Source organism: Streptosporangium sp. DT93 (genome assembly GCF_049844535.1).
Classification (GTDB): Bacteria; Actinomycetota; Actinomycetes; order Streptosporangiales; family Streptosporangiaceae; genus Streptosporangium.
Genome location: NZ_JBNCLF010000003.1, coordinates 1 through 47,130 on the forward strand (window position 1 = coordinate 1; position 47,130 = coordinate 47,130).

The 47,130-nt window shown below is 71.8% G+C and carries 44 protein-coding genes and 1 tRNA gene; 20 read left to right on the forward strand and 25 right to left on the reverse strand.

Features of this window, described 5'->3' with window-relative positions; translation table 11 throughout:
• Positions 1-224: 224 nt before the first annotated feature.
• Complete coding sequence (locus ACLQ2R_RS07830) at positions 225-1,304, forward strand: hypothetical protein (RefSeq protein ID WP_425958675.1); 1,080 nt, start codon at positions 225-227, stop codon at positions 1,302-1,304.
• Between the two features lie 72 nt (positions 1,305-1,376).
• Positions 1,377-2,387 (forward strand): class A beta-lactamase, encoded by a 1,011-nt coding sequence (gene bla / locus ACLQ2R_RS07835; protein ID WP_425958676.1) that lies wholly within the window; start codon positions 1,377-1,379, stop codon positions 2,385-2,387.
• 53 nt (positions 2,388-2,440) lie between these two features.
• Here the strand turns inward: bla and ACLQ2R_RS07840 are convergent, their stop codons facing one another.
• Together ACLQ2R_RS07840 and ACLQ2R_RS07845 are read right to left on the reverse strand one after the other, a co-directional pair.
• On the reverse strand, positions 2,441-3,037 hold the full coding sequence (locus ACLQ2R_RS07840; protein WP_425958677.1) for a GNAT family N-acetyltransferase: 597 nt from the start codon (positions 3,035-3,037) through the stop codon (positions 2,441-2,443).
• Positions 3,038-3,172: 135 nt separating this feature from the next.
• Complete coding sequence (locus tag ACLQ2R_RS07845) at positions 3,173-3,550, reverse strand: hypothetical protein (protein ID WP_425958678.1); 378 nt, start codon at positions 3,548-3,550, stop codon at positions 3,173-3,175.
• A 457-nt stretch (positions 3,551-4,007) separates the two neighbouring features.
• Between ACLQ2R_RS07845 and ACLQ2R_RS07850 the strand changes: the two genes are divergently transcribed.
• Complete coding sequence (locus tag ACLQ2R_RS07850; RefSeq protein ID WP_425958680.1) at positions 4,008-6,641, forward strand: hypothetical protein; 2,634 nt, start codon at positions 4,008-4,010, stop codon at positions 6,639-6,641.
• Positions 6,642-6,777: 136 nt separating this feature from the next.
• On the opposite strand, the gene ACLQ2R_RS07855 is transcribed toward ACLQ2R_RS07850, so the two are convergent.
• Positions 6,778-7,242, reverse strand: a complete 465-nt coding sequence (locus ACLQ2R_RS07855; RefSeq protein ID WP_425958681.1) for an NUDIX domain-containing protein — start codon at positions 7,240-7,242, stop codon at positions 6,778-6,780.
• Positions 7,243-7,485: 243 nt separating this feature from the next.
• Between ACLQ2R_RS07855 and ACLQ2R_RS07860 the strand changes: the two genes are divergently transcribed.
• The gene (locus ACLQ2R_RS07860) at positions 7,486-8,268 is read left to right on the forward strand and encodes a hypothetical protein (protein WP_425958682.1); all 783 of its coding nucleotides are present in this window, start codon (positions 7,486-7,488) and stop codon (positions 8,266-8,268) included.
• A gap of 39 nt (positions 8,269-8,307) precedes the next feature.
• Here ACLQ2R_RS07860 and ACLQ2R_RS07865 read toward each other — a convergent pair whose 3' ends face one another.
• The 3 genes from ACLQ2R_RS07865 to ACLQ2R_RS07875 are packed head-to-tail and all read right to left on the reverse strand — an operon-like array spanning position 8,308 to position 9,574.
• Positions 8,308-8,514, reverse strand: a complete 207-nt coding sequence (locus tag ACLQ2R_RS07865; protein WP_425958683.1) for a DUF397 domain-containing protein — start codon at positions 8,512-8,514, stop codon at positions 8,308-8,310.
• Between the two features lie 35 nt (positions 8,515-8,549).
• On the reverse strand, positions 8,550-8,756 hold the full coding sequence (locus ACLQ2R_RS07870; RefSeq protein WP_425958684.1) for a DUF397 domain-containing protein: 207 nt from the start codon (positions 8,754-8,756) through the stop codon (positions 8,550-8,552).
• Complete coding sequence (locus ACLQ2R_RS07875) at positions 8,747-9,574, reverse strand: helix-turn-helix domain-containing protein (RefSeq protein WP_425958685.1); 828 nt, start codon at positions 9,572-9,574, stop codon at positions 8,747-8,749. Before ACLQ2R_RS07875 ends, ACLQ2R_RS07870 begins: the two co-directional genes overlap by 10 nt.
• Positions 9,575-9,795: 221 nt before the next feature.
• On the opposite strand from ACLQ2R_RS07875, the gene ACLQ2R_RS07880 reads away from it, so the two are divergent.
• Positions 9,796-10,140 (forward strand): hypothetical protein, encoded by a 345-nt coding sequence (locus ACLQ2R_RS07880; RefSeq protein WP_425958686.1) that lies wholly within the window; start codon positions 9,796-9,798, stop codon positions 10,138-10,140.
• Positions 10,141-10,238: 98 nt separating this feature from the next.
• Entirely contained in the window at positions 10,239-10,598 is a 360-nt protein-coding gene (locus tag ACLQ2R_RS07885) for an ATP-binding protein (protein WP_425958687.1), read from the forward strand.
• A 48-nt stretch (positions 10,599-10,646) separates the two neighbouring features.
• Here the strand turns inward: ACLQ2R_RS07885 and ACLQ2R_RS07890 are convergent, their stop codons facing one another.
• The gene (locus ACLQ2R_RS07890) at positions 10,647-11,231 is read right to left on the reverse strand and encodes a hypothetical protein (RefSeq protein ID WP_425958688.1); all 585 of its coding nucleotides are present in this window, start codon (positions 11,229-11,231) and stop codon (positions 10,647-10,649) included.
• 239 nt (positions 11,232-11,470) lie between these two features.
• Here ACLQ2R_RS07890 and ACLQ2R_RS07895 point away from each other — a divergent pair, with 239 nt between their 5' ends.
• The 4 genes from ACLQ2R_RS07895 to ACLQ2R_RS07910 all read left to right on the forward strand — a co-directional run bounded on the left by ACLQ2R_RS07895 (position 11,471) and on the right by ACLQ2R_RS07910 (position 17,132).
• Positions 11,471-12,757 carry a hydroxyacid-oxoacid transhydrogenase gene (locus tag ACLQ2R_RS07895; RefSeq protein WP_425958689.1) on the forward strand — a complete coding sequence of 429 codons (1,287 nt, stop codon included), beginning with the start codon at positions 11,471-11,473 and terminating at the stop codon, positions 12,755-12,757.
• Between the two features lie 257 nt (positions 12,758-13,014).
• On the forward strand, positions 13,015-13,431 hold the full coding sequence (locus tag ACLQ2R_RS07900) for a hypothetical protein (RefSeq protein WP_425958690.1): 417 nt from the start codon (positions 13,015-13,017) through the stop codon (positions 13,429-13,431).
• Positions 13,432-13,720: 289 nt separating this feature from the next.
• On the forward strand, positions 13,721-15,319 hold the full coding sequence (locus ACLQ2R_RS07905) for a S1 family peptidase (RefSeq protein ID WP_425958691.1): 1,599 nt from the start codon (positions 13,721-13,723) through the stop codon (positions 15,317-15,319).
• A gap of 196 nt (positions 15,320-15,515) precedes the next feature.
• On the forward strand, positions 15,516-17,132 hold the full coding sequence (locus tag ACLQ2R_RS07910; protein WP_425958692.1) for a S1 family peptidase: 1,617 nt from the start codon (positions 15,516-15,518) through the stop codon (positions 17,130-17,132).
• Between the two features lie 72 nt (positions 17,133-17,204).
• Here ACLQ2R_RS07910 and ACLQ2R_RS07915 read toward each other — a convergent pair whose 3' ends face one another.
• Positions 17,205-19,511 carry a catalase gene (locus tag ACLQ2R_RS07915; RefSeq protein ID WP_425958693.1) on the reverse strand — a complete coding sequence of 769 codons (2,307 nt, stop codon included), beginning with the start codon at positions 19,509-19,511 and terminating at the stop codon, positions 17,205-17,207.
• A 408-nt stretch (positions 19,512-19,919) separates the two neighbouring features.
• Here ACLQ2R_RS07915 and ACLQ2R_RS07920 point away from each other — a divergent pair, with 408 nt between their 5' ends.
• Both ACLQ2R_RS07920 and ACLQ2R_RS07925 read left to right on the forward strand, forming a co-directional pair.
• Complete coding sequence (locus ACLQ2R_RS07920; RefSeq protein WP_425958694.1) at positions 19,920-21,464, forward strand: S1 family peptidase; 1,545 nt, start codon at positions 19,920-19,922, stop codon at positions 21,462-21,464.
• Positions 21,465-21,713: 249 nt separating this feature from the next.
• A complete protein-coding gene (locus tag ACLQ2R_RS07925) occupies positions 21,714-22,580 on the forward strand; it encodes a sugar phosphate isomerase/epimerase family protein (protein WP_425958695.1) in 867 nt (288 codons plus the stop codon).
• Positions 22,581-22,730: 150 nt separating this feature from the next.
• Here ACLQ2R_RS07925 and ACLQ2R_RS07930 read toward each other — a convergent pair.
• Positions 22,731-22,804: transfer RNA gene (locus ACLQ2R_RS07930), tRNA-Lys, on the reverse strand.
• 101 nt (positions 22,805-22,905) lie between these two features.
• Here ACLQ2R_RS07930 and ACLQ2R_RS07935 point away from each other — a divergent pair.
• The gene (locus tag ACLQ2R_RS07935; protein ID WP_425958696.1) at positions 22,906-23,757 is read left to right on the forward strand and encodes an AAA family ATPase; all 852 of its coding nucleotides are present in this window, start codon (positions 22,906-22,908) and stop codon (positions 23,755-23,757) included.
• Between the two features lie 70 nt (positions 23,758-23,827).
• Positions 23,828-25,192, forward strand: a complete 1,365-nt coding sequence (locus ACLQ2R_RS07940) for a vWA domain-containing protein (RefSeq protein ID WP_425958697.1) — start codon at positions 23,828-23,830, stop codon at positions 25,190-25,192.
• Between the two features lie 125 nt (positions 25,193-25,317).
• On the opposite strand, the gene ACLQ2R_RS07945 is transcribed toward ACLQ2R_RS07940, so the two are convergent.
• Positions 25,318-26,076 (reverse strand): nuclease-related domain-containing protein, encoded by a 759-nt coding sequence (locus ACLQ2R_RS07945; protein WP_425958698.1) that lies wholly within the window; start codon positions 26,074-26,076, stop codon positions 25,318-25,320.
• Between the two features lie 199 nt (positions 26,077-26,275).
• Here ACLQ2R_RS07945 and ACLQ2R_RS07950 point away from each other — a divergent pair, with 199 nt between their 5' ends.
• The gene (locus tag ACLQ2R_RS07950; RefSeq protein WP_386241710.1) at positions 26,276-26,860 is read left to right on the forward strand and encodes a TetR/AcrR family transcriptional regulator; all 585 of its coding nucleotides are present in this window, start codon (positions 26,276-26,278) and stop codon (positions 26,858-26,860) included.
• A 53-nt stretch (positions 26,861-26,913) separates the two neighbouring features.
• Here the strand turns inward: ACLQ2R_RS07950 and ACLQ2R_RS07955 are convergent, their stop codons facing one another.
• The 3 genes from ACLQ2R_RS07955 to ACLQ2R_RS07965 all read right to left on the reverse strand — a co-directional run bounded on the left by ACLQ2R_RS07955 (position 26,914) and on the right by ACLQ2R_RS07965 (position 30,541).
• On the reverse strand, positions 26,914-28,005 hold the full coding sequence (locus ACLQ2R_RS07955) for an acyl-CoA dehydrogenase family protein (protein WP_425958699.1): 1,092 nt from the start codon (positions 28,003-28,005) through the stop codon (positions 26,914-26,916).
• A gap of 37 nt (positions 28,006-28,042) precedes the next feature.
• Positions 28,043-29,218: an acyl-CoA dehydrogenase family protein gene (locus ACLQ2R_RS07960; protein WP_425958700.1), complete on the reverse strand. Its 1,176-nt coding sequence runs from the start codon at positions 29,216-29,218 to the stop codon at positions 28,043-28,045.
• Between the two features lie 117 nt (positions 29,219-29,335).
• On the reverse strand, positions 29,336-30,541 hold the full coding sequence (locus ACLQ2R_RS07965) for an acyl-CoA dehydrogenase family protein (RefSeq protein WP_425958701.1): 1,206 nt from the start codon (positions 30,539-30,541) through the stop codon (positions 29,336-29,338).
• 159 nt (positions 30,542-30,700) lie between these two features.
• On the opposite strand from ACLQ2R_RS07965, the gene ACLQ2R_RS07970 reads away from it, so the two are divergent.
• Positions 30,701-31,294, forward strand: a complete 594-nt coding sequence (locus ACLQ2R_RS07970) for a GNAT family N-acetyltransferase (RefSeq protein ID WP_425958702.1) — start codon at positions 30,701-30,703, stop codon at positions 31,292-31,294.
• Between the two features lie 64 nt (positions 31,295-31,358).
• Here ACLQ2R_RS07970 and ACLQ2R_RS07975 read toward each other — a convergent pair whose 3' ends face one another.
• A complete protein-coding gene (locus tag ACLQ2R_RS07975; RefSeq protein ID WP_425958703.1) occupies positions 31,359-31,940 on the reverse strand; it encodes a TetR/AcrR family transcriptional regulator in 582 nt (193 codons plus the stop codon).
• A gap of 75 nt (positions 31,941-32,015) precedes the next feature.
• Between ACLQ2R_RS07975 and ACLQ2R_RS07980 the strand changes: the two genes are divergently transcribed.
• Complete coding sequence (locus ACLQ2R_RS07980; protein WP_425958704.1) at positions 32,016-33,248, forward strand: FAD-dependent monooxygenase; 1,233 nt, start codon at positions 32,016-32,018, stop codon at positions 33,246-33,248.
• Positions 33,249-33,261: 13 nt separating this feature from the next.
• On the opposite strand, the gene ACLQ2R_RS07985 is transcribed toward ACLQ2R_RS07980, so the two are convergent.
• Both ACLQ2R_RS07985 and ACLQ2R_RS07990 read right to left on the reverse strand, forming a co-directional pair.
• Positions 33,262-34,122 carry a DMT family transporter gene (locus ACLQ2R_RS07985; protein WP_425958705.1) on the reverse strand — a complete coding sequence of 287 codons (861 nt, stop codon included), beginning with the start codon at positions 34,120-34,122 and terminating at the stop codon, positions 33,262-33,264.
• 183 nt (positions 34,123-34,305) lie between these two features.
• Positions 34,306-34,668 carry a VOC family protein gene (locus ACLQ2R_RS07990; RefSeq protein WP_425958706.1) on the reverse strand — a complete coding sequence of 121 codons (363 nt, stop codon included), beginning with the start codon at positions 34,666-34,668 and terminating at the stop codon, positions 34,306-34,308.
• A gap of 396 nt (positions 34,669-35,064) precedes the next feature.
• Here ACLQ2R_RS07990 and ACLQ2R_RS07995 point away from each other — a divergent pair, with 396 nt between their 5' ends.
• Positions 35,065-35,970 (forward strand): DMT family transporter, encoded by a 906-nt coding sequence (locus ACLQ2R_RS07995; protein WP_425958707.1) that lies wholly within the window; start codon positions 35,065-35,067, stop codon positions 35,968-35,970.
• A gap of 152 nt (positions 35,971-36,122) precedes the next feature.
• On the opposite strand, the gene ACLQ2R_RS08000 is transcribed toward ACLQ2R_RS07995, so the two are convergent.
• Positions 36,123-36,914 carry a class II aldolase/adducin family protein gene (locus tag ACLQ2R_RS08000; RefSeq protein ID WP_425958708.1) on the reverse strand — a complete coding sequence of 264 codons (792 nt, stop codon included), beginning with the start codon at positions 36,912-36,914 and terminating at the stop codon, positions 36,123-36,125.
• Positions 36,911-38,062, reverse strand: a complete 1,152-nt coding sequence (locus ACLQ2R_RS08005; RefSeq protein ID WP_425958709.1) for a lactate 2-monooxygenase — start codon at positions 38,060-38,062, stop codon at positions 36,911-36,913. Before ACLQ2R_RS08005 ends, ACLQ2R_RS08000 begins: the two co-directional genes overlap by 4 nt.
• Before the next feature lie 227 nt (positions 38,063-38,289).
• On the opposite strand from ACLQ2R_RS08005, the gene secA2 reads away from it, so the two are divergent.
• On the forward strand, positions 38,290-40,500 hold the full coding sequence (gene secA2 / locus ACLQ2R_RS08010; RefSeq protein WP_425958710.1) for an accessory Sec system translocase SecA2: 2,211 nt from the start codon (positions 38,290-38,292) through the stop codon (positions 40,498-40,500).
• Between the two features lie 12 nt (positions 40,501-40,512).
• Here secA2 and ACLQ2R_RS08015 read toward each other — a convergent pair whose 3' ends face one another.
• Entirely contained in the window at positions 40,513-40,788 is a 276-nt protein-coding gene (locus ACLQ2R_RS08015) for a type II toxin-antitoxin system RelE family toxin (protein WP_425958711.1), read from the reverse strand.
• Entirely contained in the window at positions 40,785-41,063 is a 279-nt protein-coding gene (locus tag ACLQ2R_RS08020) for a type II toxin-antitoxin system Phd/YefM family antitoxin (RefSeq protein WP_425958712.1), read from the reverse strand. The genes ACLQ2R_RS08015 and ACLQ2R_RS08020 overlap by 4 nt, the downstream gene beginning before the upstream one ends.
• A gap of 157 nt (positions 41,064-41,220) precedes the next feature.
• Between ACLQ2R_RS08020 and ACLQ2R_RS08025 the strand changes: the two genes are divergently transcribed.
• On the forward strand, positions 41,221-42,024 hold the full coding sequence (locus ACLQ2R_RS08025) for a helix-turn-helix domain-containing protein (protein WP_386241750.1): 804 nt from the start codon (positions 41,221-41,223) through the stop codon (positions 42,022-42,024).
• Between the two features lie 132 nt (positions 42,025-42,156).
• Here ACLQ2R_RS08025 and ACLQ2R_RS08030 read toward each other — a convergent pair whose 3' ends face one another.
• From ACLQ2R_RS08030 to ACLQ2R_RS08050, 5 genes are all read right to left on the reverse strand, one after another.
• Positions 42,157-43,620, reverse strand: coding sequence for a PepSY-associated TM helix domain-containing protein (locus tag ACLQ2R_RS08030; RefSeq protein WP_425958713.1), 1,464 nt, complete (start codon positions 43,618-43,620; stop codon positions 42,157-42,159).
• Between the two features lie 357 nt (positions 43,621-43,977).
• On the reverse strand, positions 43,978-44,523 hold the full coding sequence (locus tag ACLQ2R_RS08035; protein WP_425958714.1) for a hypothetical protein: 546 nt from the start codon (positions 44,521-44,523) through the stop codon (positions 43,978-43,980).
• Between the two features lie 226 nt (positions 44,524-44,749).
• A complete protein-coding gene (locus ACLQ2R_RS08040; RefSeq protein WP_425958715.1) occupies positions 44,750-45,892 on the reverse strand; it encodes a CU044_5270 family protein in 1,143 nt (380 codons plus the stop codon).
• Positions 45,885-46,526 (reverse strand): RNA polymerase sigma factor, encoded by a 642-nt coding sequence (locus ACLQ2R_RS08045; protein WP_425958716.1) that lies wholly within the window; start codon positions 46,524-46,526, stop codon positions 45,885-45,887. Before ACLQ2R_RS08045 ends, ACLQ2R_RS08040 begins: the two co-directional genes overlap by 8 nt.
• 231 nt (positions 46,527-46,757) lie before the next feature.
• Positions 46,758-47,033 carry a hypothetical protein gene (locus tag ACLQ2R_RS08050; protein ID WP_425958717.1) on the reverse strand — a complete coding sequence of 92 codons (276 nt, stop codon included), beginning with the start codon at positions 47,031-47,033 and terminating at the stop codon, positions 46,758-46,760.
• Positions 47,034-47,130: the final 97 nt, after the last annotated feature.

Here is a 47,130-nt window from a genome sequence, read left to right on the forward strand (position 1 = left end):
CCCGAGCCGGATCCGCCACGTACGAAAAACCGGGCCTCACGGTGGTGCCGGTCGCGCGTGGGGCGGGGGGGCGGGGCCTGAGCGGCCGCGGCTCACCACCCCCCCCCCCGCGGAGCACCGCGGAGCCGTGGCCGCGTCGCCCGGGCGCGAACCGGCGCCCCCCCCCGCCCGCCCGGGTCGAGGCTGCCAGGAACCCGGGTGGCGCCCCGCGCGTCCTAAAGATCATGAATCACGCGCGGTTCCTCCGGTCGATCGCCGTCCTGGTGCTCTCCGTCGTCGTGGCCGGTGCGCTCCCCGCGTGCACGGCCACCGTCGTCGACCGCCGGCCGCCGATCCCGTCCCGGCCCGCCACGCTGCCGGAACCTCCCACGTCGCCTCCCGCCGCCGAGGTGTGGCCCAAGGCCGTCTTCACCCTTCCCACGCGGCTCGGGAAGGGGCTCGACGTCGATCCGGTCGCCATGCTGAGCGAGCACGAGGCGCTCATGGTCACCACGTTCGCGATGCGTCTCCGGTTCCTGGCGTACGACCGACGGACGCAACGGCATCGGGTGCTGGCCACGGCTCCCGCGTGGAGCGAGTGTGACCTGTGCTTCGAGATCCGGAGCGTGGCCGTGGGCGAGAAACAGATCGTCTGGACCGCCGGCGTCTACCGTTCCGAACGCTGGAACCAGGGCCTGCGACACGTCGAGCTGTGGAGCATGCCGAGGTCGGGCGGACGGATGAAACTGATGACCTGGCTGACCGGCCACTATGACGCGTTCCCTCTGCAGGACACGCTGACCGTCGACGGCGATCAGGTCACCTGGCGGGGCGAGGGCGCCTCCTACCGAATCCCCCTCTCCGGCGGAAAGCCACAGAGGATCGACGAGACCCCGGCCCCGCCCGTACGACTGCCCGATACGGATACACGATCCATGATGTGCGGCGTGGAATGGTGCGTGAGCCAGCTGATGCCGGACGTCCACGAACTGACCACGGTGGTCATCCAACGCAGGGACGGTTCGGGTCGCACCACAGTTCCCGCTTCGATGAACAGCCCCCTGATCCACGACAGATTCGGGCTCTTTTCTCCGCCGTACGTGGAGGGGGATGTCGTCAGGCGCGCGGGCTCGTCGGCGCTCCTGTACGACCGATGCACCGCCACGACGGCACGAATCGGCACGAGATACGAGGTCGAAGGCTCGGAGACGGTTCAACAGGGATCACCGGGCCAAAAGCCGCCGATCCTGTTCTGGAAGGACCGGGGCGGCCGGTACGTGGTGGTGGATCTTTCGCGGATCCCCGACCGGCCCTGCCGAAGCTGAACACGCCGACACCCCCGGAGGACACCGAGTCCGCCGATCCGCTCTCCGACAGACGACACGTGAGGATTCGACATGCGGCATCCCCGCACCCGCCGGCTCGTGGCCACCCTGCCCGCCACCGCCCTGGCGATCTCCCTCCTGCCCGGCTGCGCCGTCGCCTCGGGTTCCGTCTCGGCCCCGGCTGCGACAGGGCCGGGAACGGCACCCGCACCGGCCGTGACAGGCCCGGCGACGGCACCCGCCCCGGCAACGTCGGCGGCGGTCGCGGATCCGGGACAGGCCCGGGTCAAAAAGGAGCTGCGCGGGCTGGAGAGGTCCTTCAAGGGGCGCATCGGCGCGTACGCCCTGGACACGGCGACCGGCAGGACGGTGACGTACCGGGCGGACGAACGCTTCCCGATGCTGTCCACCTTCAAGGCACCCCTCTGCGCGAGCGTGCTGCACAGGGCGCGCACCTCCGAACCCGGCCTGATGAACAGGGTCGTCAGGTGGACGGCCGCCGACATGACACCCAACTCGCCGGTCACCGAGAAGCACGTCAAGGACGGCCTGACCGTCGCCCGGCTGTGCGAGGCGGCCATGAACCAGAGCGACGGCACCGCGTCCAACCTGCTGCTCACGCTGGTCGGCGGACCCGCCGGTCTGACGAGGTACTTCCGTGGCCTGAAGGACCCGGTCTCCCGGATGGACCGCAGGCATCCCGAGCTCAACGACTGGACCCCGAAGGAGAGGCGCGACACCACCACGCCCGCGGCCATCGGCCGCGACCTGCGCCTGCTCACGGTCGGCCGGGCGTTGCACTCCGAGGACCGTGAGCGACTCGTGGCCTGGCTGCTCGCGAACACGACCGGCGACGAGCGGATCCAGGCGGGCCTTCCCCGGACCTGGACCGTCGGCGACAAGACCGGCACCAACTCCGACGGCTTCGGCGGCGGGAACGACATCGCCGTCATCTGGCCCGCCAAGGACGCGGCTCCGATCATCATGGCGATCTACACCAACCGCACCCCGGGTCTTCCCACCGACAACCCTGCCATCGCGAAGACCGCCACCGTCCTGGCCCGCGGACTCGGCAGGCTCTGAGGGCCCCGGCCGGGAACGAACCGCATCCCGGGCGGCGCGTGTCGCGGACGGACTCACCGCACCCGTGAGGGTGACACCGTTCCGCCGGGCCGCCGACGTCGCTCCCACTCGGCCCGGGTGAGTTCGTACTCGACCTCGCCGTGCTCGGAACCGTCGATCGTCTCCGGCCACTCCCCCGTGAAGCTCCGGACGTACGACAGACCGGCCTTCTCCATCACGCGCCGGGATCGCGTGTTGACGGCCATGGTGTTCGCGGTCACCCGCTCCACGCCGAGCTCCGTGAACCCCTTGCGGATCAGGGCTCGCGCTCCCTCCGTGGCATGACCGGCGCCCCAGGCAGCCCTGTTGAGGCGGTAGCCGAGTTCGACCACGCGGGGACTGTGGTCGTCCAGGGGGCGGAACTCGAACCAGCCGAGAAAGGCGCCGTTGGCCCTCTCCTCCGCGGCCCAGTAGCCGCGCGTACCGAAGCACGGATGGTCGTGGAGGAGCCGCGGCAGGGTCCTCGTCCGGATCGTCTCGCGGCTCGCCGGGCGACCCCCGTTGATGAAGCGCATCACCTCGGGGTCGTCGTCCAGTGCGAGCAGGTGGTCCGTGTCGTCCTCGGTGAACGCTCGGAGCACGAGTCGGCCGGTCTCCAGGAAGGTGCGCATGCCGGAATCCTCACCGTCGGCGTCCGGGCCCGCCACCGGATATCGGGGCGGTGAGGGACAAGGTCCGGAGCGTGACTCGTTCGGCCGGTCAACCAGCAGCGAACGAGTCACGCTCTCAGCACCCGGTGCGGGGAATCAGCAGGGCTTCATCCCTCTGACGCTCGCCCAGCCCGCGATGACGCGCGACGAGGAAACGGTCCCTCCGCCAGGAATGGTGTGACACGACCCGTCCGTGGTCCCGGCGATGTCGAGCTTGCGCTGGACCGTGGAGGCGTGGCAGTTGCGAATCGTGTAGTAGACGATCTTCAGGGGCCCGCCGGGCAGGTCACCCGTCGAGTGGGTGAGACCACACGGCACCGCGGACACCTTGGCCTGGAGCGCCACCGCCGTCCTCGTCGCGGGCGTGACGGCGGCCTTGGCGGACGCGGATGCCGTCATCGTGAGGCTGCCGGTGAGAGCCGCCGCCGCCGCGATCGAAGCCGCGGCCCATCTGACTTTCCCTGTGCTCTGCATTTCGATTCTCCTTTTTCGTTCCTGGGCGGGCGGCGTGTTCGGCGGTTTCGCCGGCGGCCGGGCGTTTCAATCACCCGGGTCGCACCGTTCGGCCGGACGCCGCCCGACCGGCTTCCCGACAAAGGAGATCATCGCTCGGCCGGAGCCGTAAAGACTTTCCGCGAAAAAACACTTAAATGCAAATGGCAACGCCTGTGACCTGGCCGTACGCAATTGTATTGCAAATGAAATCGTGTTCGCGGGCAATGGTCGGACGCTTTTCGCGGGACAAGCGGTGAGGCACTGAGACGCGATACGGTAGAGATGTAAATGTCCGGACTTGCCCATCAAGAACCAGGGAGTCGAACGAGGCATGGTCGGAACTAATCGGACATCGAGTGAGGAAGATGATGCGATCACGGAGTTCTTCGGCCGCTTCTTCGGGTACGTGGAGGAGGCGACGCGACGCTCGGAGCATGTGAAACGACGACAGGTCCACCGTGACGGCGACGGGAAGCCGTTGGACATCGACCTCGCCAAGGCGCTGAACCTGAGCCCTTCCACTGTCGGGCACTGGCGCAAGGAGCGGCATTTCCCGCGCGAGACATTGATCTCCTCCGTGCTCGTCCGAGCGGGACTGGACCTCGGGCACAGCGAGCACACCGCTTTCCTCGACGTCGCGCGCCGCGCTCGTCACGCGTGGAAAATGCGCGAAGAGGCCACCATCGGCTCAAGCAGGGCCGTGCCCGCCGAGGCCAGGGCGCACGACACCGTCAACGCCCCCATTCGCGGCACGGGCACGCGCGGCATCTCCGCGCCGATACCCGACAGAAGTGATGAAACGGTAGACATGGCACATGATATGGAGGAGGAGCTCAAACCTAGACCATCAGAGAAAAAGTCCCCGGAAATGGCGACCTTCCCCTCACCCCTCATTCAGGAACAATGTCGCCCGGATCCGGACGGCATTGCTCTTTCGGAGACGGCGACCGAGGGTGAGGATCGCGTTCGGGCGGCCAAGGCGGCCAACGCGCTGGCGAGAAAGCTGCGGGCGCAGTGGGAGGACGAGGCAGCCGATCGCGGGCTGGACAACCCGCCGCCGATCCCCCCGCGCTGGGTGAGAACCTCCCGGCCCGTCGCCAGCCGGTTGCGGGTGGCCCTGGACGATCCGCGGCGGCCCCGCTTCACGCCGCTGCCCGGCACCCGGCCGGCGACGGCACAGGCGGTCGAGGGCGGTGAACTCGCCGGGTTGTTCGACCTGTACGCGGGGCTGGGCTCCGGCCGCATCGTCGTCATGGGTCACAGCGGCACCGGCAAGAGCGCGACCGCCATCCTGTTGCTGCTGGAGGCACTGGATCACAGGGTCCGCCTGCCCCTTCCGCAGGCCATGAGCACCCCGGTTCCGGTGCTGCTGAACGCCTGCGACTGGGATCCCCGACGCCACGGTCTCGGCGACTGGTTCGCCCGGCAGCTCGCCACCGCCTACGACTTCCTCGCCTCGCCCGAGTACGGCCCGGACGCGGCGGGCGAACTGGTTCGCCACGGCATGGTCTCGCTGCTCCTGGACGGTTTCGACGAGATGGACCGGCCACGCCAGGTCCAGGCGTTGCAGCACATCAACCGGCAGCGCCGTTCCTTCCGGCTGCTGGTGCTGGCCCGCACCGACGACTTCACCACCGCCGTACAGGCCCAGACCAGGCCGCTGCACGGCGCCGCGGCGGTGGAACTCCTGCCGGTCACGGGCGAGCAGGCGATCAGATACCTGCAGGACCACCGGCCGGACCCGCCCGCCCGTGACGATCCCATGAACCAGCTGATCGACCGTCTCCGGCGGCACCCCGACGACCCGGTCAGCCGGGCACTGGACACGCCGCTGACCCTCACCCTCCTGCGCGAGGACCCGCACGCCGCCGCCGGCCTGCTCCAGCCGGGCCGCTTCACCACGCGCGAGCAGGCCGAGGACCACCTGCTCGACCGCGTCGTGCTCACCGCCTACCCGCCACACCGCTCCGGCCCTTCGGCGGAGCAGGCTCGCGAGTGGCTCGGCTTTCTGGCCACCCGGATGGGCCGCGGCGACCTGGCATGGTGGCGGATGCACCACTGGGCCCCGATGTGGGAGCGCTGCCTGATCAACGCCCTCGCCGGAACGCTGTTGATGAGCGGGATCAGCGCCGTGGTGTTCGGCCCGATCGGGCGGTACACGGTCGCCGGTAATACCGGAACGGCGTTCGGCGTGTGGTACGGCGCCCTCATGGGCGGGTGTTTCGGGTTACTGGCCGGCCTGGTCTCCGAACTGCGCGATCCCCGTTCCGACTGGACGGACAGGCTCTGCGCCGCCTTCGGCAGACGGCCCGCCCGACTGCTGCGCCGGCGGCCGCGCCCGGCGTTCAACACCGCGGTCGGACTGGCGATCTTCATGGTGGTGACCATGGCCGTGGGCAACCAGAGCGCCTACTCCTGCGGCCTGTTCGCCGGGGTCGTCGCGGCTGCCGCCGCCGGGCACGCGGCCACCCGCGTCCGCCCCACGTCCAGCACCGGCTCCTGGTGGAGCAGGATGCGTCCGGGCGGCGTCGATCTGCTGGCCGCCGCGACCATCGGGGGGCCGATCGGGCTGGCCTACGGTGTGAGCAAGACGCCGCCGCACGGAACGTTCGCCGGGCTGATCGCCGCCTTCGGGTTCGGTCTCATGGTCAGCGTGGCCCGCCCGATCGCCGACATCGACACCCCGCCCACTCCCGGCAGGCGTTGGCGCCTGGACCGCCGGCGCGCTCTGCTGGTGGCCTGCAGCGCCGCGATCCCCATCGGTCTGGCGCTGGGCTTCCAGAACGGCCGCACCCACGGCCTACCGGCTGGGATCGTCACCGCCGCCGGGTTCGGCATCATGATCGCCCTCGGTTCCGTCGCGGCGATCTCCGACATCTGGCGCACCGGCCTGCTCTTCGCCCAGCTCCGGATGCGGAGGCTGTTTCCCCTGCGCGGGATGCGGTTCCTCGAGGACGCCCGCCGACGTCATGTGCTGCGCACCGCCGGAGCCAGGTACCAGTTCAAACACGACCGGCTCCGAGCCACCCTCGCCGACGACCGTCCACGTTCCGACCTGCCGCCGCACTGAAAGGGTGACTCGCGGGAACGACGTGACCTTTCTCGGCCCGCCGGGCACCGGCAAGGCCCGCTTGGCGGCCGGTCCGGCGATCCGTGCCTGCCGAGCCGGGCATCGGGTGAGTGGAGGGCCGCATCCGGGAGGTGAACTACAACCGTTCACGGTGGATGAGGAGGCGGTGCGACTCCTGGAGGCCTTCCGGCAGGTCGTCCGGCCTGAACCATCGCGCTTCCAGGATCTCGAAGTCGTCGATCTCGATCGTGCCGCCGGCGAACTCGGCCTCGTAGGCCACCTCCACGCGCAACCTGTAACCGCTCCTCAGATGGGCGATCTCTCCGACGCGCACCGTCAGCCCGGTCTCCTCCAGGACTTCACGACGGACCGTGTCCTCGAAGGTCTCCGACATGTTGGCGTATCCGGTCGGAAGCCCCCACTGCCTGCCTTCCGGCCAGAAACGATGCCTTAGAAGCAGGACTTTGCCGTCCTCGTCGCGCACTATCCCGGTCACTCCGACCATGAACTTGGCGTTGCGGAACCACAGGACGCGCCACTGGAGCGAGCCGCCGACGAGTCTCCAGAGCCGGGCGATCATGTTCTTCACGGTGAGTCCCATCCCACGGACCGACGGCTGTCTGAAGACCGGACGCTACCGGGAGATCGACGACGAGGTTCGTGATCCCGTACGGCCGATCGACGCTCACCTGGGCGGCGGCGTTCATCGCGGCCGGGAAGCAGCCGGAACACCGGCCAATGGGCACCTGTCGCGGCGGCCGGTGGGCAGGCGTACGTCCGAGATGTGGTCGTGATCAAGGTGCGGCAGGATGTCCCTCTCGTACCGGGTGAGCGAGGAACACATATGAAGCGAGTAATCGCCGGCGTCTCGATGGTCGCGGCCGTCACGGTCGGGACCGCGGCCCCTGCCCAGGCCGCTCCCGCGGACCCGGTCAAGGCGTTGAAGGGTCAGTTCGTCGCGGGCAAGGGCGTGAAGTTCACCGACCTCAGCACCATGACCTCGGACGGCGAGAGCAGCCCCTACCTTCGGCGGACAGGCTCCTTCCGGTTCGGCAGGACCGGGATCGTCGCCTCGGACATCAGCTCGAAGGGCATCGAGGCGGACGGCGGCGCGGGTGCCACGAACCTGTTCGCCCCGGCGCGGACGATCCGGATCGGCACCACGACCTACTCCTCGGGCGGGTCGTACCGCGAGAAGATGCCCAAGGGCAAGAGCTGGCACAAGGAGCCGGACGGCATGACCGGCGGCGTCGGCGGCTGGTTCGGGCAGCTCGTGAACGTCGCGGAGCCGGCGACCATGACGACCCTGCTCAAGGGTGCCAGACGGGCGGGCGGCAGCTACTCCGGCAAGGTCACCTTCGGCAGGCTCGCCAAGGTCTCTCCCTGGTTCCGGGCCTCCCTGCCGCTCCGGTCGAGCGACAAGACCGTGGTGACCTTCAAGCTCACCGTGAACCGGAACGGGCTTCCGCAGCGTCTGACCACCTCCCACCCGATGACGGGCATATTCGACAGTGAGGGCTGGGAGGGCAAGACGCTCACCGTGGACACCCGCTTCACCGGCTGGGGAACGAAGGTCTCCATCAAGGCTCCGCCCACGAGCAAGGTGACCACCAAGCTGGAGGAGTAAGTCCATACCCGACGATGGTCATCGGATTTTCAAAGGCGATCAGGTCAGCCGGTCGAACCCGCCTGACTTGATGCCGCCTACGAAGGCCCGCCACTCGGCGGGGGGGAAGAGCAGCTTCGGCCCCTCGGAGTCCTTGCTGTCACGCACCGCGACGGCACCGGGCAGGTTGAGGGCGACCTCCACGCACTGCCCGCCGTTGTCTCCGGAGCATGACGCCTTCCGCCACACGGCGGCACTCAGATCCATTCGAATCTCGCTTCCTCGCTCGACGACACCCGTCGTCAGATCAACCGATCGAGAGCCCCGGCCTTGACTCCACCGACGAAAACACGCCACTCGGCGGGGGTGAAGGTCAGGTTGGGGCCGTGGGGGTCCTTGCTGTCGCGGACCGCCACAACACCGGGCAGGTTCGCGGCGACCTCGACGCACTGTCCACCATTGTCGGAGGAACGCGATGACTTCTGCCACACTGCAGCACTCAGGTCCATTCTCGCCTCACTTCTTCGATCATTTTGAGGGATACACGCTCAGGATAGGCCCACAGCCGTATCTCTTCATATCGTTTTCGGATGGAAATCACGAGTTCGTGATCGTTCGTAACGTGGCCCAGGGCCGGAGAGTCCATATGGACGGTTTCCGGTTGTCCGATCGGAAGTTCAGCGATCATAAAAGCTCCTGCCAGCCCTGCCATGCATTCCGGGTCGACGACTTGGATCGAGATGTTAGGCCGCTGAACGGCCTCCAGCAGGTGGCCGAGTTGCTCCCGCATCACTTCCGGGCCGTTGACACGACGGCGAAGAACGCCCTCGTCGATGAGAACCAGGAACATCGGAGGGTCGTCCCTGTCGAGGATCTGCTGGCGTCGCATGCGAGCCTGCACGCGCTCCTCCACCTCGTCTGGGGTGGCGCGGGGACCGTTGCTGAAAATGTGTCGCGCGTAGGACTCCGTCTGCAGGAGTCCCGGGACGAGCAGGGGGTCCCAGGAGCGGATGACGAGGGCGACGGGTTCCACCTCCTCGGCCCAGCCGATGAACCAGGCCGGGCCACCGGGGCGGGCGACGATGTGTTTGCGCAGGTCCGCGAAGTGTGTGCTGCCGCCTGAGCCGAAGAGGCGGTCCAGTTGTTCCGCGTCGTACTTCGACGGGGTGCGGCTGCCGCCCTCCAGGCGGCTCACCTGGGCCTGGGTGCAGCCGAGGCGCGCGGCCACGGAGGACTGGGAGAGCTGGGCGGCCTCGCGCAGGCGGCGCATCTCGGCGGCGAAGCGCGCGTGGGGGGTTCCCGGGTCCGGGGGGACGTCCTCGCTCATCGCATTCCTCCTGAATCAGAGAAAACGGACTTTTGTCGTTTCGGCCATTCCGGGTATCGGTATTGACAATCCCTCGCCCGTCATTCCGGGTCATCCGGCGAGATGCCGATCCGTTCCTGAATTCACCTGCCGTACGGGCAATCTAAGCACACGTCCTGTCGATTCGGCAGGGCGAGAAAGAAAGCACCCGATGGCATTGTGAGCAGGGACGGGAACGAGCGATGAACGATCGAAACGGCGTCGGGCGGGCCGGCCGGGGGCATCCTGAGGACAGGAGTGTGACGGCGGTCGAGCGGCACGAGCGGTTCGTCCGTCTGACCCGGCTCGGCTGGGATCTGCACGGCCTCGGGGTGCGTACCTCGCTCGTCCTCCCGGTGGCCGGGCAGCCGATCCTGGAGATCCACTCGACGGCCGGTACGGTGGCCCGGATCACCGTCGTCCGGCGCTACTGCGGGTGGGCGTACGTCTGGCGGCCGTGGTGGGCGCGGCTGTGGCGGCGCGGGGAGTGGGTGTGGGCGGAGGCCGACAACGCGGCCGACGTCGTCATGTCGGCGGTGACCGCGTGAGGGCGGAGGGGGAACCGCCCGGAGAAGAAGCCGGGGACCGGAGAACGTGCCGCGCGGACGGGTCGTACAGCGCGTGGCGGAAGGTGTTTCCCGGCCGGGTGGCGGCCGTGCCTGAGGTGCGGGCCTGGGCACGCGGCCTGCTGACCGGGCGGATCGCGGCCGGGGTGCTCGACGACGTGCTGCTCCTGCTGAGCGAACTGGCCACGAACGCGGTGACCCACTCCGACTCCGGGCGTACGACGGACGGGAGGATGACGGTGTACGTGGCCCGCCTTTCCGGGGCGGTCCACGTGGAGGTCGCCGACGACGGGTCGGACGCGAGCGCGCCCGCCGTGCGCGTTCCGGGGACGGACGACGACGGCGGGCGGGGGTTGTGGCTGGTGGAGGCGGTCGCGGCCGGGTGGGGGTCGTACCGCGACGAGAGTGGCGGGTCGGTCTGGTTCCGCGTGGCGGGGTAGCGCGCCGCAGGTCGGCGGGCCTGGGCGGCGTTCTCCGAGACGCGCGGGTCAGCGGGTCCAGACGGCGTTCTTCAGGATCCTGTCCAGGCCCGGGGTCGCCCACTTGTCGATGACGAGGATCTTCGACGTCGGCAGGTACCACTCGCGCTGTTTGAACGTCGACTTCTGCTCGCCGCCGCTGTACGTGACGCACCGGCCCGGCCACACCCGGTAGTGCGCCCTGTGCGCGGCGCCGATGTCGCGGTGGCCGACCGCGATCGCCTTGCCGATGACGTGACCGTACCGGGGGTTCGTCGGGCAGGGCGGCACGTCGCTCGCCGGGAAGAACGGCCCGTTGACGGGGTTGTAGCGCACTCCGCCCTCTCCCCCGGTCCTCAGCGCCGCCGGTCCCATGACCCAGAAGCTGTCGCATCGGGACTGGAAGAAACCGGTGCCGGGGCGTGCGCAGGCTCCGGTCACGACCTGGACCCTGTCGGCGGTCCCGTACACCCGCCAGGAGGCCGGGATCTCCAGGGTCAGGCCGCCGCGCAGGCGCAGCAGCGCGGTGGCGGAGGTGGCGGACGCGGGGAGCTGGGCCGACAGCACGACGGCCCCGGCGACGACGGCGGCCAGCGTGATCGTTCTTCTCTTCATGACGGCGATGCTATTGATCGCGACTTGCGGTTGGTTTGCGTTCTTCTTGCCGTCGTCCGGAAGCGCTCGCCGTTATCCGGAAGTCCTCGTCCGGAAGCCGGAGTCGGTGGGAGGAAGCCGGAGTCGGTGGGAGGAAAGGCACGAAGTACTCTCACTGGCGTGGGCGGCGTCCGACGGTCACCGTCTCCGGCATCGACATCGGCACAGGCATCCGGCAGGGCCGGCGAGAGGAGCCGGGCGTGTTCACCGCTCCGGGCAATCCCGAGTCCGTCTTCACCTACGGCGCCCCCGCCCTGAAGTTCGGGCCCGGCGCCTCGGCCGAGATCGGCTTCGATCTCGGGCAGTACGGCGTCCGCCGCGTCCTCGTCGTCACCGACCCCGGGGTGGCCGCGACCGGGGCCCCCGCCCGGATCGCCGAACAGCTCGGGGAGTTCGGCATGGAGGCGTCGGTGTACGACGGCGTGCGCGTCGAGCCGACGGACGAGAGCCTGCTCGCGGCCGTCGAGCACGCCCGCGCCTCGGGTCCCTGGGACGCGTTCGTCGCCGTCGGGGGCGGGTCGAGCATCGACACGGCCAAGGCGGTCAACCTGCTCGTCACCAATCCCGGCGAGCTGATGGACTACGTCAACGCCCCGGTGGGCGGCGGCCTGGCTCCCACCCGGCCGCTCATGCCGCTGGTGGCGGTGCCCACGACCACCGGCACCGGCGCGGAGAGCACCACGATCTGCGTACTCGACGTGCTGGAGTTGAAGGTCAAGACGGGGATCAGCCACGCCCGGCTCCGGCCGGTGCTGGCGGTCGTCGACCCCGACCTGACGATGTCCCAGCCTCCCGAGGTCACCGCGGCCTCCGGGATGGACATCCTCTGCCACGCCCTGGAGAGCTACACGGCCCGGCCCTACACCTCCTACGAGCGCAAGCGTCCCGAGGAGCGGGTGCCGTACTGCGGTTCGAACCCGGTGGCCGACATGTGGTCCGAGCGTGCCCTGCAGTTGCTCGCCGACTCCTTCAGGACCGCCGTACGCGACGGGGAGGACGTCGGCGCACGAGCGCGGATGGCGCTGGCGGCGACGTTCGCCGGACTGGGGTTCGGCAACGCGGGCGTGCACATCCCGCACGCCAACGCCTACCCGATCGCCGGGCGCGTCAGGGATTTCCGTCCCGGCGGCTACCCGGCGGGAGAGCCGATGGTGCCGCACGGCATGGCCGTGGCGCTGACCGCCCCGGAGGCGTTCAGGTTCACCTTCGAGGCGCAGCCGGAACGGCACCTGCGCGCGGCGGAGCTGCTCGACCCGTCGGCCGTCAGGCCGGACGACCCGGCCGAGTTCCTGCCGGGCGTGCTGACGCGGCTGATGCGGGACATCGGCCTGCCCAACGGTGTCGGCGGTGTCGGCTACGGCGAGGCGGACGTCCCGGCGCTGGCCGAGGGGGCGATGAGGCAGCAGCGGCTGCTGGCCACCGCGCCCCGGCCGGTCACCGAGGAGGACGTCACCGGGATCCTGCGACGTTCCATCCGCCTCTGGTAGAGGCCGGGAGGCGGCCGTGGCCGGTGCGCCGCCCTCGCCCCACGGCACTGGATATACGACAAATGCCGAAAAATATAGAAATAGGGGGAGACGTCCCTGGAAAAAAGAACGGCGCCGTCGGAAGGTGGGGTTCAAGGCGGCCTTTGTGGTTTCCGCCGGGTTCATCAGGTTCCATGCCGACGTACGACCCCCACGACGTCCGGGCGGCGACACGGTCGCCGGGCCGCGACGCGCGGAGGAACGACGAAAGGAAGATCATGGTCCAGACCACCGCCGCCCTGCTGGTGCTCGCCTCCCTCCTGTCCGGCGCGACGGCGACCGGTGGCGCGCCGCAGGCGTCCCCGGAGCGGGTACAGGTGAGCACGCAGGCGTCCCCGGAGCGGGTGCGGGTGAGCACGCAGGCGGCCGCTCCGAACCTGCGCGCCTGCTACGACGGGAACTGCAGGCTCACCATCACGAAGACCGCGAGGTTCCGGGTCCACCCGAAGTTCGGCATCACCCGGATGTCGATCTCCTTCACCTCGACCCGCATACGGGTGAGGGGCACCGCGGCCGGCTCGTTCTCGCAGTCGGTGTTCGGTGCCAACGGCACGGGCACGGTCAACGGCATCAAGGTGCGGGTGGTGTCGCTCTCCGGGAGCAAGGCCGTCCTGAGGCTCTCCACGAAGCGCTGACCATACCGGCGGGACGCGCGGCTCTCCCCGATGCGCCGGCCACGTCGCCGTGACGTGCGCCTCCCCCGGTGCCGGCCACGTCGGCGTGACCTGCGTCTCCCCCGGTGCCGGCCACGTCGCCGTGACCTGCGCTTCTCCCGGCGCCGACCGCGTCGGCGTGGCGTGCCGCTTCCACCGCCCCAGCCGGGGACGGCTGATTTAGGGTGGTGACGCCCGCATCGCGTCCCCGCCGGTGGTACCCGGCGATCTCCCCTCGAACGCTTCGGCGGTCGAGATCGAGGAGAGACCCATGTCCCGCAACCACGCCGCCGCCCTGGGATGCTTTCTGGCGATCACCGCGCTCGCGCCGGGCGTCGTTCCCGGCGACGCGGCCCCCCTGCCGGACACCCCGGCGCCCGCCACCGCCGACGCGGACCTCCACCGTGCTCCAGCCGGCCCGGTGCGGGCCCTCTCCTCCCCGGCGGACGTGACGGCCGGGCCGCCCGCGAAGTTCGTGGCGCCTCCGGGCATGGTGGAGGCCCTCCGGCGGGACCTGAACCTGACCCAGGCGCAGGCCGAGGAACGGCTGCTCAACGAGGCCCGTCTGGGGCCGATCGCGGAGAAGATGCGGTCGCAGCTCGGTGACAGCTTCGGCGGCTCCTGGCTGCGAGCCAAGGACGCGAGCATCCTGGTCGTGTCGAGCACCAGGCCGGCCGACATTCCCGTGATCGTCGCCGCCGGAGCGCAGGCCGAGGTCGTCCCCCGGTCGCTGACGGAACTGACCGACATCAAGAAGCAGCTCGACGCCACCCTGCCACCGAAGCCGCTGGTCTCCAGCGTGCGCTACGTCGACGTCAAACGGAACAAGGTGGTCGTGCTGACCTCCGAGCCCCAGACCGCCGAGAACTTCGTCCAGGCCTCCGACGTGGAGAAGAGCGCGGTGGTCGTGCTGCCCTCCACCGAGGCCCCTCAGCCGCTGTACGACCTGGTCGGCGGCACCGCCTACTACATCGGTATCGCCAGCCGCTGCTCGGTCGGTTTCCCGGTCACGAAGGGGGCCCAGGCCGGCTTCGTCACCGCCGGTCACTGCGGCAAGAAGGGCGCGGCCACCAGTGGCTTCAACCGCGTCGCCCAGGGCGTCTTCCAGGAGTCCAGCTTCCCCGGTGACGACTCCGCCTGGGTGGCGGCCAACCCGGCCTGGACGGCCACCCCGGCCGTGGACAACGGCTCGGGCGCCACCCTGTCCGTCGCCGGGGCCAGGGTCGCCATCGAGGGCGCCTCGATCTGCCGCTCCGGATCCACCAGCGACTTCCACTGCGGTCTCATCCAGCAGCGCGAAGCCAGCGTCACCTACCCCCAGGGCACCGTCTACGGGCTGACCCGCACCAGCGTGTGCGCCGAGCCCGGCGACTCGGGCGGCTCGTTCATCGCCATCGACCAGGCCCAGGGCGTCACCTCAGGAGGCTCGGGCGACTGCGGCGCCGGCGGTATCACCTACTTCCAGCCGGTCGACGAGATCCTCACCACCTACGGCCTGACCCTGAAGACCGCCGATCCCGCGTCCGTCCCCTCGTCCGTCCCCCTCCCGGACCCGGACCTCTGCACCGGCTACTCCTCCATCCACAAGGGCACCCTGGCCACCGGCAAGTCCGCCTACCAGCCGAGGGGCCTGTACTACCGGGCCCTGACCGCCGGGCTCCACTCCGGCTGCCTGAACGGCCCCGCCGCCTCCGACTTCGACCTGCAACTACTGCGCTGGAACGGCCTCTCCTGGCGTGTCGTCGCCATCGCCGACGGCCCCGGCCCGAACAAGAGGATCGCCCACACCGGCACGCCGGGCCGCTACCGCTACCGGGTTACCGCCACGACCGGCTCGGGCGCCTACACCCTGGCGTTCACCGCCCCCTGACCCGCCGGCCGTGCCCCCACCGGCCGGCCCCGCCCCGGCGGGTACGTCGCCGACATTCTTCCGCGTGTCACGCGGCACCTGGGCCCTGACCTGCGACGACTGCATTAGGGTGACGATGCCCGCATCCTCCGGCCGACCGGTGACATGCGGTGATCTCCCCCTTCAGCTCCGGAAGCCGAGGTCGAGGAGAGACCGCATGTCCCGCGAACACACCGTCACCACCGGGTACGTCCTGACGATCGCCGCGCTCACCCTGGCCGCCGTCCCGGCGGTCGCCGACGTCCGTACAGCGCCCCCTCCGCCCCCGCCCGCGGCAGGGAAAGCGGTGAAACCGCCGGCCGGGCAAGAGATGAGGCCACCGGCTTCCCCGGTGGCCACGAAAGCGGCGAACCCACCGCCGGGCATGGTGAAGGCCCTCCAGCGCGACCTGAACCTGACCCAGGCCGAGGCCACGGTCAGGCTGCTCAACGAGGCCCGGCTGATCCCGGTCGCGGATCGGCTGAGCAAGGCGCTCGGACCTCGTTTCGGCGGCACGTGGCTGCGCGGGAACACCGCGCACACGCTGGTGGTGGCCACCACCAGCGTCGCCGACCTCCCCATGATCCTCAGCGCGGGCGCGCAGGCCGAGGTCGTCCCCCGGTCGCTGACGGAACTGACCGACATCAAGAAGAAACTCGACGTCACCCTGCCACCGAAGCCGCTGGTCTCCAGCGTGCGCTACGTCGACGTCAAACGGAACAAGGTGGTCGTGCTGACCTCCGCACCCCAGATCGCGGAGAACCTCGTCCAAGCCTCCGACGTGGACACGAGCGCGGTGGTCCTGCTGCCCTCCACCGAGGCCCCTCAGCCGCTGTACGACCTGGTCGGCGGCACCCCCTACTACATCGGCAGCGCCAGCCGCTGCTCGGTCGGCTTCCCCGTCACCAAGGGAGCGCAGCAGGGATTCGCCACCGCCGGCCACTGCGGCAACCAGGGGGCGGCCACCACCGGCTTCAACCGCCTGCCGCAGGGAGTCTTCCAGGGGTCGGTCTTCCCGGGCAGCGACTACGCCTGGGTGGCGACCAACGCCAACTGGACGGCCACGGCGACGGTCGACAACGGCCAGGGCGGCACGGTCCCCGTCGCCGGGGCCAGAATCGCCATCGAGGGCGCCTCGACCTGCCGGTCCGGTTCCACCACCGAATGGCACTGCGGTCTCATCCAGCAACGTGACGCGAGCATCACCTATCCCCAGGGCACCGTGCAGGAGCTGACCCGCACCAGCGTGTGCGCCGAGCCCGGCGACTCGGGCGGCTCGTTCATCGCCATCGACCAGGCCCAGGGCGTCACCTCCGGCGGCTCGGGCGACTGCACCTCGGGCGGCACCACCTACTTCCAGCCGATCGGCGAGATCCTCTCCGTCTACGGCCTGACCCTGAAGGTCACCGACGGCCGCGCCGTCCCGCCGACGACACCGCCCACACCACCGACGACCCCGCCCACGAGCCCGCCCACGACACCGACCGGCTGCACGGGGTACCCCAGCAGGGCCACCGGCACCCTGACGCCCCGGCAGTTCGCCTACTTCCCGAGGACCTACACCACGTCCAAGGCCGGCGGCGCCCACTCCGGCTGCCTGGACGGCCCCACCGGCGCGGACTTCGACCTCTACCTGCAGAAGTGGAACGGCTCCGCCTGGCAGGTGGTCGCCCTGTCCAACGGTCCCGGCCCTGACGAGAGGATCACCTACAACGGCGCCCCCGGTTTCTATCGCTACCGGGTGGTCAACGCGGGCGGCAGCGGCCCGTACGTCGTGGCCTTCAGGGCACCCTGACGCGTCCACGCCGAGGGCCCCGGCACCCGCCCGCGAAGGCGGGCGCCGGGGCCCTCGGCGTGCCGGACGGGATCAGGCGGTGCCGGCCGCGGCCGGGAAGCGGTCCCAGACCCGGTGCTCCGCGAGCAGCCGGACGACCTCCGCCAGGGCGGCCTCGCCGCCGTCGGCGACGACCACGCCGGGCGCCGCGGTGCCCACACCGGCCGCGGTGAGGGCCCGCTCGGCGTCGCCCCAGCCGCCGATCGGCTTGGCGTGGCGGAACGCCTCGCCGAGCATCAGCAGCACGCGCGGGTCGACGGGTGCCCCTGCGGGCGTGCCGCTCCCCGCCTTGGCGTCGCGGGCGCCGTAGGCGTCCCCGCCGGGCGCGGGCGTGCCGGCCAGCAGCAGCGCGTCGAACTCGACGGACCTGGCGGTGGCGAACGTACGCTGCACGGTGACGGGGGTGCCGCCGTCCACGGCGAGCGTGCCGCCCACCGGGGCGACGACCAGCGGCACCATGCCGCCGTCCAGGACGGCCTGCCGGACGGTGCGGACCGCCTCCAGGTCGCCGCCCGGGCCGACGACGATGCCGACGACCCGTCCGGTGACCGGCCAGGTCCTCCCGAGCTGGGACAGGGCCGGGCTGGGCGAGGGGGCCGGCAGCGGGCCCGCGGGCGCCGGAGCCGGCAGGCCCAGGCCCTGGGCCACCTGCTCGCACAGGTAGGGGTCGATCTCGGCGAGCACCTTCAGGGTGCGCTCCTTGATCGCCTGCTCGTAGACCTTGGCGAGCTCGAAGGTGTACGCGGCGATGACGTGCTCGCGCTCGGTCGGGGTCAGGCTCAGCCAGAACAGGCGGGGCTGGCCGAAGTGGTCGTCGAACGACGCCGGGGCCTCGCGCACCTTGCGCGCCGCGGGCACCTGGACGGGCGTCTCCGCGTACCCGCCCTCCTGCTGCCCGGCGAAGAAGGGGCAGCCGCCGTCCAGCGAGTTGGGCTTGTAGGGCGCGACCCCGGAGTGCACCGCCGTCTGGTGGTAGCCGTCGCGCAGCATGTCGTTGACCGGGGCGTGCGTCCGGTTGATCGGGATCTGCCCGAAGTTGGGACCGCCCAGCCGGGTGAGCTGGGTGTCGAGGTAGGAGAAGAGCCGCCCGGCGAGCAGCGGGTCGTCGGTGACGTCGATGCCCGGCACCAGGTGGCCGGGGTGGAAGGCGACCTGCTCGGTCTCGGCGAAGTAGTTCGTCGGGTTGGCGTTGAGGGTGAGCAGGCCGATCGGCTGGACCGGGGCCAGCTCCTCGGGGACGATCTTCGTCGGGTCCAGCAGGTCGATGCCCTCGAAGGTCTGCTCGGGGGTGTCGGGGAAGACCTGGACGCCCAGCTCCCACTGCGGGTGCGCGCCGGCCTCGATCGCGTCGGCGAGGTCGCGCCGGTGGAAGTCCGGGTCCATGCCGTTGACGATCTGCGCCTCCTCCCACACGAGCGAGTGAACCCCGGCCTTGGGCTTCCAGTGGAACTTCACCAGCGACGTCCCCCCGTCGGCGTCGACCAGCCGGAAGGTGTGGACGCCGAAGCCCTCCATCGTCCGGTACGAGCGGGGGATGCCGCGGTCGGACATGTTCCACAGCGTGTGGTGGGTGGCCTCGGTGTGCAGCGAGACGAAGTCCCAGAACGTGTCGTGCGCGCTCTGCGCCTGGGGGATCTCCCGGTCCGGGTGCGGCTTGCCCGCGTGGATGACGTCGGGGAACTTGATGGCGTCCTGGATGAAGAACACCGGGATGTTGTTGCCCACCAGGTCGAAGACGCCCTCGGAGGTGTAGAACTTCGTGGCGAACCCGCGCGTGTCGCGTACCGTGTCGGCCGAGCCGCGCGAGCCGAGCACGGTGGAGAAGCGCACGAAGACCGGCGTCTCGACACCCTCGGCGAGGAACGCGGCCCGGGTCACGGTCGAGGCGGTGCCGTACGCGCGGAAGACGCCGTGCGCGGCGGCCCCGCGGGCGTGCACGACGCGCTCGGGGATGCGCTCGTGGTCGAAGTGCATGATCTTCTCGCGCAGGTGGTGGTCCTGCAGCAGCACCGGCCCCCGGGGTCCGGCCTTGAGCGAGTGGTCGCTGTCGCGCAGCCGCAGGCCCTGGGCCGTGGTCAGGTACTCGCCGCTCTGGGAGCGCGCCGTCCGCGGCTCGTCGAGCGGCCGCCCCGTGGCGCTGAACATGTCCGGTCCGCTCTGGTCGGGCTTGGGCGGCAGGGGCGGGCGGGGCGCGGTCGGCTCCTCGAGCGACGGCGGCGCGCTGCCCGGCCGGCCGGGGATCTCCCCGGCGTGCTCGTCGCCGGCCACGGCGTCGACCACCTTGTCGATGACCTTGCCGACCGTGTCGACCGTGTCCTTCACCGGGTGGGACTTTTCCATCGTCTTATCCCCTCCGATCGCGGTGCGAGAAACCGCCACCGTGATCGAGAATCGCGTTCAGGTACGAGCAGATTCGTGCGCCGGCGGGACCGGGAGAACGGCAGGAAAGGTCACCGACCGGTGCAGCGCTACGTCCTACCCTCGATCCGGCCCTCGATTCCCCGGCGGCGCGGGCGCGGCGCGAACGGGATGCGACGCCCCTTCCGCATCGTTCTCCCCGGCCTGGCCGGGCGCGGTGCGGACGGCCGGAGACCGGCGGGAAGCCGGTGCCCGCGTGGCGCGCGGCTTTCACCGGTCCTTTCGCGATCGATGATCTACAGTGGCGGTGTCCGCGTCGCACGGTCCGCCGGTGACACGATGCGAGTCCCCTCGAACGCTCCGGAAACAGAGGTCGAGGAGAGAAGACCCATGTCTCGCAGTCACGGCGCTGCCGCAGGATGCATTCTGGCGATCACCGCTCTCGTCCTGGGTGCCGTGCCGGCGAGCGCCCGCCCTCCGGCGGCCGACCCCGCCCATGCCGCCCATGCCGCCCATGCCGCCCATGCCGCCGATGCCGCCCGGCCCCTCCGGGTCACGCCTCCGCCGGGCATGCTGGAGGCCATTGAGCGCGACCTCGGCCTGAGCGCGAACCAGGCCCAGCAACGGTTGCTGAACGAGGCCCGCCTCACCCCCGTCGCGAACCAGCTGCGCAGGACGCTCGGTCCTCGTTTCGGCGGCGCGTGGCTGCGCGGCAACAGCGCGCACACGCTGGTGGTGGCCACCACCAGCGCCGCCGACATCCCCGTGATCCTCGCCGCGGGAGCGCAGGCCGAGGTCGTCCCCCGGTCGCTGGAGACCCTGGCCGAGATCAAGGAGGATCTCGACGCCGCCCTTCCGGGGAAGCCGCTGGTGTCCACCGTGCGTTACGTCGACGTCAAGGGCAACAGGGTGGTCGTGCTGGCCCCGCGGCCCGGCGAGGCCGAGACCGTCATCGAGGCCGCCGGCGTAGGCGGCCCGGCGGTGCTCGTGCTGCCCTCCACCGAGATCCCGCTGCCGCTGTACGACCTGGTCGGCGGCAACGCCTTCTACATCGGCGTCACCCGTCGCTGCTCGATCGCCTTCTCCGTCCTCAAGGGCGAGCAGACCGGGTTCGTCACCGCCGGCCACTGCGGTGTGAAGGGCACGACCACCACCGGCTTCAACCGCGTCGCCCAGGGCGTCTTCCAGGCGTCCTCCTTCCCCGGCGACGACTACGCCTGGGTCGCGGTCAACTCCACCTGGACGGCCACCCCCGCCGTGGACAACGGCCAGGGCGGCACCCTTCCCGTCGCCGGCGCCAAGGTCGCCATCGAGGGCGCCTCGGTCTGCCGGGCGGGCTCCACCACCGACTTCCACTGCGGTCTCATCCAGCAGCGCGACTCCAGCGTCACCTACCCCCAGGGCACCGTCTTCGGGCTGACCCGTACCACCGTCTGCGCCGAGGGCGGCGACTCGGGCGGCTCGTTCATCTCCGTCGACCAGGCCCAGGGCATCACCTCGGGCGGCTCGGGCGACTGCAACCTCGGCGGCGTCACCTACTTCCAGCCTCTCCTGGAGGTCCTGTCGGCCTACGGCCTGGAGCTGCGGACGACCGCGGGCAACCCCCCGCCGGTGAGCACCGGCACCTGCACCGGCTACTCCAGCACCTACGACGGCTCCCTGAAGGCAGGGAAGTCCTCCTACCAGCCGAGGGGGGTCTACTACACGACGAAGGTCAAGGGGACTCACGTCGGCTGCCTGGACGGCCCCCCCGGCGCCGACTTCGACCTGTACCTGCAGAGACTGGTCGGCCTGACCTGGAAGACCGTGGCCACCGGCGACGGCGCCGGCCCGGACGAGAGGATCAAATACCTCGGCGTACCGGGCCGCTACCGCTACAAGGTGACCGCCACGGCCGGTTCCGGCGACTACTCCCTGGGGTTCAACGCCCCCTGACCCCCCTCCCGGGCCTTTCTCCCCTTCTCCGGACCCCGGCGAGGCGACCGGCCGGACGCCTCGCGCCGGTCCTCCCGCCGGGGTCCCCGTCGCGTCGCGTCCCGGCGTTCCGCGTCACGGCGCGCCGGGATACGGTGAGCGGTGCCCGCCGAGCCGGGGTCCCGCGAGACAGGACCCGGCGAAGCCGGACCCGGTGAAGCGGGGCCGCGCGGCGGGACCGTGGAGGCGGGTCGCGAGAAGCGGGGCGTGATGGGACGGGTGTCGTCGCCGACGGCGGGGATGTGCAGTGTCACCTACCGGCCGCTGTCCGCGGACCGGATCGTCGAGCTGGCCGCGGCCGCCGGTCTCGACCGCGTCGAATGGGGCCAGGACGCGCACGTCCCGCTGGGGGACGAGGCCGAGGCGCGGCGCGTGGCGGAGGCGACCCGGGCCGCGGGCCTGGAGGTCTCCGCGCTGGGCTCGTACTACCGGGTGGGCGTCGTCGCCGACGCGGAGGAGGACCGGCGCATGTGGCGGCAGGTCCTCGACGCGGCGCGCGCGCTCGGCGCCCCGCGTATCAGGGTCTGGGCGGGGAACACCGGCTCGGCGGACGTGGGGGCGGCCGGGCGCCGCCGGATCGTGGACGGCCTGAAGCGGTGCGTCGACAGCGCGGCCGAGACGACGACGGACGGCGGCACCGGCGGCACCGGCGGCACCGGCGGCGGCACCGGCATCACCGTCGCCACCGAGTTCCACGCCGACACCCTCACCGACGAGATCGTCTCGGCCCGGTCGATGCTGGACGACGTCCCTGGCCTGCGGACCTACTGGCAGCCGCCGAACGGGATGCCGGACGAGGAGGCCCTGTCGGGGCTTCGCGCCGTGCTCGACCGGGTGGACGGGGTGCACGTGTTCAGCTGGTGGCCGACGAGCCGGGAGCGGTGGCCGCTGGAGCACCGGGAGGCGCTGTGGCGCGGCGCCCTGGCCACGGTCGCGGCGACGGGCCGTGAGATCGACGCGTCGATCGAGTTCGTCCCGGGCGACGACCCGGCGGTGCTGCCCCGGGAGGCGGCGACCCTGCGGCGCTACCTGCTGGGCGCCTCCGGCACCGCGAACGGCACGATCCCCCCGGCCTGAGGAAACGGCGCGAGTGTCCCGGCCGGAGGAAACCGGCACGAACACCCCGGCCGAAGAGACCGGGGCGGGCATCCGGCCGGAGGAAACGACGCGAACGGGAGAACGACACGGGTACCCCGGCTTCAAACCGGGGTGCCCGTGTCGTCGAGGTGCGCCGCCAGGGACTCGAACCCCGGACCCGCTGATTAAGAGTCAGCTGCTCTAACCAACTGAGCTAGCGGCGCGTGAAGCCCTTGAAGGATAGCGCACATCGGGCAGGGCTTCTCAACTCAGGACGATCACCCGCTAAGCTAGAACAACATTCGGTCCTGTACTGGGAGCTCACATGTGGTTCGCCTCGCCCGCCGACGCCAGCGAGCGGCTCAGCGCCGTCGGCTACCTCTCCGACGACTCGATCGCGACCTCGGTCTTCCTCGCGGGCGCGCTCGGCAAACCCCTCCTCGCGGAGGGGCCCGCCGGGGTGGGCAAGACCCAGCTCGCCAAGGCCGTGGCGGAGACCACCGGCGCGCGGCTGGTCAGGCTGCAGTGCTACGAGGGCCTGGACGAGGCCAGGGCCCTGTACGAGTGGAACTACAAGAAGCAGCTCCTGCGCATCCAGGCCGGGCAGGGCGAGGACTGGGACGCCACCCACGACGACATCTTCACCGAGGAGTTCCTGCTGGAGCGGCCGCTGCTCGCCGCGATCCGGTCCGAGACGCCCGTGGTCCTGCTGATCGACGAGATCGACAAGGCCGACGTGGAGGTCGAGGGGCTGCTGCTGGAGATCCTGTCGGACTACCAGGTCACCATCCCCGAGCTCGGCACGATCACCGCCGTGCGCAAACCGTACGTGGTGCTGAGCTCCAACGCGACCCGGGAGCTCTCCGAGGCGCTCAAGCGGCGCTGTCTCTACCTGCACCTGGAGTACCCGACGCCGGAGCGCGAGCGGGACATCGTGCTGGCCCGGGTGCCCTCGATCGAGGCGAGCCTGGCCGAGCAGCTCGCCCGTACGGTCGCCACCCTGCGGACCCTGGAGCTGAAGAAGGCGCCCTCGATCGCCGAGACCATCGACTGGGCCAACACACTGCTCGCCCTCGGCAGGACCGAGCTGGACGAGGAGGCCATCGGCGCCACCCTGGGCGTCGTGCTCAAGCACGCCTCCGACCAGACCCGGGCCCGCAAGGAACTGGCGCTGTGACCTCCTGGACGAAGCCGGGTCCGTGGCCTGAGGCCGGGACGGGGCCGGGGCTTCGGGCGGGAGGGACGCGATGAGCCTGCTCGACCGGCACGTGGGGTTCGTGCACGCGCTGCGCGAGGCCGGGCTGCCGGTCTCGCCCGCCGAGGGCCTGGACGCGGCCAGGGCGCTGGAGGTGATCGACCTGGCCGAGCGGGAGTCGCTGCGCGCCGCGTACGCCGCGACGCTGGTCAAGCGGCCCTCGCACCGGCCGGGCTTCGACACGCTGTTCGACCTGTGGTTCCCCGCCTCCACGACCGGCCTGCAGGCCGTACGCGAGGGCGGGCCCGACCTGGAGACCGCCGCCGTCCCCGAGCTGCGCGACCGGCTGGCGGAACTGCTGCTGGAGGCCGGGGGGGCGGACGACGGCATGAACGCGTTCGCGCGGGCGATGGTGGGCCGCTTCGGCCGCCAGCCCGCCGGACCCGGCCGGCAGAACTGGTTCTCCTACCCGGTGATGCGGGCGCTGTCCCCCGAGACGCTCATGGCCCGGCTGCTCGCCGAGGTGCTGGGCGGCCGGGAGCGCGGCGGCCTGGCCGAGAAGGTCGCCCGGCAGCGCATCGGCGAGAACATCGAGCGCTTCGGGGAGGCGGTCTCCACCGACGTGCGCCGCCGGATCGCCGAGGACTCCGGGATCGAGCGGATCGCCCGCTCCACGGTGCGCCCGCCGCTGGAACAGCTCGACTTCCTGAGGATCACCAAGGCCGACCTGGCCAGGCTCCGCCGGGAGGTGCACCCGCTGGCGCGGCGCCTGGCCGCCCGGCTGACCGTCAAGCACCGGCTCGGCCACCGGGGCCGCCTGGACTTCCGCCGGACCGTGCGAGCCTCGCTCTCCAGCGGCGGGGTGCCGCTGACCACGTTCAACAGGCCGCGCCGTCCGCACAAGCCCGAGCTGGTCGTGCTGTGCGACGCCAGCGACTCGGTCGCCTCCTTCGCCCACTTCACCCTGCTGCTCACGTACGCGCTGCGCGAGCAGTTCGCCAAGGTGCGGGCGTTCGGGTTCGTGGACACCGTCGACGAGATCACCCGGTTCTTCGTGCCGGGCGCCGACGTGGTGGAGGCGATGACCCGGCTGACGAAGGAGGCCGACATGGTGCGGTTCGGCCGGACCGACTACGGCCACGCGCTGGAGGGGTTCGCCGAGCGCTACGGCGACAGCGTCGGGCCGAAGACGTCCCTGCTGATCCTGGGCGACGCCCGGTCCAACTACCAGCCCCCCGCCCTGGACACGCTCAGGCGCCTGGCCCGCGAAGCCCGGCACGCCTACTGGCTCAACCCGGAGCCGACCGCCCAGTGGGACACCGGCGACTCGCTGGCGACGGCGTACGGCTGGGTCGTGCCGATGTACGAGTGCCGCAACGTGGCGCAACTCGCGGCCTTCATCGAGGAACTGGCCTGAGAGGACCGGTCCGGGACTCGTCCGGGAACGCCGTCCGAGACGCGTCCACGGGCACCGTCCGGGGTCGGCCGGTGTCCGGGGCTCGTCCGGAGGCGCCGTTGCGGGCTCGCCCGGAGCGGGCGGGGTCAGCTCATTCGGCGCAGCACCCGGGCGGCGGTCCTGGCCAGCAGTTCCACCTGGGTCTCGTCGAAGTCGGCCCGCGCGCCGTTGCGGATCCAGCGCACGACCAGCCGCGGCTTGAGCAGGGTGATCCCCTCGGCGGTGACCGATCGCCTGAGCTGCCCGCCGTGCACCGCGATCAGCGGCTCGATGGTCACCGGCACGCCCGACTCGCGGGAGAGCACCTCGGCCAGCGCCTCGGACACCTCGACGAGTGCCTTGGCCGTCTTCGTGCCGTACTTCTCCCCCAGGAACAGCCGGTCGCCGTAGCGGGCGATCTCGGTGTCGGGGTCCCACGCCTCGTTGTCGACCACCCAGATGCCGCCGGGGCCGATGACGAGGTGGTCGATCGAGGCCTTGCCCGGGACGGACCGGCCGTCCAGGATCTGGTACCCGGCCCTGCGCAGCCTGCGGCGGAGCAGTTTCCCGGTGATCGTCGCCCCCCGGCGCCTGCCGCGCCAGACGGCGGTGGCGTCGTACTGCCGCCAGGCCCACAGCGCGTCCCCCGCGGCGACGAGCAGGCCGCAGAGCAGGCCGACGACCGGCATGGACAGGCCGAACCGGTAGGCCAGCACGACGCCCGCGACCAGTCCGGCCACGGCCTTGACCGCGCGCATCTTCCTGCGCTCGCCGGCCTCCTTGACCCAGAACTGCTCGTACATGACCTGGGGCGACAGGCCGTGGACCTGGTCGACCGGGGTGACGTAGATGGATCCGCCGGGCATAGCGAGCCCCCATGGGTGGACGGCCGGGAAGGAGGAGGCGGATCTGCCACGTTGAAGATCCCTGCGCTATGAAATACCCAATTTGGAGCTCCAGCTATCCCCGCGTCGCGAAGGTGACGCAAGTAACACGAATTCGCCAGTCACCCGCGACGGAACCGACCAGTCGGTATGCTTTCCCTCACCACACCATGGGGGACGTATGACTCAGGACCACGAGCCGGTACGGCAGCGGCTGCTCGGCGAGGCCACCCGCCTCTTCGCCGAGCGGGGCTTCGAGAGCACCTCCGTGCAGGAGGTCGTCTCGGCGGCCGGTGTCACCAAGGGCGCAATGTACCACTACTTCGACTCCAAGGACGACCTGCTCCACGAGATCTACGGGCGCGTGCTCCGCATGCAGATGGAGCGGCTGACCCGCATCGCCGACGGCTTCGGGCCGGTGTCGGAGCGCCTGCACGCCGCCGCCGCGGACGTCGTGACGACCACCGTGGAGAACCTCGACGACTCCAAGATCTTCTTCCGCTCGATGCACCTGCTCGCGCCGGACACGCGCAAGGTCGTCCGCGCCGAGCGGCGCAACTACCACGAGCGTTTCCGCGACCTGGTCGTCGAGGGACAGCGCGAGGGCACCTTCAGGAGCGACGTCCCCGCCGACATCGTCGTGGACTTCTTCTTCGGCTCGGTGCACCACCTGGGCACCTGGTACAGCACCGAGGGCCCGCTCTCGGGCCCCGAGCTGGGCGCCCACTTCGCCGACCTCCTGCTGACCTCGCTCCGCCCGCAGTAGACCGCCCGCAGCCGGGGCCGTCCCCGGGTGGGAACGGCCCCGGACGGAACGGGTCAGGCGGGCGCGGGCAGGTTCGCCAGGGTGGCCAGCGCCTCCCGGTGGGCCCCGGGGGTGCCGAGCGCGATCTCGGTGGCCTTGGCGCGCTTGAGATAGAGGTGCACCGGGTGCTCCCAGGTCATCCCGATCCCGCCGTGCAACTGGACGCTCTCCTCGGCGACGTGCACCGCCACCTCCGAGCACCACGACGCGGCCACCGCCGCCGCCAGCTCGCGGTCCCCGGAGGCGTGCGACACATCCGCGTCCTCGGCCAGCAGGTCGGCGGCGTTCCTCGCGGCGGCGCGGGCACGCACCACGTCCAGCCAGAGGTCGGCCATCCGGTGCTTGATCGCCTGGAAGGACCCCACGGGCCGGGCGAACTGGTGGCGCTCCTTGATGTAGGCGAGCGTCGTGTTCAGGCACCACTCGGCGACGCCGAGCTGCTCGGAGGCGAGCAGCCCCGCGCCGAAGCTCAGCACCTCGCGCGCGTCGAACGTGCCGATCTCCTCGGCGGGGGTGCCGGAGAACGTGAGGGTGGAGATCGGCCTCGTCAGGTCGAGCGACGGCACCGTCTCGATCCGGACGTCCGCGGCCGCGACCCGGTAGAGGGTCGTCCCGACGGGGACGAGCAGCACGTCCGCGACGTCCGCGCCCGCCACCGCCCGGATCTCGCCGTCCAGGACCCTGCCGTCCGTGACGGTGAGGGTCTCCGGCAGCGGCCGGTACGGCGAGGCCGCCAGCGACACCGCGAGCGCCGCCGTCGTCTCCCCCGAGGCGAGCTCCCGGATCAGCTCCCTCTCGCCCGCCGCCAGCAGCGCCTTGGTGGCCAGCACGGAGCTGGTGAGGAACGGCAGCGGCGCCACGGCCCGCCCCAGCTCCTCCAGCACCACCGCGACCTCGCGCGCCGACGCGCCCGCGCCGCCGTACTCCTCCGGCACGAGCAGGCCCGCCACCCCGATCTCCCGGGACAGCCTCTTCCACAGGTCCATGTCGTACGGCGCCTCGGACTCGACGCGCCTCAGCACGGCGTCGGGTCCGCAGCGGTCGGCGAGAAGGTCGCGCACGGAGGCCCGGAGCTCCTCCTCGACCTCGGTATACAAAAGCGTCACAGGTCGCTCACCGCTCCTCGTTCGTTTCCGCCCGTCGTCACCGCGGGAGGTCCTTCCAGGGCACGTCCTTGTCGACGCGGGGCTCCGAGGGCAGGCCGAGCACGCGTTCGGCGACGATGTTGCGCAGGATCTCCGAGGTGCCGCCCTCGATGGAGTTGCCCTTGGCCCGCAGGTAGCGGTACCCCGGGCCCCGGCCGAAGAAGTCGACGGTGTCGGAGCGGCGGAAGGTCCAGTCGTCGTAGGTCAGCCCCTCCTCGCCGAGCATCTCCACCTCCAGCCCGGACAGGGCCTGGTTGAGGGAGGCGAAGGCGAGCTTCATCCCCGAGCCCTCGGGGCCCGGCTGCCCGGCGGAGAGCTGCTCGCGCAGGCGCGACCCGGCCAGGCGGGTCACGTCCGCCTCCACCCACAGGCGGAGCAGGCGCTGGTGCAGCTCGTGGGTGCGCACCTCGGGCCGGGAGCGCCAGGTCTCCGACACCAGGCCGACCACGCCGCCGCCCCGCTTGACCGGCGCGCCGCCGATCGCGACCCGCTCGTTCATCAGCGTGGTCTGCGCGACCCGCCAGCCGTCGCCGACCTCGCCCAGCCGCAGGTCGTCACCGAGCCGTACGCCGGTGAGGAAGACCTCGTTGAACTCGGCCTCGCCGGTGATCTGCCGCAGCGGCCTGACCTCGACCCCCGGGGCCTGCATGTCGCACACGAAGTAGGTCATGCCGCGGTGCTTGGGCACGTCCACGTCGGTCCTGGCGACCAGGATCGCCCACCGGGAGTGGTGCGCGCCCGAGGTCCACACCTTCTGCCCGTCCACCACCCACTCGTCGCCGTCCCTGACCGCGCGGGTGCCGAGCGTGGCCAGGTCGGACCCGGCGCCGGGCTCGCTGAAGAGCTGGCACCAGATCTCCTCGCCGGTCCACAGCGGGCGCAGGAACCGCCGGCGCTGCTCCTCGGTGCCGAACGCCAGGATCGTCGGCGCCGCCATGCCCAGCCCGATCGTCTGCAGCCCCGGGTTGATCTGCGGTGTCCCCGCGAGCTCGTGCTCGACGACGTTCTGCAGTTCACGGGCCGCTCCGAGCCCGCCGAGCCCCTCGGGGAAGTGCACCCAGGCGAGCCCGGCGTCGAACCGGGCCCGCAGGAACTCCAGCCGGTCCCCGGCCGGGTCGTGCTCGGCCAGGAACGCGGCCACGCGTTCCCTGACCGCCTTCTCGTCCAGTGCCACGGACGCTCCCTTCGTCGATCTCCGTCGATTACGCGCCCCCACGGCCCGGGGCGCCCTCGCGCCGCCCGTCCTCCGCGGTGTGCCCGTACGGGCTCCCGGGAAGGCGGGCGGAGCGGGTCAGGGCATGTACTTCTTGAGCTCCCGGTAGGCCAGGGAGCGCTTGTGGACCTCGTCGGGCCCGTCGGCGAGCCGCAGCGAGCGCGCGCCCGCCCACAGGCCGGCCAGCGGGAAGTCCTGGCTGACGCCCCCGGCGCCGTGCGCCTGGATGGCCTTGTCCAGGATCCACTCCACGTCACGCGGGGTGGCGATCTTGATGGCCTGGATCTCGGCGTGGGCACCCCGGTTGCCGACGGTGTCCATCAGCCAGGCGGTCTTCAGCACGAGCAGCCGGAGCTGCTCGATCCTCACCCGCGACTCGGCGATCCAGTCCTGGACGACGCCCTGCTGGGCGATCGGTTTTCCGAACGCGGTCCGCGCCAGGGTCCGGACGCACATCAGCTCGACCGCCCGCTCGGCCATCCCGATCAGCCGCATGCAGTGGTGGATGCGGCCGGGGCCGAGGCGGGCCTGCGCGATCGCGAAGCCGCCGCCCTCCTCGCCGATCAGGTTGTCGGCCGGCACCCGGGCGTCCTCGAAGACGATCTCGGCGTGCCCGCCGTGGTCGGAGTCGGAGTAGCCGAAGACGTGCATGCCCCGCTTGACGTGCATGCCGGGCGTGTCACGCGGCATGAGGATCATCGACTGCTGCCGGTGCGAGGACGCCTCGGGGTCGGTCTTGCCCATCACGATGAAGATCGCGCAGTTGGGGTTCATCGCGCCGGAGGCGAACCACTTGCGGCCGTTGACGACGTACTCGGAGCCGTCCCTGACGATCGACAGGGCGATGTTCGTGGCGTCGGAGGAGGCGGTGTCCGGCTCGGTCATGGCGAACGCCGACCGGATCTCGCCGCGCAGCAGCGGCTCCAGCCACCGCTCCCGCTGCCGCTCGTCGCCGAACATGGAGAGGACCTCCATGTTGCCGGTGTCGGGGGCGGCGCAGTTGGTCGCGGCCGGGGCGATCCTGGGCGAGCGGCCCATGATCTCGGCCAGCGGAGCGTACTGGAGGTTCGTCAGCCCGGCGCCGTGGTCGCCCGGCAGGAACAGGTTCCACAGGTCCCGCTTGCGGGCCTCCTCCTTGAGGTCCTCCAGCATCGGCGGGCTCGCCCACCCGCTCTCCGCGGCCTGGACCTCGAAGGCCTCCTCCGCCGGGTAGACGCACTCGTCCATGAAGGCGAGCAGGCGCTCCCTCAGCTTCTCGGTCTGGGCGTCGAACGCGAAATCCATGGGGTCTCCTCACGGTCTCCCGTGAGCGTACCGACCGGACGGTATGAGTGTCGACAGGCCGGGGGGCCGAACCCGGCCGATCCGCGGGCAGAGTGGTCTCCCCGAACACGCCGGGAGTGGACCTACGGAGGAGTCCACCCGGGATCCTAAAGTCATCCCATGACCGCGAAGATGCCCGATCCCGTCGTTCTCGAGGGCGACACCGTACGACTGGAGCCGCTGACCGCGGAGCACGTCCCCGACCTCTTCCTGGCCGGGGGAGGCGACGAGGAGGTGTGGCGCTGGGTGACCTACGACCCCCCGCGCAGCGAGGCGGAGCAGGCCAGGATCGCGGCACACCTGCTCGAGACACCCGACCACGTCCCGTTCGCCGTGATCCTGCGCGAGAGCGGCCGGGCGGTCGGCTCGACCTGCTACATCGACACCCCCGGATACGCCGAGAGCATCGAGATCGGCTGGACCTGGTACGCCAGGTCGGTCTGGCGCTCCACGGTGAACACCGAGTGCAAGATCCTGCTGATCGACCACGCCTTCGACGTGCTGGGCGTGAACCGGGTGCAGCTCAAGACCGACCACCTCAACGTCCGCTCGCAGAACGCGATCAGGCGCATCGGCGGCGTGCACGAGGGCACGCTGCGCCGCCACCGCCGCCGCACGGACGGCTCCTGGCGCGACACCGTCTACTTCGGCATCCTCGACGACGAGTGGCCCGCCCACCGCGCCCGCCTCACCGCCCGTCCCGCCGCCCGCTGAACCGGGCCCGGCGGCTCCCGGTCCCCGGGAACGTCAGGCGGGTGGATTGCGGCCTCCAGGACCGTCAGGCGGGCGGATTGCGGCCGAGCATGCCGCGCATCAGTTCCCCGATGCCCTGGCGCAGGTCGTCCAGGCTCGGTTCGACGCCGGCACCGGCGACGGCGTCGAACATCACCCCCTCGCTGAAGGCGACCAGCAGGCGGCCGTGCCGTACCGGATCGGAGGACCCCGCCGCGGACAGGATCGCGACCGCGGGGTCACGGAACCTCTCGCCGGCCCGGTCGTAGATCGTGCGCAGCTCCGGGCGCCGGGTGGCCTCCAGGGCGAGCTCGTAGCGGGCGATCAGCGTCTCGCGTCCCACGGTCAGCTGCGTCCGGAGCGCCTGGGCCGTCATCTCCACCAGGACGTCCACCATGTCCGTCGCCGAGGCGGAAAGGAGCGGTTCGAACGTGGCGGCCTCCAGGCGGGCGAGGCGCGCGAGGGTCAGTTCGAGCAGCGCGGAACGGGTGCGGGCCAGGTTCGAGGTCGACCCGGGCGGCAGGCCCGCCGCCTCGTCCACGGCCCGGTGGGTCAGTCCGCGCATGCCCCGCTCCGCCAGCAGGGTGATGGCGGTGTCGGCGACCAGGTCGGCGCGCGGTGATGTCACCCTCCCGATACTACATTTGTAGTCAGACTACGGATGTAGTAGGTTTCACTACATTCGTAGTGAGGGGGATGGGTCATGGCACACGCGGTGGTCATCGGGGCGGGCATCGGCGGGCTGACCGCGGCGGTCGCGTTACGCGGGCGGGGGTGGGACGTGACCGTGTTCGAGCGGGCGTCGTCCCTGGAGCCGGTCGGCTCCGGCCTGGCCGTCGCCGCGAACGCGCTCAGGGCCCTGGACACGATCGGCGTCGGCGACGAGATCCGCGCGCTGTCGGCCGTCCAGGGCTCGGGGGGCATCCGGCGCTCCGACGGCAGCTGGCTGATGAGGACGAGTGTGGAGGAGGCCGCCGCGCGCAACGGCGGCGACTCCCTGGTGCTGCTGCGCCGCTCGGACCTGGTCGACGCGCTCTCCTCGCGCCTTGAGGCGAGCACTCTGCGGCTGGACACCCCGGTCCTGCGGGTCGAGCCCGAGGAGGGCGTGGTGGTCCTCCCCGACGGCACGGTGACGGCCGACCTGGTGGTGGCGGCCGACGGCATCCACTCCCCCGTCAGGTCCGCGCTGTTCCCCGGCCACCCCGGCCCGCGCTACGCGGGCGTCACGAGCTGGCGGCTGCTCGTCCAGGCCGACGGCGTCCCGGGCCGGGCCCACGAGAGCTGGGGGCGCGGGACGGTCTTCGGGGTCATGCCGCTGACCGGCGGGACGGTCTACTGCTACGCCACCGACACCGTCCCCGCGGGCGGCGACCGCACCGGCGGGAACGGCGGCGACCGCACCGGCGGGAACGGCGGGGAGAACGGCGGCGGGAACGGCGAACTCGGTGAGCGCCGGCTCGCCGAGCTGCGGCGGCTGTTCGGGGACTGGCACGCCCCGATCCCGGAGCTGCTCGCGGCCGCCTCGCCCCGGGCGGTGCTCAGGAACGACGTCCACTACCTGGCCACCCCGCTGCCCGCCATGCACCGGGGCAGGGTCGCCCTGCTGGGTGACGCCGCGCACGCCATGACCCCCAACATGGGCCAGGGCGCCTGCCAGGCGATCGAGGACGCGGTGGTCCTGGCCCACGTGATGGGAGACGGGGAGCACGGAGGAGACGGGAAGAACGGCGGCCTGGCCGCCTACACGGCCGCCCGGCTGGGCCGTACCTCCGAGATCGTGGCCAGGTCCGCGTCGATCTGCCGCGCCACCCGGTTGCGCAACCCCCTGGCCGTACGACTGCGTGACGGCGCGATGGCGCTGAGCTGGCGGCTCGCCCCGTCGAGGGTGAACGGCGCGCTGGACGAGGTGCTCGGCTGGACGCCGCCCTCGAACTGACCGGGAACGACGGCTACGACGAGACGGAGGTCTTCTCGCGGATCTCGGCGGGGACGCCGTGGTCCGGCGAGAGCCTTCCCAGGGTGACCGTTCCCCAGATCAGCAGCGCGGCGGCACCCAGGGCGGGGACCACGTTCACCCAGCCGCTGGGGACCGCCTCGTCGAGCAGCAGCGTGCCCGCCAGGATCGAGGTGATCGGGTCGACCACCTGGACGGCCGCGTACGAGATCCCGAAGTAGCCCACCTCGTAGGTCTTCTGCAGCAGCACGACCGCGATGACGAGCAGCACCGGGATGGCGACCGTGAACCAGGTGAGCAGCGTGCTCAGGTCGCCGTCGAAGTTCCCGCCCACCACCCGGACGAAGGTGGAGACGCTGGCCGTCGTCGCCCCGGCCGCGACCGACAGCATGAGCGCCCGGGGCGAGCCGCTCATCCTGCGTCCCAGCAGGTGGGTGAGCAGCACGACCAGCCCGACACAGCCGAGGAAGCCCAGTGCCTCCTGGTTCGTCATGTCCGGCCTGACCGGATGGGAGGGGATCAGGAGCATCAGGACGAGCAGCCCCACGGCCACCGCCAGCGAGCCGAGGATCTCCGCCCGGTACGGGCGCCTGCCGTGCAGCAGCGCCGCCAGCGGCACCGCGAACACCAGCGTCGCCACGCTGATCGGTTGCACCGCGATCAACGGCGCGAAGCTGAGCGCGACGGCGTGCAGGGAGGCCCCGGTGAAACCGATGATGCCGCCCAGCCACCAGCGGGGCCGTTTCATCAGTTTCAGCGAGGCGCCCTCGGAGACCGCCTCGAACTGCTGGAGCGCGGCTCCGAGGGCGTAACCCAGCGCGCCGACCAGTGCGATCGATATCCCGACCCAGGTCATCGCCACTCCGCAGAGCGGACAGGGCATACGGAAAGAAGCGATTCTCGGGTCATCTTGCAAGCTTAGGGCGCCGGAGGAACGGGTAGGGACTCGCGCCCGACCAATTCCGCGACGCCCGAACCGTCTCAGGCGGCCCCGCCCCGCCCCCTCGGCCGGGATCGCCGCGCGCCGGGCACGGACCGGTTACCCGGCGGACGGGCAGACGCAGAACAGGTGCCCCTCCGGGTCGGCCATGACGACCCACTTGTCCTCGTCGGGCTGGAAGTCCGGCTTGGTGGCGCCGAGCTCCAGGTAGTCCTCGACGGCCTGCTTCACGTCCGGGACGCGCACGTCGAGGTGGAACTGCTTGTCGGGGCCGGGCCAGACGGACGGCTTGCGGTCGAGGTTCTGCTGGAAGTAGATGGTCGTCGTGCCGTCGCCGATGCCGGCGTAGGTGTCCTCGGCGTACTGGACCTCGTAGCCGAACACGGTCGCGTAGAACCCGGCCAGCCGCCTGGGCTCGGCGCAGTCGATGTTCACGGCGAGGAATTGCGCTTTCGTCGTCATGCGCCGATCATCCCGTCGGCCGTACGCGCGGACACGGAACGGTCGGCGTTCACCGCGAGGAATTGCACTTTCATGGTCATGTGCCGATCGTCCCGGCCGTACCTGTCACCTGCTGTCAGGTTCCCGGGGGAATGACGACCGGCGTCCTGACGTCCCGACGTCCCGACGTCCCGACGTCCCGACGTCGTGACGACCGGTGCTCCGACGGCCGGAAAGGGTGTGGTCCTCGGGGAGCGGCCCGGTTATCGTGGGCCCGTGTTCCTGAGCGTCTCTCCGCCCCCCGCCCGCTAGCGGGCGGCCCTCTCTCCTGACAGACCGGACCCGGGTGGTCCGGTGGGTGCCTGCCGTCCGCACACGTGCGACCTGACGACGATCACCTCATCTGGAGAGACCCCCATGACGCATGTCTCCGTACGGCGGGGCCTGCTGTACGTTTCCATCGCGGCGACCGCCTGGGGTACGGGCGGCGCCGCCGGCGCGCTGCTCGACCTGACCGGCGGGCTCGGCCCCGTCGCCGTCTCCTTCTGGCGGTTCGCCGCCGGGGCGGTGCTGCTCCTGCTCGCCTCCCGCCTGTTCGGCCTGGGAGGGAACGCGCGGCGGCCCGGCCCGCCCCGGAATCTCGGCGGCGTCCTGGTCACCGGCGCGGGGATGGCCGTCTACCAGACCGCGTACTTCGCGGCGATCGCGGAGTCGGGCCTGGCCGTGGCGACCGTGGTCACCATCGGCGCCACCCCCGTCCTGGTGGCCGCCGGGGGACGGCTGCTGCTGGGCGAACGGCTGGGCGCGGCCGGGCTGGGTTCGGTCGCGGTCGCGCTGGCCGGTCTGGCCCTGCTGACCCTCGGCGACGGTTCTTCGTCCTTCTCGGCGTCCGGCACCGGGTGGGCCCTGCTGTCGGCGGCGGGGTACGCGGGGGTGACGCTGCTCAACCGGGCCTTCGCGACGGAACCGTACGCCACCGCGACGGGCGGCTTCGTCGTCGGCGGGCTCTGCCTGCTGCCGATCGCGCTCGTCCAGGGCCTGCTGCCCTCCGGCGATCCGCTCGTCTTCTGGACGATCATCGCCTATCTCGGCGCGGTCCCGACGGCCCTGGCCTACGGGCTCTTCTTCGTCGGCCTGGGAGCGGTGCGCGCCACCACCGCCTCGGTGGTCTCGCTGGTGGAGCCGGTGGGCGCGGCGCTCCTGGGTGTCCTGCTGTTCGGCGAGCGGCTCACCGCGGTCGCGGCGTGCGGCGGGGGCCTGCTGCTCGGCGCGGTCGTCCTGCTGGCCCTGAACGAGAGGGGACGGGCGGGCGCCCCGGCGTGAGGTCCGCCCCGGCACGGTGAGCCGTACGCCCCCGCGAGAGCGTACGGCCCACCGGACGGACGGCCCACCCGACGGACGGCCCACCCGACGGACGGCCCACGGGACGGACGGGCTCACCCGACGGGCTCACCGGACGGACCGCCCGCAGGATGTCAGCCGAACAGATCGGGCTCGGTCGTGGTGATCTGGTCGTACAGCGGCTGGAAGTTGATCCAGCCGACCGTGTCGTTGCCGATCTGCCCGTGGGTGAGCTTGGCGTTCTCGTGGCTGATCGGGATGGTCGGCCCCGCCGCCTTGGCCAGGAGCTGGGCCTGGCACGAGCGCTCCAGCGTGATGAACCACCAGGCGGCGGCGTCCACGGTCTCCCCCACCGTGAGCAGTCCGTGGTTGCGCAGGATGACCGCCTTGTTGGAGCCGAGGACCTGGGCGATGCGGCGCCCCTCCTCGGTCTCCAGCACGACGCCCGTGTAGTCGTCGAACAGGGAGATGTCCTCGTAGAAGGCGCACGCGTCCTGGGTGAGGGGCTCCAGCAAGGTGCCCAGCGTGGAGAGCGCCTTGCCGTACACCGAGTGGCTGTGCGCGGCGGCGACCACCTCCGGCCTGGCCTGGTGGACCATCGAGTGGATCGCGAACGCGGCCTGGTTGACGTGGTAGCGCCCCTCGACCACCTGGCCCTCGTGGTTGACCAGGATCAGGTCGGCGATCGTGATGTGCCGGAACGACATGCCGAACGGGTTCACCCAGAAGTGGTCGGTGTGCTCGGGATCGCGGACGGTGATGTGACCGGCCACGCCCTCCTCGAAGCCGAACCTGCCGAACAGCCGCAGCGCCGCGACCAGGCGTTCCTGGCGGTGGCGGCGCTCCTCCTGCACGGTCGCGAACGCCTGCGGCAGGCGGAAGGTCAGCTGGTCGGCAGGGATCGGCCGCAGGTCGGACAGGCTCATGGTGCCTCCAGGATGGAAGGGTCGAGGCCGGCGGGGCCGTCGTGGCCCGCCAGGCCGAGGGTCAGGTCGATCTCGGCGAGCAGGGAGCGCAGCACGTGGCGGACGCCGTCCTCGCCGCCCACCGCCAGCCCCCACATGTACGGGCGTCCCAGCAGGACGGCCCGCGCGCCCAGGGCGAGGGCCTTGACGACGTCGGAGCCGGTGCGCACCCCCGAGTCGAACAGCACGGTCAGCCGGTCGCCCACGGCCGCCGCGACCGCGGGGAGCGCGTCCAGCGACGCCGTGGCGCCGTCGACCTGGCGGCCCCCGTGGTTGGAGACGACCACGCCGTCCATGCCCGCGTCGGCGGCGCGCAGCGCGTCGTCGGCGTGCTGGATCCCCTTGAGGACGATCGGCCCGTCCCAGTTGTCGCGCAGCAGCGACAGCTCCTCCCAGGTGTGGGCCCGGCCGTTGAACATCGGCACCCACTGGATGATCGCCGCGTTCAGGTCCTCCTCGACGGGACGCTCCAGCTTCGAGCGGAACACCGGGTCCGAGAACGGGATCGCCAGGCCGGTGCCGCGCAGGAACGGCAGGTAGGCCTGGTCGAGGTCGTGCGGGCGCCAGGCCAGCGTCCAGGTGTCGAGGGTGACGACCAGGGTGTCGTACCCGCTTTTGGCGGCCCGGTCCAGCAGGCTGAGCGTCACCTCGTCGTCGTGCGGCCAGTAGAGCTGGAACCAGCGGGGGCCTCCGGCCTCGGCCACCTCCTCGATCGTGTGCGAGGCGGCGGTGCTGAGCACCACGGGGACGCCGAGCGAGGCGGCGGCCCTGGCGGTGGCCATCTCCCCGTCGGGGTGCACGATCGACTGCACCCCGATCGGCGCCAGCGCCAGCGGCGCGGGCCAGGTCCTGCCGAACACCTCCACGCTCAGGTCCCTCACCGAGACGTCGCGGAGCATCCGGGGCACGATCCTCCGCCGGTCGAACGCCTCGCGGTTGGCGCGCTGGGTCGCGCCGATGCCCGCGGACCCCGCCACGTACCAGTACGGTCCCGGCTCCAGCCGCTCGCGCGCCACCCGCTCCAGCTCCGCGAAGGACGTCGAGTACGGGGGCGGTTGTCCCGCGAGACCGTTCAGGTAGATCTCGTACTGGTAATCGGAGAACGACATATCCCAACCTTTGTGCCGATCGTGGAGAATGTCCACGCCTGGGCGGACAGAACCGGCTCCCGATCGTCCCCCGGGCAGGTGGAGCGTCCGCTCCTCGGGTCCCGCCCGCCGGGTGCGCCGTGGCGTACCGTGGCGAGCCGGACCCCTGATCCGTGGACGGTCGATCTTTGCACCACAATGTCCACAGGAGACGGAACGCGAGCCCGGGAAAGGGCGTTGGAGGGAACGTGGCCTCGATAACTCAGCTCTTCCGGCGGTTTCTGGAACGCCCCGGCACGGTGGACCTGTCGACGTTCGAGCGGGTGGTGGCCGAGGCCGGGACCCGCGAGGAGCGGATCCGCGCGCTCGACGAGCTCCCCCGCGCCTCGGTCGACGACCTCGCCGAGTTCTGCGCGATCGTACGGGAGGCCGCGCGCCGCTCGCTGGACCTGCGGCCCTACGACGGGCAGCTCGTCGGCATGCTCGCGATGCTCTCGGGCAACGTCGCGGAGATGGCCACCGGCGAGGGCAAGACCCTCTCGGGTGCGATGGCCGCCGCCGGGCACGCGCTGCAGGGCAAGCGCGTGCACGTCATCTCGGTCAACGACTACCTGGCCCGGCGCGACGCCGAGTGGATGGGCCCGCTGTACGAGACGCTCGGCGTCTCCTGCGGCTGGATCGGGCAGACCTCCTCCCCCGAGGAGCGCCGCGCGGCCTACGCGGCCGACGTGACGTACGGCTCGGTCAGCGAGATCGGCTTCGACGTGCTGCGCGACCGGCTCGCCACGGACGTGGACGACCTGATCGTCCCGGCCCCGGCGGTGGCGCTGGTCGACGAGGCCGACTCGGTGCTGGTCGACGAGGCCCGGGTCCCGCTGGTGCTGGCCGGTGCCGCCGACCCCGGCGACGCCGTGCCGGAGATGGCCGCGCTGGTCAGGCAGCTCGTCAAGGGCTACCACTACGAGCTCGACGACCAGGCGCGCAACGTGCACCTGACGGGCAAGGGCATCGACACCGTCGAGCAGGCGCTCGGCGTCGAGCTCTACGACACCCCCGCCACCCTCACCGAGGTCAACCTCGCCCTGCACGCCCACGCCCTGCTGGCCAAGGACGTCGACTACATCGTCCGCGACGGCCGGGTGCACCTGATCAACGCGTCCCGGGGCCGGGTGGCGCTGCTGCAGCGCTGGCCGGACGGCCTGCAGGCGGCGGTGGAGGCCAAGGAGGCGCTCTCGCCGTCGGAGACCGGCGAGATCCTCGACTCGATCACCGTCCAGGCTCTGATCACCCGCTACCCGGAGCGGTGCGGCATGACCGGCACGGCGGTGGCGGTCGGCGACCAGCTCCGGGAGTTCTACGACCTCAAGGTGGCGGTGGTCGCGTCCAACCGGCCGTGCGTGCGGACCGACGACCCCGACCGCCTCTTCGAGTACCGGATGGAGAAGGACCTCGCGCTGGTCGACGAGATCGCCGAGGTGCACGCCACCGGCAGGCCGATCCTGGTCGGCACGCTGGACGTGGCCGAGTCCGAGCGCCTGGCGCTGACGCTGGGCGGCCGCGGGCTGGAGTGCGTGGTCCTCAACGCCAAGAACGACGCCGAGGAGGCGGCCATCATCTCCCGCGCCGGGGAGCGCGGCGCGCTGACGGTCTCCACCCAGATGGCCGGGCGCGGCACCGACATCCGGCTCGGCGAGGGCGTCGAGGAGCTCGGCGGCCTGTACATCATCGGTTCCGGACGGCACACCAGCAGCCGCCTGGACGACCAGCTCCGCGGGCGCGCGGGCCGCCAGGGCGACCCCGGCGGCTCGGTCTTCTTCGTCAGCGGCGAGGACGACCTGATCACCCACTACGTCGCCGACGAGTACGCCACGGGCGTGCCGGAGCGCTCGCTGGTGGGTCACGCCCAGCGGGTCGCCGAGGGCGTCAACATGGAGATCCACCGCAACACCTGGCGCTACACGCGGCTGCTGGAGCGCCAGCGCGGCCTGCTGCTGGAGCGCCGCGACCGGGTGCTGCGCGAGCGCACGGCCGGGGAGGCCCTGGCCGCGGCGGCCCCCGAGCGGTGGGCGGAGCTGTCGGAGAGCGTCGGCGAGGACGTGCTGCACGAGGCCGCCCGCCAGATCGTGCTGTTCCACCTCGACCGCGCCTGGGCCGACCACCTGGCCTACCTGGGAGAGCTGCGCGAGGGCATCCACCTGCGGGTGCTCGGCCGGCTCAACCCGATCGACGAGTTCCACAAGGACGCCGTCCCGGCCTACCAGCGGCTGCTGGCCGAGATCGAGACGCGCTCGGTCGAGACCTTCGAGACCGCCACGGTCACCGGCGAGGGGCTCGACCTGGAGGAGGCGGGGCTCAAGCGTCCCACCGCCACCTGGACCTACCTGGTGCAGGAGAACCCGTTCGGCACCGAGTGGGACCGCATCCTCAACCGCCTCACCAACAAGGTCCGCCGCCGCTGACCGGGCCGCCGCTCACCGCGATCGGTAGGCGTCGGCCCGATGCCGGACGGTGATCACCTGAACGACGACGCGGTCGTCGTCGATCAGGTAGAGCACCCTGTAGTCGCCCCGGCGCGCGGACCACTGCGGGGCGAGGGGCTCGTCGAGCGGCTTGCCCACCCGGTGAGGGTTGTCCAGGAGCGGGCCGGTGACGAACTCCCAGATCGCCGGCACCACCTTGGCGGGCAACCGCTCGGTGAGGTCCTGCCGGGCGCGGCGGGTGAGGCTGAGCTCGTACCGACCGCTCACAGGCGGCCGGTCCGGCGGAGCTCGGCCTCCACCTCCTCCTGGGAGAAGGTGCGTCCCGCCTCCAGGTCGGCGAGGCCGTCGCGGATGGCCGCCACGGTCTCCGTGGAGGCGAGGATGTCGATCATCTCGCGCATGGTCTCGTAGTCGTCGGCGGCCAGCAGCACGGCCGCGGGCACACCGTTGCGGGTGATCTCGAATCGCTCGTGGGTGGTGACGGCGGACTCGATGATGCCGGAGAGGCGGTTTCGCGCCTCGGCCAGCGGAAGAAGTGTCATGTACATAATTCTAGCCAACACCTGGGGGCGAGGCCAGCGATCCGGAACGCCTCGCCGAGCGCGGCATGCTCCCGCGCGGCCGGTCGGCGGGACATCATGATCCGCGTTACGTGCCCGGTAATGGTTTCGCCGTCCGGCGCCGGTTATCGTGGCGTACGTGACCACCACCAGCGCGTCCCGGCCGGTAGGTGAACTTCTGCGCCAGTGGCGCGAACGCCGGCGGATGAGCCAGATGGACCTCGCGATCCAGGCCGACATCTCCACCCGTCACCTGAGCTTCGTGGAGACGGGACGGTCCAGACCGAGCAGGGACATGATCCTGCACCTGGCCGAGGAGCTGGACCTGCCCCTGCGCGAGCGCAACCACCTGCTGCTCGCCGGCGGGTTCGCGCCGCTGTACTCGGAGACCCCGCTCAGCTCCCCGCACATGGCCTCCGTGCGGGAGGCCCTGGGCCAGGTGCTGAGGGGGCACGAACCGCACCCGGCGGTGGTCGTCGACCAGCGCTGGAACCTCATCGACCGCAACTCCGCCACCGGGGTGATGCTGCGCGGGGTCGCGCCCGAGCTGCTGGTCCCCCCGGTCAACGTGCTCCGGCTGAGCCTGCACCCCCGGGGCATGGCGCAGCGGATCACCAACCTGGGCGAGTGGCGGGCCCACCTGCTGCACCGGCTCCGCCGCCAGATGAGCCTGACCGCCGACCCCGAGCTGGCCGCCCTCTGGCGCGAGCTCGACGACTACCCCTGCGACCAGCCCGAACCCGAGATCGACCGGCCGGGACCCGGTGACATCGTGATCCCGCTGCGGATCCGCCGGGGGTACCGGGAGCTGACGTTCTTCAGCACCATGACGACCTTCGGCACCCCGCTGGACATCACCGTCGCCGAGCTGGCGATCGAGGCGTACTTCCCGGCCAACCCCGAGACCGCCGCCTACCTGCAGCACCAGCACCACCCCGACTAGGAACCCACCGGACCGTCCGGTACGCCGCCTCGCGGACCCGTCACCACCCGGGCCCGGAGCTCACGAGACGGCGCCGGAACCCACGAGAGGGCTCCGGCGCGCCCGGGGACCCCGGGCGCGCCGGGACGTCGCCTACCCCGCCGTTCGCGACACCCGTTCCCGGGACGCCGCGACCCTGGCGAGGACCACGTCGACCACGAGGAAGGCGAGCAGCGAGAGCCCCAGCAGCGGGAGGAACACGCCGGCCGCGATCGCCACCGCCGCCAGGGGCAGGGTCACGACCAGGGGCAGCCGCCGCAGGCCGCCGCGCGCGTACGGGGCGCCGAAACCGCGCGTGGGGCGGCGCAGCCACCACATGCGGTACCCCCACACGATGACCGAGATGAGCGCCAGGGCGAGCACCGCCAGCAGGATCTGGTTGGCCAGGCCGAACAGCGCGCCCATGTGCCCGTCGATGCCCCAGCGGGTCAGCTTGGCGCCGATCGGGTAGTCCTCGAAGCGCAGTTCGGCCGTGACCCCGGCGGTGGCGGGGTCGACCGCCACCTGGTCGTTGCGCTGCGGCCAGAGCCGGTCGTTCTCCTTGACGACGTAGGAGCTCCCGGGCTCGGCGGGCCAGACGATCTCCAGCGGGCCGGACAGGCCGCTGCCCGTGGCGGCCCGGACGACCTGGTCGGCGTCGGCGACCCGGGCGGCGCCTTCGGCGTCGTCGGCGTCGTCACCGTGGCCGCCGTGCTCGGCGTGGTCACCGGAGGCGGCGGGCAGCGACGGGGTGGACCAGCCCAGCGACCTCTGGAGCACGTCGACGTTGGCCCCGGCGTACTTCGACCAGGTCAGGCCGGTGGCCGACAGGGCGAGCAGGCCCACCAGCGCCCACAGGCCGACCGAGCCGTGCCAGGAGAGCGTCCTGCGCGAACCGCGGGCGCCGCGCTCGGGCGCGACGAACCGGCGCAGCCGCCGCCCGCTCCGGTGACGGCGGGACAGCCAGAGCACCAGGCCGCCGAGCCCGACCAGCCAGAGCCAGCTCGCCGCCATCTCGCTGTAGACGCGTCCCGGCTCGCCCAGGTGCAGGTGCCGGTGGAGCTGGGAGATCCAGGTCCGCACGGGCAGGGCACCCGAGCCGCCGTAGCTCTCCAGGGAGCCCCGGACCTGGCCGGTGTACGGGTCGACGAACACCGCCAGGCGGGTGCTCTCGGCCATGCCGGGCACGTCGAGCAGCACCTGGGTCGTGACGCCGGGCTCGTCGGAGGTCCGTACGGCTCCGACGGTCCCCTCGGGGTGCGCGGCGGTCGCGGCGGCGACCTGCCGCGCCAGCGGCACCGTCTGAGCCCCCGCCGGGACGGGAGCCGTCAGCTCGTGGGAGTGGACCACCTTCTCCAGCTGGAAGGAGGCCGCGTACAGCAGGCCGGTCGTCGCCGCCACCAGCAGGAAGGGGGCGACGAGGATCCCGGCGTAGAAGTGCAGGCGGAGCAGGAGCGCGCGCAGCGTCGCCCAGGTGGACGCGGAAGGCCCGGTGGACCCGGTGGGGCCGGTGGGCTCGGGGGGCTCGGGGGGCAGGGACGGCTCGTTCGCCGTCCGGATCTCGATGTCAGAGGTCATGGGGGTTCTCCTCGACGGGAGGCGCGCACCGTCAGGTACGCGCCACCGCGGTACGGGGTTCGGTCCGGCGCGCGGGAACGCGTGCCGGACGCGTGACGGAGACGGGGGGGAGGGGCCGGGTGGGCGTGCGACACCCGGCGGAGGGGCCGGGTGGGCGTGCGACACCCGCGGTACGGCGCGTGGGCACGCGCGGCACCGGAACGAGAGCGGCCCGACGGGCACGCCGGTGACACGGACGGGCACGACGCGGCCGGATCTCACCCGTGAGAACGGCGCGACGGAACCCGGGCACGACCCGCCGGGGCGCCGGTCGCGGCGGCCACGGGCGGACGGCTCGATGTCAGGTGGCGTACGAGGTCAGAAGGCGCGCGAGGGCGCGGGCGGGCCGCGGCGGGAGACGGTGGCGGCGAGCAGCCGGGTGACGAGCGGCACCCGGTCGGCGGGCTCGGCCACGAGCGCGGCGGGGTGGTGGGCGACGGGCGCGTACCGCCGCAGCACGACGAGGATCGAGGCGAAGAGCAGGTACAGGAGTGTGGCCAGGCCGCACTCCCCCCGCTCCAGCCAGTGCGCCGACAGCAACGCCGTCACGGTGTGCACCAGCAGCATGAACAGGCCGGCGGACAGGCCGCCGTCACCGTGGTCGTGCCCGGCCGGCGGCGGGGCCGCACCCGCGGTGAACCACAGGTGCATGCCGTACTGGGCGGCGAAACCCGCCCCCGTCAGGACGCCGAAGCCACGTCGCCGCCGGGCGAGGACGAACGCCCCCGCCGCGGTCGGCACCGTCGCCCAGGCCAGTACGCCCGCTCCCACGGGGGTGCCGCCGGCCAGCACGTGCATGGCCAGCGACACCGTCACGCACACGACCGCGAAAACCGCGGCGCGAACGGAGCGCAAGGCGTACATGCGGCAATGGTGACAGAGAATGACGAATCTGCCAGCCCCTTGATCTGTTTTCAGAAACGGGACCGGTCCGGCGACCGTCGGGGGAGGGCCGGGCGTCCCCCGCCGCCGCGCCCGGCCGTCCCCCGCCGCCGGGGTCGTTCGATCAGGGCCGTTCGGTCAGGGCCGTTCGGTCAGGGCCGTTCGGTCAGGGCCGTTCGGTCAGGGCCGTTCGGTCAGGGCCGTTCGATCAGGGGCGTTCCGCCGGGGCCGGAGCGTCGCCGGGGGTGTGGCCGGAGGTCTCGGGGGCGACCGTGGGAGCGTCGTCGGCGACCTCGGCCTTCAGCAGCGCCGTCGAGGTCAGCACCTCGCCCACCGGCGCCCCGGCCCTGGCCGCGTCCGTCACGACCATCCGTTCTCCCAGGTAGCGGTAGGTGGCGGGATCGAAGATGTACTCGTGCCGCACACCGCTCTCCGGGTTGGACATGACCGCCGCGACCCCCTCGCGCCCGGCGGCGTCCTCGACCCCTTCGGCGGTCCGCACCCCGGGGATCGTCCCGGCCGCCCGGAACAGCGCGGCCCGCTGCGCGGCCGGCATGTACGCCTGCGTGACCATCGCGCCGACCCTTCCCCACGCCTCGTAGTGGTCGAGCACTCCCCCGGTCAGGCCGGTGTAGAGGTGCTCGCGCATCCCGGCGGGGTCGGCGGGCAACCGGCTCAGGTAGGCGTAGTCGGTGCGCAGGTGGCCGGGGCGGTCGTCGCGGCCGGTGAGCAGGGAGGGCTCGGCACCGCTCTCCGCCCGCCGCAGGGCCTCGGCCGGCAGCGGCTCCCCCGGGTACGGCTGCGGCCGCAGGTGCCGGACCGACGCGACGCCTCCCGCGAGCGGTGAGCCGTCGGCCGGGAGCCAGACCGTGTGCACGCCACGGTCGAGGTAGCGGCGTTTCCGCCCGTCCTCCTCCACCTCGGCCGGATACATGACCTGTGTCTCCAGGACGAGGAACTGGCCGGGCCGCGGGCGCAGGTCGTCCTGGGCGCTCGCGGTCTCGGCGGCGCGCCGGAGGACCTCCACCATCGCCACCGGTGCCATCGGGACGGCCCGCGTCCCGCCGCCGGGCTCGGCCTGCGGGGAGTGGACCCCGGTGACGTACACGGCTCCCGCGAGCACGACGGCCGCGGCTCCGGTCCCGGCGACGAGACTCCGGCGCACGCTCCCCCGCAGGATCGCCCGCAGGCCGTCCGGGCGTACCGGTGCGCGCCCGGTCGTGCGGGAGGACGGCGCGGCGCCACCGGCGGTGATCTCCGAGAGCAGCCGCAGCTCCTCGGACCGCAGTTCCGCCGCCCCGGGCAGCGGCACCTCGGAACGCAGCCGGTTCAACTGGGTCATTTCATCCATGGACGGTCTCCTCGATGACGGATGTGGGATCGACCCCGCCGAGCTGCTCGCGCACCTTGCCCCTGGCCCGGCTGACGCGTGAACGGACCGTGCCCACCGGTATGCCCAGCGCCTGGGCGGCCTCCGGGTAGGTCAGGCCGCCCCACGCCACCACCAGCAGCACGTCCCGGTGACCGGCGGGCAGCCTCGCCAGCGCCGCCGCCAGGCTCCGCCGTACGGCGCCGGCGCTCAGCCGTTCGTCGCTGCGCTCGGTGAACGGCTCGGTCACCGGATCGACGCCGGTCCGTTCGAGGACGCGCAGCCGCTGCAGCTCGACGCGCTTGTGCCGCCTGATCAGGTTGGTCGCGATGCCGTACAGCCACGGGCGGGCGCTGGGCCGGGAGAGGTCGTACCCCGCCCGGCCGCGGAACGCCACCAGGAAGGTGTCCGCCACCACGTCCTCGGCCATGTCGGCGCCCAGCCGCCGGGTGACGTAGCGCTTGATCTCCGCCGCGTGCCGGTGGAAGACCGCGGCGAACGCCTCCGGTTCGCGCCGGGAGCGCTCGATGACGGAGGCGTCGTCCGCCTCCGCCTCCGTCTCACCGGCGGGGAGCTCTCCGCCGGCGGCCGCCCCGGCCCGGCTCGTGTCACTCATATACGGCCTCTCGGCTCTCGGTCAGGTCACCCGTTGTTGCCTTCCCAGGCGACGACGGTTCCCGGACCGGTCCGGGAGATCCGGCCGATCCCGCCCCTCCTCATCCTCGTCCGGTCGTACCGGCTCTCGTCCGGTCGTACCGGCTCTCGTCCTGTCGTACCGGCTCTCGTCCTGTCGTACCGGCTCTCGTCCTGTCGTACCGGCTCTCGTCCTGTCGTACCGGCGTGATCCTCAGCCGTGGCCGACGGGGGTGGTGCCGAACATCAGTGTGCGCCGGCGGACGTCGTAGAAGACGGTCCCCGCCACGGAGAGCAGGTCCTGCAGGTTGTCGGCGTCGTCGGGGTCCAGGGTCAGCACCTCCTCCCAGGCGCCCTGGTCCAGGACGAGCTGCAGGGTGTACGTGCCGGGCTTGCCTCCCTCACCCGCGACCCAGCTGAACTGGTAGTGGCTCAGCTGACGCACCGCGATGCCGTCGTCGGTGACGGGCTGGCGAACCTTGGTGGCCACCGGGTTCCTCCCAAGGTCGGCGTGGGGGGAGCGGCGGGGGGGGGGGGGGGGGGGGGGGGGGGGGGGCCGGGGGCGGCGCGCGCGCGCCCCGCCCGGC

Coding starts and splice junctions, on each gene's coding strand:
- ACLQ2R_RS07840 (WP_425958677.1), bottom strand. CDS start 3,037: ATGCGCACCTTCCTGGAGACCGGCCGACTCGTGCTCCGAGCGTTCACC.
- ACLQ2R_RS08005 (WP_425958709.1), bottom strand. CDS start 38,062: ATGTCGTTCTCCGATTACCAGTACGAGATCTACCTGAACGGTCTCGCG.
- ACLQ2R_RS08040 (WP_425958715.1), bottom strand. CDS start 45,892: ATGGATGAAATGACCCAGTTGAACCGGCTGCGTTCCGAGGTGCCGCTG.
- ACLQ2R_RS07935 (WP_425958696.1), top strand. CDS start 22,906: ATGTGGTTCGCCTCGCCCGCCGACGCCAGCGAGCGGCTCAGCGCCGTC.
- ACLQ2R_RS07925 (WP_425958695.1), top strand. CDS start 21,714: ATGGGACGGGTGTCGTCGCCGACGGCGGGGATGTGCAGTGTCACCTAC.
- ACLQ2R_RS07990 (WP_425958706.1), bottom strand. CDS start 34,668: ATGACGACGAAAGCGCAATTCCTCGCCGTGAACATCGACTGCGCCGAG.
- ACLQ2R_RS07950 (WP_386241710.1), top strand. CDS start 26,276: ATGACTCAGGACCACGAGCCGGTACGGCAGCGGCTGCTCGGCGAGGCC.
- ACLQ2R_RS07900 (WP_425958690.1), top strand. CDS start 13,015: ATGGTCCAGACCACCGCCGCCCTGCTGGTGCTCGCCTCCCTCCTGTCC.
- ACLQ2R_RS08000 (WP_425958708.1), bottom strand. CDS start 36,914: ATGAGCCTGTCCGACCTGCGGCCGATCCCTGCCGACCAGCTGACCTTC.
- ACLQ2R_RS07995 (WP_425958707.1), top strand. CDS start 35,065: ATGACGCATGTCTCCGTACGGCGGGGCCTGCTGTACGTTTCCATCGCG.
- ACLQ2R_RS07845 (WP_425958678.1), bottom strand. CDS start 3,550: ATGCAGAGCACAGGGAAAGTCAGATGGGCCGCGGCTTCGATCGCGGCG.
- ACLQ2R_RS07830 (WP_425958675.1), top strand. CDS start 225: ATGAATCACGCGCGGTTCCTCCGGTCGATCGCCGTCCTGGTGCTCTCC.
- ACLQ2R_RS07970 (WP_425958702.1), top strand. CDS start 30,701: ATGACCGCGAAGATGCCCGATCCCGTCGTTCTCGAGGGCGACACCGTA.
- ACLQ2R_RS07945 (WP_425958698.1), bottom strand. CDS start 26,076: ATGCCCGGCGGATCCATCTACGTCACCCCGGTCGACCAGGTCCACGGC.
- ACLQ2R_RS07875 (WP_425958685.1), bottom strand. CDS start 9,574: ATGAGCGAGGACGTCCCCCCGGACCCGGGAACCCCCCACGCGCGCTTC.
- ACLQ2R_RS07980 (WP_425958704.1), top strand. CDS start 32,016: ATGGCACACGCGGTGGTCATCGGGGCGGGCATCGGCGGGCTGACCGCG.
- ACLQ2R_RS07920 (WP_425958694.1), top strand. CDS start 19,920: ATGTCTCGCAGTCACGGCGCTGCCGCAGGATGCATTCTGGCGATCACC.
- ACLQ2R_RS07855 (WP_425958681.1), bottom strand. CDS start 7,242: ATGGGACTCACCGTGAAGAACATGATCGCCCGGCTCTGGAGACTCGTC.
- ACLQ2R_RS07870 (WP_425958684.1), bottom strand. CDS start 8,756: ATGGACCTGAGTGCTGCAGTGTGGCAGAAGTCATCGCGTTCCTCCGAC.
- ACLQ2R_RS07865 (WP_425958683.1), bottom strand. CDS start 8,514: ATGGATCTGAGTGCCGCCGTGTGGCGGAAGGCGTCATGCTCCGGAGAC.
- ACLQ2R_RS07890 (WP_425958688.1), bottom strand. CDS start 11,231: ATGAAGAGAAGAACGATCACGCTGGCCGCCGTCGTCGCCGGGGCCGTC.
- ACLQ2R_RS08020 (WP_425958712.1), bottom strand. CDS start 41,063: ATGACACTTCTTCCGCTGGCCGAGGCGCGAAACCGCCTCTCCGGCATC.
- ACLQ2R_RS07910 (WP_425958692.1), top strand. CDS start 15,516: ATGTCCCGCGAACACACCGTCACCACCGGGTACGTCCTGACGATCGCC.
- ACLQ2R_RS07985 (WP_425958705.1), bottom strand. CDS start 34,122: ATGACCTGGGTCGGGATATCGATCGCACTGGTCGGCGCGCTGGGTTAC.
- ACLQ2R_RS07915 (WP_425958693.1), bottom strand. CDS start 19,511: ATGGAAAAGTCCCACCCGGTGAAGGACACGGTCGACACGGTCGGCAAG.
- ACLQ2R_RS07880 (WP_425958686.1), top strand. CDS start 9,796: ATGAACGATCGAAACGGCGTCGGGCGGGCCGGCCGGGGGCATCCTGAG.
- ACLQ2R_RS07965 (WP_425958701.1), bottom strand. CDS start 30,541: ATGGATTTCGCGTTCGACGCCCAGACCGAGAAGCTGAGGGAGCGCCTG.
- ACLQ2R_RS08030 (WP_425958713.1), bottom strand. CDS start 43,620: ATGACCTCTGACATCGAGATCCGGACGGCGAACGAGCCGTCCCTGCCC.
- ACLQ2R_RS07940 (WP_425958697.1), top strand. CDS start 23,828: ATGAGCCTGCTCGACCGGCACGTGGGGTTCGTGCACGCGCTGCGCGAG.
- ACLQ2R_RS08045 (WP_425958716.1), bottom strand. CDS start 46,526: ATGAGTGACACGAGCCGGGCCGGGGCGGCCGCCGGCGGAGAGCTCCCC.
- ACLQ2R_RS07860 (WP_425958682.1), top strand. CDS start 7,486: ATGAAGCGAGTAATCGCCGGCGTCTCGATGGTCGCGGCCGTCACGGTC.
- ACLQ2R_RS08035 (WP_425958714.1), bottom strand. CDS start 44,523: ATGTACGCCTTGCGCTCCGTTCGCGCCGCGGTTTTCGCGGTCGTGTGC.
- ACLQ2R_RS07905 (WP_425958691.1), top strand. CDS start 13,721: ATGTCCCGCAACCACGCCGCCGCCCTGGGATGCTTTCTGGCGATCACC.
- bla (WP_425958676.1), top strand. CDS start 1,377: ATGCGGCATCCCCGCACCCGCCGGCTCGTGGCCACCCTGCCCGCCACC.